The organism is Acinetobacter sp. YH12231 (genome assembly GCF_013417755.1).
Lineage (GTDB): Bacteria > Pseudomonadota > Gammaproteobacteria > Pseudomonadales > Moraxellaceae > Acinetobacter > Acinetobacter amyesii.
Genome location: NZ_VPDJ01000014.1, coordinates 57,672 through 110,286, shown reverse-complemented (window position 1 = coordinate 110,286; position 52,615 = coordinate 57,672). Strand labels below are relative to the sequence as shown.

Sequence of the window (52,615 nt, the reverse complement as noted above, 5' to 3'; positions counted from 1 at the left end):
ATAACAGTTGTGCTGGCGACAATAGCAAGAGTGAACCACCTGATCCCTTCCCGAACTCAGAAGTGAAACCTCTTAGCGCTGATGGTAGTGTGGGGTTACCCATGTGAGAGTAAGTCATCGCCAGCTCATTATTCGAAACACCCCCTGATATCTCAGGGGGTGTTTTTTTATGCGTGGGGAAAAAGAAAAAGGGAAAGGAAAAAGGATAGAGGGGGATACGGAAATTAAGCGTTGGATATCCAACGCTATAAGTTTACATAGAATGATAAAATTATCTTAACTGACGTCGTGCATGCTTTAATGCTGTTCTTAACCCTTCTTCTAAAGTTGGATGATAGAAAGGTTTATCCAAAATTTCATGTATGCTTAGTTCTTCTGAAATCATCCAAGCTAGCAAATGTGCTAAATGTTCAGCTTCTGCACAGAATAGCTCAGCTCCTAATAGTGTATGGTTAATTGTATCCACATATACTTCGGCAGCCCCTTTATTTTTAGCAGCAACAATCGCACGACCTTGTCTTTCGTAAGAAACGAAACCAATGACGAATTCTGTGTTTTTATCTTGTAGTTGCTTATAGCTTTGACCAATAGTTGCCATTTGTGGTGTAGAAAATAAGATGCCTAAAGGTGTTAGCGTCTTGATGGATTTAGTTTGTGGAAAATTTAAACAGTTTTGTACAGCAAACTTGCCTTCATGAGCTGCTTCGTGTTGGATAGGGGTATTGGTATGTGCATCACCGACGATAAAAATAGGATAATCTGCTAATTGCTTTGTATGAGGGTCGATCGGTAATTTTTTTAAATCTTTAAATTCGGCACTTATACGTTCTAAACCTAATGTATTTAATAATGTATGTCTGCCAGTTGCAGCTAAGACATAGTCAACTTGTAGCGTTTTTTGTACGTTTTCTTCAGTGTAGGTTAGATGAACTAGATCGCCTTCAACAGAGTAATGTTCAGGTAAAATTTCAAACTTTAGCTTTAACTCTTTACTTAATTCTTCCTGTGCGAGCTTTTGCAATATAGGGCTACTCAGTGAGCCAATTTTTCGACTACGTGCAAAAACGGTGGTGTTTATATTAAGCCGTGTTAAAGCCTGAGCTAATTCCAAAGCAATCACGCCACTTCCAATAACTGCGACAGATTTTGGGAGTTGTTCTAATTCAAATATCTGATCGGATGTAATTAATTTATCGCCTAATATTTGTTTTTGTTCAGTATCTATAGCAGGAGTTGTACCTACTGCAAGGATAAATGACTTGGCTTGATATGTTTGGTTATTTACTTGAATTGTATTTGAATCAATAAATTCAGCTTTTCCTGAAATTTTATGTTGGCTTGGCCAGCTTTTAACATCTTTTAACGTGGCTCTTGTAAAACGATCACGTAAGGTTTGAACATGTTGCATGACGCTAGAGGTATCAATTTCACTTTTGACATCTAGCCCTAAATTATCAGCATGTCCTATTTCGTACATACGGTTGGCAGTAGAGATAAGTATTTTACTGGGCATACAACCGACACGTGCACAGGTGGTGTCCCAAGGACCATCATTAATGATAAGAATATTTTGTGTTTTTTTAATTGCTTCTTTATAGGCTGAAATGCCTGCTGTTCCTGCACCGATAATGATGATGTCGTACATTTTTCTAAATTTCATTTTAAATAATTATAATTAAATATATAAAAAAACCCTCCATAAGGAAGGTTTTATTTCAAATACTTACATATTAATATTTAATGGATGTTGGTTGGCTCAAAGTTGTTGTAATAACGCCGTTATTATTCACTGATTGTCCTTCAAAAGTAATATTATTGAAAATATGTTTAAATTTGAGTACTGTGCCATTTAAAGAATTTTTAAATGTAAAAATATTAGTACCTTCTAAATAAATACTTCCAGAAAAATTTTGGGAATTTGAATTTGGAGTTTCATTTTCTATTCGACTACCAGAAATTGTTGAAATGCTTGGGATATCTAATACTTGCACGGAATTAGATTTAATTCGATAAGTAGCAAGAGTAGATGGATTCCCTGGCAATGAATTAATAGTGAAAGAAACTGATTCGACTTCAGGTGTATTTGGGTTGTCATTTGTTAGAACATCAAATGACGAGTTATTTTGTAATACAAACAGTTCCCCATCTGTTGATGTTGGGTCTTTATAGATGCTTAACGCACCCTTAGTTTCAGTTGTTTCGTCTTCATATGTTAATGTTACTTGATATTCACTATCTGTTTCATTCATTGAAACGATTCTTAACTGCTCTGTCTGACTTAAACCCCAACTTTGTTTATAAGGGTAGCCAAATACACCAGTAACCCAAATATCATTATATTTTTTATCAGTATTGCGATTATCAAAAATGATAATCATCGTTTTTCCAGTAAATGCATCAATTTGTTCTTGTGATAGTTTCATACCTGAAACTTCATCATCATTAACATCAAAGTCCCAGTTATTATATTTTTGAGGATTTACGCTATTTAGCGCAGTTTTAATTTGTTCGTCACCAAAAAGGATATAACAACCTGTATTTGCATATGTACCTGAATCCATACATTTTTCACGATAAAAAAATGCCGTTTTATCTTTGTCGAATAATTTTTTTGCATCTAGAGCTATTTGTAATGGACCTTGCGCAAATGTATCCATTGAATGATCAATATAGCCTTTTGCTGTTGATGCATCGTTAGGATCATAATTACCGAATAAATATTGCCCTTCACGTTTTAGAATATCTAACTGTGCTTTTGCAATTTCAGTTGGGGTTGTTGTACCACCATTGTTATTATTATTGTTTTGATTAGAAGAATCTGTTCCTTCGTTATTAAAATATCCATCACTACCACCACCACCACAAGCTGTAAGTATAGTGGCTAAAGTAAGTACAAGTGTCCCTTGAACGAATTTCATGAAGTACCCCAAAATAGTTATTTATGTATAGAAAAAGTTATATTGCGTAAAGATACCACACATAAAAAATGGCGCAAATAGCGCCATCTTTATATTCGTCATTTTATAGTGCAGTCCCGACACTTACACCAACGGTTGGACGTACATTCATAGAATTACACCCTGTTAGCAACAACGTTGTAAATAAAACTACAAACACGAATTTAGTCATTGAGCAAACCTTGAGCCTTAGCTTGATTGAAAAGAGATGTCGAACGAGAGCCGCTGCGACAAATCATCAAAATGGGTTTAGGGAGCTCATTATAATATTTGGCAAATTCCTTCACGTCTGTTTGAAAAATTTTACCACTTTGCACAGGTTGATACACAACACTCACATGAGACTTTTCAGCAATCCCTCTTAACTGTAAAACAGTCACTTCATTGCCCGCCTCACTATCTGGTCGATTCACAATCACAGATTTAAATTTAAGTTGCTTGAGTAAACTTGAAAATTTATCTGTGGTCATTTGTCCAGAGACACTTAAATTTGCATTTAAAGGCTGACTGCTATTATCTGCATATGTAGGTGCTGGAAAGATGCATGTTGCGATCAATAAAGCTTTTTGAATGAAAGCCTTAGTCATCCAAAAGATCCATCTGTTTTGCTAGTTGATATAGGTTATTTGAACGGTTACCTGTACGACAGAACATGAGTACTGGCTTTGGCAATTCATTAAAATGATTAGCAAAGTTACGGACATCTAGCTCAGAAATTTGACCCGCAACAACAGGTTGATGAACATAGTCTAAACCAGCGCTACGAGCTGCTTCTTCAATTTGAGCACTGGTTGGTTGCTCAGGACCACCTTCCATGTCAGGGCGGTTATTGATAATCGATTTAAAGCCTTTTTCAACCACTTGCGCTACATGTTCTGGGCCGATTTGACCTGCAAAACCAACATTTTCGCTCATTGAGTCACTCCATAATTTAATTCATAGATTTATGCTTTATGATAGCATTAAGCACAAACTTGAGCAGAATGTTCTTAAATTTTTATAAGCGATTACAACCATAAAATAACGCAATGGAGCGCGTATGCACGCCTATACAGTCGAACCACTGTATGTCAAAAGCGGACAAGATGTTATAGCTGCTGACTTTTATCGTCCAAAATCTGTTGAAAAACCTGCAGTCATTCTCATGGCACATGGTTTGGCGGCATTACGCCAGTTTAAATTAGTGCAATATGCCAAGCGCTTTGTACAAGCGGGCTATGCTGTCGTGTTGTTTGACTATCGCTATTGGGGGGGTAGCACGGGGCGTCCGAGAGAATTAGTGAACCTTAAAGCTCAACTTGAAGATTGGCGGACCATGATCGATCATTTACAGCAGCGTAAATCGATTGATTCAAGGCGCATTGTATTATGGGGAACATCGCTGAGTGGTGGCTATGTACTCAGTTTGGCGGCAGAGCTTAAAAATATTAAAGCGGTGATGGTACAAGTTCCATTTGTCGACGGCGCTGAAAGTGCAAAATTGTATCCCCTACAGCAATTACCCAAAGCATTAAAATTATCAAGTCAGGACTATATGGGCTCAAAAGTTGGGATGAGCCCAACGACTTTGCCTGTAGTTCATCCACATCGATTGTGTTTTTTACAGTCTGAAGACAGTTATGCGGGCTATTTATCGATTGTAAATCCTGATTTTTATTGGAGTGGCGAAATTCCGGCTCGGGCCTTTTTTAAATTAATTCGTTATCGTCCAATATTGGATGTCCGTAAAATTAGCATACCAGTACTTTTTATTGCAGCCAAAGAAGATGGTTTGATTCCCATCGAATCAAGCCGAGAAACTGCGACCAATATTGCACCGTATGTGCAATATTATGAGTGGGAAATGCAACATTTTGATATTTATCATGGGCAATGGTTTGAAAAAGCCATGGCAACCCAATTAGAATTTTTACATCAACATGTTGGAGTCAGCTAAATGATCGTTGTGTGTCCTGAATGTGGTGCAAAAAACCGTGTACCTGAAGAAAAACTCGAAGTTGGACCTGCATGTGGTCAATGTCATCAAGCATTGATTCCATTGGCGCCCATCGAGTTGAATGAAAAGAACTTTGCCAACTTTATTAGCAATAGTGATTTACCTGTGCTGATCGATTTATGGGCTGAATGGTGTGGACCATGTAAGATGATGGCGCCACACTTTGCACAAGTTGCAAAATCTAATCCGAAGGTGGTTTTTGCCAAAATTGATACCGAAGCAAACCCTCGATTGAGCGGTGCATTTAATGTTCGTAGTATTCCTACACTGGTTTTGATGAATAAAACCAACGAAATTGCTAGAATAAGCGGTGCAATGCGTGCTGGTGAGTTACAACAATGGCTCAATCAGCAGTTAAATCTACCTCAATAAATGTCAGCGCCAGGAGCTAAAGTGTCAGAAACTCATGTAAAACCTGAAGGAACGCTTTCCCTACAAACCATCGCGATGCCTGCAGACACCAACTGGAGTGGTGATGTTTTCGGTGGTTGGATCGTGTCACAAATGGACTTGGCCGGTGCAATTCACGCAGAGCGTTTCAGTCAAGGACGCTGTGCAACGATTTCAATTAACCAAATGACCTTCCTCGTTCCTGTGAAAGTCGGGGATGTCATCAGTGTATATACCAAAATTTTAAAAGTGGGTAATACCTCTATCCAAATGCAGATTGAAGTTTGGGATAGTCACGACAGTTCACGTGATCCAATTCGCGTAACCGAAGGTGTATTTACATTTGTCGCTGTCGATGTGAAAGGTGCTAAGCGTCAAATTCCTGCGGATGCAAAAGCTAAATTTGCTGCAGATCAAGCTTAATTAAAGTAAGACAAAAAAAGCCGCTCAATCGAGTGGCTTTTTTTATGAATAGTGGCTGAGAAATTAAAACATCGTGTTTGAGTTGGCACTGGTTTCAGGAATGCTTTGTTGCACATCCCAATGTTCAACAATTTTGCCATTTTCAACACGGAAGATATCAATAATGGCTTCTCCGCGGTCTTGCTTATTTTGCGTAGAATGCACATGTAAATAGACCAAATCACCTTCGGCAGCGGCACGTTTGATCTGGTTTTTTGCTTCAGGATTTTGTTTAAAATACTGGGTAAAATAATCGACAAAAGGCGCTTTGCCATCAGGTACATGCGGATTATGTTGAATATATTGATTGCCAATATATCGGTCAGCATATGTCTTAACCTGATGTTTAAGAAAGACACCTTCATAAAAATCAATCACGATTTTCTTATTTTCCGCTGCTTGGCTGGTTTGAATATTGCTATCAGCCGCTTGATTTGGAGTCGTTGGCGTTGCAGGAATAGTACTTTGACATGCAGTTAAAAAAACCGCCATGCCGATGAATGAAAGGAGAATGATTTTTTTCATAAAGTGCTCAATATATTTGTGTCGTGCAAGCATATTGAGCGGAATTACTGCGTATAAATAGTAAAAAACAGTCTTGATTTTGCTGAAATTTGGTAAAACTTATACTTACCTAAAAGTAAGTTTTATTTACATTTATTTATTTTTCAGAGCGGATTTTGCCACCCACGCCCAAAGCATTTCACATTGAATCGGTGCTTCACCAGATTCATCGGTGACTAAGACCTGTACTAAGGTTTCACCTTTTTCTGTGCTTTGCATTTGTCGTTGCTGTTCGGGTGTAAGCGTTGCGATGGCTTTCATCCCACCTTGGGTTGGACGTTTAAAATCAACTTTGAAACTTTTAATTAGGACAATGGCGCTATCAGGGACGTTCATTGCTGTGACAAAACCTGTGGCTGTTTCTGCGATCAGCGCCATGGCACAGGCATGTACTTGCCCGATATGGTTTTGCATCGCCTTATGATTGGCGATGCTCACCTCAACACGCTCAGGGCTGACATGTTGATATTGGATTTTAGCCGTTCCAACCATGGGCACGACACGACCAAAAGCTCGACTGAGCAAACGACTTTGAATACCTTTGGGTAATTTAGAGCTTGCTTTGACCAGTTTATTTAGACGATTTGGACGTGCCATATTGACCTCAATGGCAGTTGTGCTGCCTTAATCTTTAAAGTTGTTAAATTGAAGCGGCACACCAAACTGTTGCTCTTTTAAGAACGCCATCACTTGTTGCAAAGTGTCACGTTTCTTGTCAGTCACACGAATTTTGTCGCCTTGAATAGAAGATTGCACTTTAATGCCGCTTTCTTTAATGGCTTTATTGATTTTTTTTGCAGTATCAGAGTCAAGACCGTCTTTTAGTTTGATCACTTGAATGACGTTTTTACCAGAAGCCGTCATTTTTTGTGGATCGAGTGCTTGAATGTCGACTTTACGTTTGAAGAAATGATTTTCGAGCATGGTATACACTTGCTCACATTGGAAATCGCTTTCTGTTGAGATTTTGATTTCCTTATTTTTCTCATTTAACTCAATTGAAACGTCTTGACCACGGAAGTCAAAACGCGTCGCAATTTCTTTTTGCGTGTTTTGAACTGCATGATTTACTTCAAAAACTTCTAATTCGGAAACAATATCAAAAGAAGGCATAGATTAGACCTTTACAAAGGGAAAGAATATCTGAGATGCTAGGGATGTTTTCTTCATTTGCCAAGTGTTGTTTACATCAAAAGGAGTGCGCAATGATCCGTAAACAAGAAATTACAACATTTGAGTTCCCAGAAGACTCGATTATCTGGGATGTTCGCGATGCAAGTGCTTATGCTGAAGCACATGTGAAAGGTGCGGTTAACCGACCGATCAACGCATTGTCATCAGATGCACTGACTCAGGTGTCAACGGATCAACCCATTTACATTTTATGTGGTGGCGGAAGTAAAGCTCCACGTGCAGCAGAGTTACTAGAGGGTTTTGACAGCTCACGTGAATATGTAATCTTAATGGGCGGCACGCGTGCTGCTCGTGATGCCGGTCTTCCTTTGGAACAAGGGAAATAAGATCGAATCAAAAAAAGCGCCGAAAGGCGCTTTTTTATTGCAAGTTATTTTTCTTGAGGTGGTGCTGAGGGCACCTGACCTTGAAAATAAGGTTTCTTGGTTTTTTGTTTCGCTTTGGCGCGTCGTATAAAACGTGCTGCATGAATTTTATCGAGTAGCTGTGTTGGAATAGGGCAGGCTTCTTTTAAGACTAGCGCGGCAATGATTTCACTACAGAGCGGTGCATACAGGAAACCTTTAGAACCGAGTCCACTACAGCTATAAATGTGCTGATCTTCATGGACTGCACCAATTACCGGGAAAAAGTCTTTCGTCTGTGCGCGAATCGCAGCACGTCCATGCCATTGCTCAATCGGTGCTAAGGTTTTGGCAAAGTCAGGGAACACACTGTGGATAAGTTCATAGTTATGCACATGGTCTTCGGTGAGAACGTCGGTGTCATCACGGCCGGGATAAAATGACGCGCCCATAATCATCTGTTCGGCATCCAGTTGCATACAATAGCCTCCATAACTATAGGCGGTATGCATATCCATTTGTTGAGCGGGGTTGTTCAACCAACTGACTTGTCCACGAATGGCACGCAGCTCTGGATAATCTGTTTGTAGCTGCATACTTTCACGTGCTGCACAGAGAATGACATGTTCGACAGATGGAAGCTGCTGATCCTGTGTAAATAGCGCAACGCCATTTTGTTGCTGCTCAATGCGTTGAATATCTGCTTGTAACAATTCAATGTGTGAATGCGCCAAGATTTGGTCACGAAGCTGATGTGGACTGACTGCGCCTGCTTGTTTGAGGAGCAGGGTTGGATATGTTGAGGCTAATTGATTTAGCGTGCCTTCTTCAGCAGCTAATACCTCTGAAGGATAACTTTGAGCTAAATCAAGGTGTTCTGCTTTATTTTTTAAAATAGATTGGTGAATCTGTAAGGGACGAAATGCCTTGAAGTTTTGATAATGCTTGAGTGCATATAACCAGCTCAAGGTCATCAAATGTTCAGCACTTTGTTCAATTGGACAGAGTTTAGGGTTGAGTAGGGCAAGAGGATTACCCGATCCACCGCTGAGTGGTGCTGATTTCTCGTAAATACGCACTTGATGCCCACGTTGAGCAAATGCCCAAGCACAGCTTAAACCGGCGATGCCAGCGCCAATAATCGCGATTTGACGGGGCTTATGACCTACAGTGATTTCAGGATTTTTTTTTTCGTCTAAAGTGGGTATGTCAGCAGCATTGGATTGATCATCTAACTTTTCAGGTGCGAGCCAAAAGGCTTTGAGCATTTCACGCTTATGAGCAAAGCCACGTGGTCGTGTAATAGTAATGCCATGTTCACGTAAGCCGCGTTTGAGTACACCGGCCACACTAAATGAGGCGAAGGTCGTCCCAATGTCCGATAGACGCACGATATTTTTGAGTACGTTTTCTTCCCACATGTCAGGATTACAGGCAGGTGCAAAACCGTCCAAGAACCATGCATTGACTGTAGCAGTTTTTGCCATGACCGGAAAAACGTCGTGTGCATCGCCTAACCAAAGATCAATCGAAAAACGTTCTTCTGGAAAATTGAGTCGATGACATCCAGCAATAGGTTCAGGATATTGCGCAATCAGTTGCTGTGCCAATGGCTGTAATTCAGGCCATGCATTTAATGCACGAATGAGATCTGCTTTAGATAAAGGGAATTTTTCTACAGAAATAGCATGTAGATGACTGTGATTATTTGGACGAACCTGTTGCCATAATTGCCACAGGGCCAAAATATTTAATCCTGTACCAAAACCTGTTTCACCGACACTGAAATATTCAAAATCAGTCAGAGCCGCGAGGCGAGTGTCGAGGTCATTCCCTTTTAAAAACACATGACGTGTTTCGAGCAGACCGTTGTCCTTCGAAAAATACACATCACCAAACTGTTTAGACACTGGAATATCAATGCCATCGATCATTTGCCAATCGAGATCGGCAGTCTGAATTGCACCTGACAAAACTCAAGCAACCTTTAAATTGAAGTAGAAAAACGAATTACCATTGACGACGACGTTTGGTATAGACGTAACTGGCCAACAAGAAACCTAAAATCACGCCAACACCCAGTGTGGTCCCGCCGTATAAAAACATCTGCGCGCTACGTTCACTTTGTAGCACTTGTACTTGTACGCCCAAGCTATCATTTTTAAGTTGTAATTCTTGGTTTTGCGCCAAGGCTTCAAGGTTAGCTTTTTCTAACTGTTGTAAGCGTACAGATTGGTCTTTGACCATCGCTTTGACTTTGGCATCTTGCAGCGCTTTATTTTTTGCCAATTGCTCAATGGTCAATGGATTTGCATCTTGAGGTTGACCATTGGGATTGACGGTTGCCGCCACTTTAATGATGCCCGGTTTATTGGCAGGAATAGTATGCGGCACAGGATTGGGAGGAGGTGTTGCAGTCGTTGCTTGAGCAGCAGGGGCTACAGCAGGTGCAGGAGCCGGTTCTTCAGCCCATGCAGTTGAACAAATTAAAGATAAGCCCAGTAAACTAGAAACAACGACGCGCATGAACCTTATCCTTTAGGAAATGCTTTGTTAAATGGTTTGACATCAATTTGGCCATAAACCCCTTCTTTGAGGAAAGGTTCATCTGCCAACCATTGGTCTAGGGCTTCACGACTATCAAAATCGACAATGATCGTACTGCCATAAAAACCAGCTTGCGGGTTTGCCGGATCTTTAGGCATCGCACCTGCAACAATCAGACGACCTTCATCATCAAGTTTTTGTAGACGTTCAAGATGTTGAGGACGAACCGCAAGGCGCTTTTCCACTGTACCTTCATTATCTGTACAGCTTACGACGAATAATGGCATGACTTTTCCTGATTTTTGACCGAATGGATTATTCTGAGGTCTTAAAGTATTTACGTAATACAATAAACTGAATAATGATAAAGGAAAACATCACGATCATGTCACCAAAAGCAGTGAATTCACCCCAATATTTTCCGTCTGCAAACAAATAAGCGAAAAAGGTGTGTAAACATGACATCACCACGAACATTGCAGCCCATGCATAGTTCAATCGTTTCCAACCGACAGCGGTTAAATTTAAGACTGGACCAAATAAACGTTCGATGAGTGGTTTCTTATCTTTACTAAATAGTGGAGAAAGTAAAAACGCGCCAGCAAATACCAAGTTTAGTAAAACGGCTTTTAAACGAATATAAAAATCATCGCTTAGCATCAGGGTAATACCACCAAAAATCACGGTCATGAACAACACAATCCATTGTTGTTTATCTAGACGGAATTTTTGCATGACAAACAATGCACCATAAACCACAAGCATGGAAATGATGAGACCTGATGTTGCCACAAGAATGTTATTGTTATCGACACCCCCAGCAGAACCAATCAATTGTAATAATGGGTGCTGCGTATCTTTTGGATCTACAGTTTTATATAAATAAAAGAAAATAATGAGTGGCACAAAGTCTAAAAGTGCTTTCATGTTAGAGTATCTAAATCTGATCAAATAAATGACATAGTATAGAGATGCAAGGCGTAGATTTACATACACACAGTAATATTTCTGATGGTACTTTGTCACCAGAGGCTTTGGTGCAGGCCGCAAGTGCTATTGGAATTCATACGCTGGCTTTGACTGATCACGATACGATGGACGGATTGTTGGCAGCAGAGCAGGTCGCGCATGAATTAAAGCTGCAATTAATCTCTGGCGTGGAGATTTCCAGCCAGTGGTCGAGACCTGCGACCAAAAAAAGTTATGGTGTGCATATCGTCGCTTTAAATATGCAAAATCCTGCGCCCATACAAGCCTTATTGATGGATCAAAAGCGTATTCGAGCGGAACGTGCTCGGCAGATTTGTGACTTACTGATACCGTTAATTGGTCAAGATATTTATAGCGATGTGGTTGCCAAAGTCGACCATATTCCAGATCGGGTTACACGTACCCATATTGCCAAAACTTTGGTGGAAAAGGGTGTGGTTGCGCGTCCACAACAAGCTTTTGATAAATATATTAAAGAAGGCAAAAAAGCCTTTGTAAAATTTGAAGGTCCGAGTCTTGCTGAAACCATTGAGGTGATTCATGCCAGTGGTGGCTTTGCAGTGTTGGCGCATCCGACGCGTTATGATTTATCTGCGACCAATATTCGTTATTTGATCGAAATCTTTGCAGAAGCGGGCGGCGATGCGGTGGAATTACCACCGGCAATTGAGCCATTATCGACTCGTCAAATGGTGGATCGCATGATTGCTGCCTTTAACTTAAAAGTTTCTGTTGGCAGTGATTTTCATGGTGACAATATGCCATGGATCAAACTCGGCAACATCCCTCGAGTGAAAGAAGGGCAAGTTGGAATCTGGGAGAGTTTTGCTTAAAGTCGTTCTCTAAGATTTTCCTTACTTAGAGATGTTAGGCACATAAAAGTAATTTTGAATTTTTAAAAATCATTTTGAGTCGATTCGACGGAGTCTTGCATCTAGAGATTGAATATAGGGATTAGCCTTCGGCTGGAGGTACGCTTACGACACATTGTTTCTCGTTCGATAAAGTGAGAAGCGTGCTTCGTAAGGAAACCATCTTGCAGAGCAGTGCTCCTCACCGCAAAACTCGATCATTACCGTTAAATTATTCACAGTACTGCAAAAACATTTTTGATTAGAAGTCGTCCTGACTCAAACACTTGCGGATGACCTTGCCGCGTATCGTTCTTTTATTTAAATCAAATTACGCTTCTGATCTTGCTGCGTAACATCAATTGCTTACATATCTTCGATGTACAAAAAAGTGTACGCAAGGCTATGTAAGCGAGGGTTTAGACCCATTGATCAATTACAGTAAATTATGATCTTTGGCTTGAATCGGTGGTGGGGTGGGTTTTCCTAAAGTCCCAAGTAGCTCAATTTCAATAGTACGCACCATCGAGTCCAATGGAAGGTCATTACTTTGTGTACCAAAGGGTTCTTCTATCTCTGAACTCAGCGCATCTAAGCCTAAAAAGGTATAGGCCAAAATCCCGACCAAAAGGGGGGTCGCAAGGCCTAAAGTAGAACCCAAGCTAAACGGCAAGACAAAACAGAAAAAATAAACGGTTCGATTTAGCAAGACCGAATAAGCAAACGGTAATGGCGTGGTGGCAATACGGTCACAGCCGGTTTGTACGGTGCTGAGTTCCATCACATGCTGATTCATCTGGGTATAAATAATATCTGAAATTTCACCATCTTTGAGCGCTTGCATTAGCTCCCATTGAATCAAACTCAACGTGTACTGCGGTGCATTGGCCTGTTGGTATAACTGGGTGATGGCATTCGCACTCATGCCGCTGGTTTCAACCAGTTCAGTGGGATTGGCGGTTTGATGGCGGAGTCGGTCACGTAAAACGTTGGCAAAGACGATTACATGTTGAATCACACGTTCACGACGGCCTTGACTGAGTAAACGGCAGTCACGGTCAAAATGTCGCGCGTTGGCAATCAAAATGCCCCATAAACGCCGAGCTTCCCACCAACGGTCATAGCAGGCTGAGTTTTTAAAGCCCAAGAAAATCGACAGCACAACACCGATCAGGGTAAAGCCGACCAAAGGAAATTCGGTAAAATGGAAGATATCGACATAGGATAAGCCGCCCACAATGGCAGACAGCAACATAACGATCCCGAGCGGAGGTAAAACCTTAGGTAAAATCGTTCCTCGCCAAGAAAATAGCAGCTTAAAAATACTCGGTTGGTCACGGACGATCATGTTCGAATGATAATTTCTAGTTTTAAAAAATTATGATGATCTTCGGGTTTGCTCAAGCACTTGTCAATAACTGTTTCATGCAGATGAGTGTGCTTGGAGCAAGCCATGTTCAGCAAAGGAAAAACTCCCTTCTGTTGAGATAATGCAATGATCGATCAGTCGAATTTCCACCAGCTGACAAGCCTGCTGAATGAGTCGAGTCAATTCAAGATCGGCAGCAGAAGGTTCTGCACGACCGAAAGGATGATTATGTGCAATGACGATACTGCTGGCGTGTTCAGAAATGGCGTATCGCAGCAGTTGATTGATGGAAATTTCACAGGTATTGAGGCTGCCATAAAAAAGTTTTTTAAAGTTTATTTTTCTTAAATGCGCATCTAGGCAGAGCACGCCAAAGACTTCTTGACGTTCCGCTAAAAATTCAAAGCGAAGAAAGTTTTGTAATTGTTCAGAGTGTTGCAAGTGCAAGGCTTCATTTTGAAAATGTTGACTCACATAGCGTTTACCGAGTTCTTTTACCGCCATGAGCTGCGCATATTTACTGTTTCCAATGCCATGAAACTGGCGTAAATCCTCAAGTGACGCATCCATCAGCGCTTGCAACTGACCAAAGTGTTGGATCAAGACTCGTGCGAGTTCGACAGCAGAGTGCTGCTGGGAACCTGAGCGTAGGAAGATAGCCAGTAGCTCAGCATCGGATAAACTTTGTGCGCCTTGTTGAATCAGGCGCTCACGTGGGCGCTCTTGTTCAGGCCAATTTTTAATTGAATTATTCATTATTCTTAGACTTTTTTATTATCAGTCAATCGGCTTTTTCACAGCAGATTGTTGGGTCAGTGCATATTTAATGCTATTGTGAGCGCCACTGCAACAGATAGGTAGCCTGTTCGTGAGCTTTGATTTAAGTGTAATGCCCACAAAAAATATTCTTTTAGGTGTCACTGGTGGTATCGCAGCCTATAAAAGTGCCATTCTTGTCCGTCGGTTAAAAGATGCCGGATTTGATGTGCGCGTGGTGATGACTCAAGGTGCGCAAGCCTTTGTGACCCCGCTAACGTTTCAGGCGCTTTCAGGCAACCCTGTGCATACCGAATTACTCAATCCCGAAGCAGAAGCGGGCATGGGGCATATTGAATTGGCACGTTGGGCTGATTTGGTATTGGTTGCTCCTGCAAGTTGTGACACGCTGGCAAAATTTGCGGCGGGTTTAGCAGATGACCTTCTTTCGACACTTTATCTTGCGACTAAAGCACCCGTCTGGGTTGCCCCTGCGATGAATCAGCAAATGTGGGCAGCCAAAGCGACACAGCGTAATTTAAATACACTGGTTGAAGATGGCGTACATGTGATCATGCCTGATGCCGGTTCTCAAGCATGTGGAGATGTGGGCTTAGGACGTATGCCTGAGCCAGAAGATTTGGCGGATCAAGTGACGGCCTATTTTCATCAAGCACAGCGAGCCATTGCTGAAAAATTTGGCATGCTTGCAGGTAAACATGTGGCGATTACAGCCGGTCCAACACGTGAGTCGATAGATCCTGTACGTTATATTTCCAACCACAGCACAGGTAAAATGGGGTTTGCTCTGGCAGCGGCATGTTATGCAGCTGGTGCTAAAGTAACGCTGATCGCAGGACCCGTCAGTTTAGATACACCAAATGGTGTACGACGGATTAATGTGCAGTCTGCAATTAAAATGTTAGACACCAGTCTGCAAATGTTAGATGAAGGCTGTGATATTTTTATTGCAACAGCGGCTGTTGCTGATTATCGCGTGGCAGAAGTTGCAGAGCATAAAATCAAAAAAGCTGGCGATGAACTCAATGTGGCTTTAATTAAAAATCCAGATATCGTTGCAACAATTGCGCAGCAGTCAAAACGTCCATTTATGGTGGGATTTGCCGCTGAGACACGCAATGTCGAAGAGTATGCTGCAGGCAAACTTGTGGCAAAAAAACTCGATATGATTGCGTGCAATGATGTTTCACGTAAAGACATTGGTTTTGCTTCAGATGAAAATGCCATGACCGTGTTCTTCGCCGATCAATATCAAATGGAAAAGCGTGATTTAGAGAAAGCTTCAAAACAAGAAATTGCACAGCAATTGGTGGAAGCCATACATGATGCGCTACATCATGAGCCTGAAACGGACGATGAATAATTTCAGTTGATTCCTTAAAAATCCCCGCAATGTTCGGGGATTTTTTTATGGCGCTTTTTAGATGTTTTGTTTAAGGCTCGTTATTGAAGAAATCACAGGGGGACCGGTTTCATATTGAAAATTTGACGGCTAGGAAACTACTACCAAAATGGTCATTTTCAACAAAAATATGTCAGCAAGAGACCAAGGCTGTCAGTGTTTTAAAACAGTAAAAATGCAATTTAAGTGATTGATATCAAAATTAAATATAAAATTGAGAAATCTTGATAATTTGGCTTGTACTGTGTGTTTTATTGGCTATTATGAAGCAAACAATGAGGAATGTTTGGATCGGAATCTGTGATCGGTCTGACTTTTTCATCAAGAATAAATGCATCATGGGGGATGCAATATGTTTCGATGGCTCACCATTTTTTTACTGTTGAGTTTGGCTGGTTGTAGCTATTTTGTCTCGACAGATGAATTATCTCGGCAGATTGAGCAGCAGATGCAGCACGAGTTTGATCAGAATCCAGATTATCGGCAGTACCATTTACGGATTCAAAATATAAAAGTATTAGAACGTAAGGGATTAAGTTTTAAGGCTCAGGCGACGCTGCAATACGATGGTCAGCCTTATACTGTTTTGGTCGAGATCTACAAAGACCTGCAAGGCTATGCATGGAAAATAGATGAAGAACAATTTGCCTTCATTGACGAAGCTGAAATTGCAAAGTATCAGGCGCAGTTAGATCAAGAGTTGAATCATTTGGTTGAGGAATTGGAACAACCAACAGAAGAGGTTGAACCTGTTACATCGGCGCCTGAGAGTTATGTGGGTATGCGTGAGGAAGAAGATCCATCTGATTATCAATGGACTGGCTATGATGATGAACCTTTTCCCAAAGGGAATATTACGGTCAATAGTCATTGAGTGATGATGTGACTGTTTAGATGATTTAGCTGAGTTGTCGATCTTACCAAGCAAGCACTTTAAGAAACATGAAAAATAAAAAAAGCCCGCAAAATAGCAGGCTTTCACTTTTTGAAGATTAATCTTCTAAAACGACTTTAGGATGATCACGTAAATAGTCTTCAGTACGTTGCATTGCATCTTTAATATTTTGGATGGCATTTTCCACATCTGCAAAGGTTTTGGCATTGCCACCACTTAAAGCCTGACGCCATTTTCGAGCACCTGGTAGATTTTGGAATAAACCTAAAATATGACGGGTAATGATAGAAAGCGGCGCACCTTCTTCCATGCGTTTAGCAATATACGGTAGCATCTGATCGATAATATCGAAACGGTTGGGTAATTCGAGATCCCAAAGCTGACCGATCTCAGCCAATAAGTACGGGTTGTGATAAGCTTCACGGCCAATCATCACGCCATCAACATGTTGTAAATGTTGCTGCGTTTCAGCAAAGGTTTTCACCCCGCCATTAATTTCGATCAATAAATTTGGACGTTCTTGTTTCAGACGATAAACATCTTCATAACGTAAAGGTGGCACATCACGGTTTTCTTTTGGCGACAAACCTTGCAGCAGGGCAATACGGGCATGCACGATAAAATTGTTACAGCCAGTCTTTGCCACCGTATCAACAAAATGCAGCATTTCTTCATAAGACTGCATGTCATCAATCCCGATGCGGTGTTTCACGGTCACTGGAATATCAACAGCATTTCGCATTTCAGCAATACATTCTGCAACCAAATCAGGCTCTGCCATCAAGCATGCGCCAATTTTATTGTTCTGAACGCGGTCACTCGGACAGCCGACATTGAGGTTTACTTCATCATAGCCCCAGTCCTGTGCCATCTTGGTACAGGTTGCTAAATCTTTAGGATTTGAACCACCTAGCTGTAACACAATCGGGTGTTCTTCGTTGTTATAGTCCAAATGACGATTCGCACCGCCAAATAAAATCGCACCTGTGGTGACCATCTCGGTGTAGAGAATCACAGTAGGGTTAAACAAGCGTGCAAAGAAACGATAGTCACGAGTCGTCCAATCCATCATCGGCGCAACACTAATTCGTGGTTGAAGTTTATTTTCAATGGGTTGGAGATCAGTCATTAAAAAAACACGCCTTAAAAGAACAAGATGGAAGAACGAAATGGAAAATGGTGAAGAAATACCAAAAGCTGTCTGAAATACGATGAAAAAAACCGCATTTCAAGACGCGCGCAATATTAGCATAAATTGTGGTTTGGGGCATGGTCTTGCTAGCGTGACATATTCAAGGTCAGGCTAGAAAAAGTCGGAAGTGTGGCTTAAGTAATTTAAATTTTTATATGATTAATCTATAATTTTATAAACTTTATTGTATGGTTTCTCAGCAGATTTAACTGCCTGCCTTTATGTCTTTATTTTCCCAATATCTATTGCAACGCCAGTTTTGTATCTCGTTTGAATATCTAACGACGCAAAAAACGCATCTGGTCCCAACGACATTTGCAGGCTTTCCTGTGTGCATGACATTGGCTGACCGAGTACAAAGTGACACGGATATTGCTCCTTTAGAAGCAATGCAAGACTACCCTCAAAACATTGAAAAAATTCTGCATTATTCGGGGAAAGGTCGAGATATCTCAGATTTTCAAACTTTTCTGAAAGATGCTCAGCAGCACGGGGTAGAGAATTTACTTTTGCTCAGTGGTGATAAACTCAAGCAGCATCAGGATGGGGCAAATGATCCGAGTTTACGGAGTCGTTATTTAGAGTCGGTCAATCAAGTCATGGCAGCCAAAGACTTTGACGGGTTTTATTTAGGGGTGGCGTTTAATCCTTTTAAATATGCAGAAGCAGAAAAGGATGCGCAGTATTTTAAACTGAATAAAAAAATTCAAGCTGGCGCTGACTATGTGATTACACAGTTGGGCTTTGACATGGATGTGTTGAGCAGTTACCAACGCTATATGCAGCAATATTATCCACGTGTGCCTGTATTGGCTTGTGTCATGCCGCTGACATTTGCCCGTGCCCGCTATATGGCCAAGCAAAAAGTCGCAGGCATCGTGCTTTCAGCAGATGTATTAAATTTTTTGCAACAAGAACAGCAAACAGACGCCATACAAGCAGAACAGAATGTCTATGCTCGCTGCGCTTTACAAATTTTAATGTGTCAGCATCTGGGCTATGCAGGGGTTCATTTATCGGCTTGCCATAAAGCAGTAGAACAAGAGAAGTTGCAAAAAGCAATTTTGCAATTTGCCACATTAACGTTTGAACAATGTTTAGCAAAATGGAAAATGCTTTGGCGCTCTAGTGTTGAGGTGAACTTCCAACCGACGGGCGCAAATAACCATAAGGCTCCAGTTGAACAGGTTTTGAAATATAAAAGTATGCATGTCATGCATGAGTTATTTTTTAGTTCAAAACTGGCCAAAGGGGCGGGATCTTATATTTTTTCGGCCAAATTATGGCAAAAACCGAAAGCCGATGCGGCCTTGCTGAAAACAGAATTTATCAGTAAACATGGCATTGTGGGCTGTGAAAGTTGTGGACAATGTCGTTTAGGCGAAACCTTATATATTTGTCCTGAAACCTGTCCCAAAGGATTAGCCAATGGACCCTGTGGTGGCTCCAACCTTGACCGCTGTGAGTTTGAAGACCGTGAGTGTATACACTCGGTCAAAGCGCGGTTGGCGAAAGCCGTCGGTCAAGAAAAAATGCTGAAGCAAGAGCTCATCCCTACCGTTGCAATTGAAACTCGGCACAGTAGTTCTTGGAAAAACTGGTTCGTTCCACCGACATCGCCACCAACAGAACAATAATTAACTTAAAGCATTATTCAGTCTGAAACTTTATAAATGTGAATCTTTAAGGCGCTAATCATTCTAAAAATCAGACGAATAGTCGTATAAAAAAATGAAAAAGATGAAATAAACAATTAAGATCAACAGCAGATGAAAATCAAAAATTAAAAATAGAAATGTGAAGAATTTGGGGAATACCACATGATGAAAAAGACCTGCTTAGGAATAGCTTTAGTTTTCACATTGTCAGGCACAACAGGCTGTTCTGTTGCTATGGCAAGCAAGCAGCCAAACAAGAAAAATACCGAAATGATTCAACAAGGGCTGTCTCGTAACTTGGTGATTGCTGAATTTGGCGCACCGATCACCTCTGAATATAAAAATGGCAAACGCCATGAAATTTATACCTTTACCCAAGGTTATTCGACTGCCAGTAAAGTCGGACGTGCGTTTTGGCATGGTGCTGCAGATGTGGCGACCGTGGGGTTATGGGAACTTTTAGGAACACCAGCCGAATCCGTTTTTAACGGGAAGAAAATGTCTTATGAATTGATTTTTGATGAAAATGATCAGTTAGAACGTTATACCTATCTCACACAAGATGAGACCAAATAGTTGAATACAGAGATATTTTGATTGCATGCCGGTAAACAATTGCGCTAAGTTCAAATGGTAGAAAAATAAACGAATTATCCATTGGAATTTAGCAGCCATGATGCTACTTGAAGAAATATTTAAAAGTAAAAAGTCGGAACATACCGACCAATTTAATTTACGCATTCATCGAGGGTTAAGTTGGCTGAAAAAGTCGATTGATCTTCAAGATGACCTCGATTTGCAATTTATCAGTTTGTGGGTGTCCTTCAACGCAATATACGCGCAAGACTTACAGATTGCACAGGACAAGCAAAGCTTAAGGCAGTTTTTATATGTGATTTGCCAAAAGGATGCAGAGCATAAAATCTATAATATTTTATGGGAGCGTTTTAGTCAGCCGATACGGTTGTTTTTGGATAATCCCTATGTTTATCAGGGCTTTTGGGATTATCAAAATCAAAAAATTAGCCATGACGCATGCAAAGAGGGCTTGGCGCATGAAAAACAAAAAGTACTGCACGCGCTTAAAGAAAAAGATTCCGTTGATATTTTAATGGTGCTGTTCAATCGCATGTATACGCTACGCAATCAAATGGTTCATGGCGGCGCGACCTATAAAAGTTCGGTCAATCGGAAACAACTTCAAGATGGCTGCACAATACTGTTGGCTCTCTTACCGGTGTTTATGGTGATTCTTTTGGAAAATGCAGAAACCTTGGATTTAGGCAAACCCTTTTATCCTGTGGTGCAGGTCAGTTAATTTCAAAAAAATAAAGCCACAGTAATGTGGCTTTAGAATAATGATCCAGACATTTCATTGTGGATATTTTAGTTGCCGTGCAGTATAGAGTTGATCGATCAATACAAAAAATCCAGCAGCAATGACTAAGGCTATCCCTGTCATGCAGGTGGTGGTCCAGCCGCCATGATGCCAGGCGAATACGCCCAAAGCTGAGCCACATGCACCACCGACAAAATAAAAAGTCATGTAAATTGAATTGATTCGAGAGCGTGCAATCGGGTTGAGTTGGAAAATAATATTTTGATTACAGCTATGCACCATTGCCAAACCTAGATTGATTAAACCATAGCCTAAAATATAAAAAGCAAGAGATGATCCACCCAAATACAGCAGTCCCCAACTGAGGGCTAAGATGCTACAACCGAGCCAAGTTAATTTTCGGTTAAAACCCAAATCCGCCCAACGCCCAATCCATTGTGTTGATAGGGCACCAAACACACCAACTAAAGTCACGACACCGACCCAAACATCGGCCAATTGAAAAGGTGGCTCAGTCAGTAACATGGCAATGGTGGAAAACAGCATACTCATCGCGGCAAAGACACAGCCTCCAATTAGAGAACGGAAAATTAACCGTGGCTCATGTTTGAGTAATGCGCCCATTGACTGGAAAACTTGGCTGTAGGGCATCCGTGTGATGCTGACCACGGGCAGACGTTTTTTGAGTAAGAGTGCTAATACCAACATCAAGAGCGCACTGAGGATGTAAATCGATTTCCAATGAAACAGATAGGACAATAAGCCAGAGAGACTGGTCGATAACAGAATGCCGACCAATAACCCACTCATTAAAAAGCCAACAACTGCCCCAATTTTTTCAGGTCGTATCGCAACAGTGACCAAAGGGATAAGAACCTGAGCAGCCACTGAAAATAGCCCCGTGATAATGGTTCCTGCCCAAAGCATGTATAGATTGGTCGAAAAAGCACAGAGGGCTAAACCGACAGTCGCACCAAGCATGAGTAATGGAATAAATTTGGCTTTATTCACAATATCGCCAATCGGCACAATAAACAGTAGACCCAAAGCATAAGAAATTTGCGCAAAGGTGACGGTTAGCGCAACTTCAGATTGTGGAATTTGAAAGCTCTGTTGGATAGAAGCCACTAAAGGTTGGCAATAATAATTGGCACCCGCACATAAACCACATGCAGCAGCCATAAGCCACAACAGGGTTTTATCATGGCTAATGTCGATCGAGGCTTTCATAAATTGTCCAGATATTGGGCGGAAGCGTATGCAAAGAATTTGCTGCCACGCTGTTGTGGTCACTATAAGGAAAATCAAACAGGTCTTAAAGTGTTTCTCTGTGAATTGTATCCACGCACGCGTTTAGGATTTCTTACTGAGACTGATCATCAAGACACCCAGCATATTCAGACCGCAACCGACCCATTGCCATAGGTTTAAATGTTCATTCAATAACGCGACGGCCAGTAAAATCGTTAAAATGGGCCCGATAGAGGCAATCATGGCCGATTGTGCAGCTCCCAGTCGGATGATACTTTGCATCATCAAAATGGTTGGAAGCACGGTTACCAATAGTCCTAGCGCTAAACCATACAGCCAGACTTGACTCGGGAGTTGTTGGAGCAAGGCGATAGGCTGTGGTGTTGCAAATAGAAAATGAATAATCGTCCCAACGCAGGCTATGCTCAGGGCTAGACCAGTAAAGTGTAAAGAACCAAACTTTTGCATGAGGCCTGGCGTGAGTAATAAGTAAATTGCAAATAACACGGCACTGGCAAAAACCAAACTACATCCGAGCCAAAAATACTGATCATGTGGTGTGGTACTTTGTTCTTGTAGCATCACTAACACTGTCCCGCCATAACTTAAAATCAGGGCAAGGATGGTTTTAAAACTCAGTGGCTTTTTGAATAAAACAGCGGAAGCCAGTACAGTTAATGTGGGATATAGAAAAAGAATAATCCGTTCAAGCGAAGCACTGATATACATCAAGCCACGGAAGTCGAGCCAACTCGAAAAGTAATAGCCGATTAGACCGGAAATGAGCAAGAGCACCCAATCTTTTCGTTGAATCGTTTGATAGGAACGTCGACTCAGCCATGCAATGACCAAGAAAAACGGCAATGCACTCATCATGCGTAAAGCCATGAGGACAGTGGCATCGACAAGAGGAGAAAGTGCATAGGCTTGCTTAATAAAAATCGCTTTGGTACTAAACAAGAAGGCAGCAATCAGCGCAAAAATTGCACCGATGAAGTGCGGACTAAGGTTTCTTGACATAAGTTAAGGTGTGCCTCAAGACGACTGAACGAATTCGACAGCATTGTTCTGATAAGTTTGAACTGTCATTTTGATTATAAAAAATGCATCGTGCGAGTAAAAATGCAAAAAAAGAATAGTACTTATTCCTTTATGCATAAGTGATTGCTAGATCAAACATGAAAACAGCGGAAGAAATGACCAATTTGGTTTTAAATTTTTTCACCGCAACATGACTCTGCAGGTCAAATATATCAGGCTGAAACATTTAAGGTGAAAATTGCACACAAATGGTGCAATTATTGTTTTTGGTGATACAAAGCCAATAGCGATATCATAATGCTAAATATTCAAAAAATTATTTTTTTAGCTAAAAAAGCCAATTCTAAGACTTAAGGCGAAGCATCAGGTGGGGAGGGCAAGACTTCGATAAACCCGAAACGTGCGCAAAAATTCATCGAATATTCAAGCTGACCGATTTGACGAGACTGTGGTAGAAAAAAGTCAGTTTTCAATACCAGTCAGCACGTCAAAACTGTCAAATGAGTCAACGAGCTGATGCAGTTTGAATGAACGACTGGCTTTACCTGACTTAAGTCGATTTGTAACGACAAGTTCGAATCATTAGTTGTCGAATGAAAATGTCACAATGATCAACGCGCTGAAACAATACGCGCTAAAACCGACTAAATTATTTATGTTTTGAGTCTTAAGTAATATTAAAAAGTTATAAGTAGAATAAAAATGAGTAATAAATCGACAAATAAAACTGAATAAATGAAATATCACATCATTCTTTTCATGAATCATGAGTTCAAAATATGGGCATTTATTAAATAAATATTGGGTAGTATTTTAAAAAAGTTCAATTAGAATCCAAAAATTGTACAAAAACACATCCTGAGGGGAGACATCGCGGATTGCGATGTTTACTTAAGAAAAATTAGCTTGAGGAACGCTCATGCAGATCGGAATTCCAGCCGAAACTGTTGTCGGTGAAAATCGCGTCGCTGCGACGCCTGAAACAGTAAAGAAGTTGATCAGCGCTGGTCATAGCGTCGTTATTGAACGTGGAGCAGGGGTAAACGCTGCTTACATCGATAGCGCCTATGAACAAGTTGGTGCCAAAATTACGGATGATGCCTATACCGGTAGTCAAATGATTTTGAAAGTTCGTGCGCCTAAAGGTGACGAAATTCAAAAACTCACAGCGGGCACCACCGTTGTGGGGATGTTTGACCCTTACCGCAACACCGAACTTGACCAATTTGCGTCACAAAACGTGTCTGCATTTGCATTGGAACTTTTGCCACGGACCTTATCTCGTGCGCAAAACATGGACGTACTTTCATCTCAAGCCAACCTTTCAGGTTATAAATCTGTGCTTTTGGCTGCGGCAGAATATCAACGTATGTTCCCAATGCTGATGACAGCAGCAGGTACAGTAAAACCTGCACGTGTTGTGATCATGGGCGTAGGTGTTGCAGGCTTACAAGCTATTGCAACAGCGAAACGTTTAGGTGCCGTAGTTGAAGCAACTGACTTACGTCCTACAGCACGTGACCAAGTTGAATCTTTGGGTGGTAAATGGTTAGACGTACCAATGTCACCAGAAGAGCAACAGAAAGCAGCTGATGCTGCAAAAAATGGTTATGGCTGGATGCCGGGTGAAGACTACATTCGTGATCAAGCGATTATTGTTGATAAAGCCGTATCGAATGCTGACATCGTGATTACGACTGCATTATTGCCGGGCCGTGACGCACCACGTTTAATCAAAGCAGAAACTGTTGCCAAAATGAAACCGGGCTCAATCATTTTAGATATGGCGGTTGAAACTGGCGGTAACGTTGAAGGTTCTGTCTGCGGCGAAAATGTCGTGACTGCAAATGGTGTGAAAATTCTCGGTATTCCAAATATTCCTTCAACAGTTTCGACTGAAGCGTCGGCACTGTACGCACGTAACGTTTTGAATTTCATAGAAACCATGTTTGATAGCGAAAAGAACTTCGCGATTAACCCTGAAGAAGAAATTCAAAAAGCACTACTTGTCACTCATGGCGGCCAAGTGCTGCTGAAACGTGGTTAAGGAGAATCATCATGGTTGAAACGATTACTATTTTTGTCTTGGCAATCTTTGTTGGTTACTACGTGGTTTGGGGGGTAACACCTGCGCTACATACACCATTAATGGCTGTAACCAATGCTTTGTCATCGATCATTATCGTTGGTGCGATGATTCAAACCGTTGGCATCCCAGGCATTGTGGATGCAAGCGTACAGTTCCAAAGCATTAACGTGGTAAGTATTTTAGGTGCGGTTGCCGTTTTCCTTGCAAGTATCAACATTTTTGGTGGGTTTGCGGTGACTGCACGTATGCTTGAAATGTTTAAACCTAAGCAAAAGAAAAAAGAGGGTTAATCCATGGAATTCATTAAAGAATATGCGGATTGGTTCTACCTGATTGGTGCCGTTCTTTTTATCTTAACGTTGCGTGGTTTGTCTGGTCCGAAAACTGCGATTCAAGGTAACCGTTACGGCATGATCGCAATGGCGATTGCTGTAATCACCACATTCTTTGTCGCAGATCATCCAGTGATTTGGATGATTGTGGGTGCAATGGTGTTGGGTGCAGTCGTAGGTATTGCACGTGCAAAAACAGTTCCGATGACTCAAATGCCTGAAACTGTGGCACTGATGCACTCATTAGTCGGTTTGGCTGCGGTACTGATTGCGATCGCTGCAATTCTACATAACAACCAATTGACTGCGGCATTCGCGGAAAATGAAGCAGTATTAACAGCTGCGGGTGTAGAACATGCTCATATGAGCAAAGTTCATTTATTTGAATTGTTTGTAGGCTGTTTCGTTGGTGCGATTACCTTCACAGCATCGGTATTTGCTTACGGTAAATTGGCTGCGAAGAAATGGGCAAAAACCATTTCAGGTGGATGGGTAAAACCTGTTCAAGCCTTAATTTTCCTTGCGATGTTGGCGTGTGGTATCTACTTCTTCACTACAGGCAACATGAATGCTTTCTGGGCAATGACTGTTCTTGCACTTGCATTTGGTTGGGTATGGATTGCGCCAGTAGGCGGTGGTGATATGCCAGTGGTGGTATCGCTACTGAACTCGTTCTCAGGTTGGGCTGCAGCAGGGATTGGTTTCACGCTTGAAAACAACATGCTGATTGTTGCAGGTTCACTGGTTGGTTCATCGGGTGCGATTCTGTCTTACATCATGTGTAAAGCCATGAACCGTTCAATCATCAACGTCTTGTTTGGTGGTGCAATGGGTGGTACAGCAGTAGCGGCGGCGGATAATGCTGAAAAAGCACAGCGTAATCACCGTTCAGGTTCTGCAGACGATGCTGGCTTCTTGATGTCAAATGCGGATAGCGTTGTGATCGTACCGGGTTATGGTATGGCGCAAGGTCGTGCACAAAATGCCGTGAAAGAATTGTGTGAAATCTTAAAAGAGCAAGGTGTAAAAGTTCGTTTTGCGATTCACCCTGTGGCAGGTCGTATGCCGGGCCACATGAACGTACTTTTAGCTGAAGCTGACGTTGCATATGAAGACATTCTTGAAATGGACGAGATCAACTCTGACTTCCCTGCAACAGATGTAGTACTCGTGATTGGTGCGAATGACGTTGTGAACCCAGCGGCAAAAGACGATCCAAGTTCTCCAATTTACGGTATGCCAATCCTTGAAGCGCATAAAGCACGTACCATTATGGTGATCAAACGCTCTATGGCTACAGGCTACGCAGGTCTAGACAATGACTTGTTCTATAACGATAAAACGATGATGATCTTCGGTGATGCGAAGAAAGTTGTGGAAGATATGACAAAAGCCATTAATGGCGGTGGTCATTAATCCATATTGCCAAAGTCCCGCTGTGATAAAGCGGGATTGAGGAAGATTTAAACCACCTTCGGGTGGTTTTTTGTTTTCTTCGCTTTTATTTTCTTGGCTTTTGATTAATGAATGCTTCACACTAAAAGTGCACAAATATTTAGCGCATCAGGTGCTTGAATCAAATTGATGCGTGTTTTGAAAACAAGGTGCAGATCGATGCGCTGTTTTGTTCCATTAAATTCGATCTCAGTGATTCAAAATATTGTCGCGAACTGGTTTTGTGACGCAATGCATTGAAAAATAATTAATTGTCTGAAATTTGGTATTCTTTTTGCACAGCATGGTTATTCTTGGGGGAATAATCATGAAAAAAACATACTTGATGGCACTGTTTCTGAGTGTCCTGACATCGACTGCATGGGCAGTTGACCCGCAAATCGCCAGTAATATTCAAGAAATTCGTATCTCGCTCGACAGTATTTGGGTGGTACTGGGCGGTATCTTGGTGTTCTTTATGCAAGCCGGATTTGCCATGATCGAAAGTGGTTCAGTTCGCAGTAAAAATACCGTGAATGTACTCATGAAAAACTACATGGATGCCTGCTTGGGTGGTCTGGTGTTTTGGTTGGTGGGTTTTGGTCTGATGTTTGGGGTCAATACCACGGGCTGGTTTGGCTTCAGTCATTTTGCACCCGATCAACTGGATGATTGGCACTGGAACCTTCTATTTTTCCAAATGATGTTTGCTGCAACGGCAACCACCATTGCCAGTGGTGCAATGGCAGAGCGGATTCATTTTGTCGCTTATGTGGTGAGTGCGGCCGTTGTCTCAGGTCTGATTTATCCTGTCTTTGGTAGTTGGGCATGGGGCAGTTTATTTGGCGGAGACGGTTGGTTAAAAGCACTCGGATTTATCGACTTTGCAGGTTCGACCGTGGTGCATTCAATGGGCGGCTGGGTTGCCTTGGCTGGCATCATTGTATTGGGACCACGTTTGGGTCGATTTGGACGCAATGGGCAAAGCCATTATTTACCAGGGCATAACTTACCTTTGGTAGCATTAGGCGGTTTTATTTTATGGTTAGCATGGTTTGGTTTTAATGCAGGCTCGACCATTAATGCCAATGTCAGCGTAGGACGTATTGCTTTAAATACGCATCTTGCGGCGTGTGCTGCCGTGGTTGCATATATGTTGCTCTGTCTCATCCGATCTAAAGCCATTTTGATCCGCAGTACGATCAATGCCTCACTGGGTGGCTTGGTTGCCATTACGGCAGGCTGTGCAACGATGTCTCCACTGTATGCGGTCATCACCGGTTTATGTGCAGGTGTGATGGTGACCTTCCTACCAATGCTCATGGAAAAAATGAAACTGGATGATGTGGTTGATGCGGTGACCGTGCATGGATTCTGTGGCGCATGGGGAACATTGGCTGCAGGGATCTTCCTTGAAAATAATATGTTTAATGGCGATGTCATCGCGATACAAGGGCTTGGAGTGATTGCAGCCTTTTTATGGGGCTTTGGCGTTGCGTTCATTGTATTTAAGGTCTTGGATAAATTGTTGGGTGGCTTACGGGTGAGTAAGCAACATGAACAACGTGGTTTGGACTATACCGAGCATGCTGAATTGTCTTATCCCGAGTTTCAAAAAGATGTGACTTTTGAAACGGATGATATGACCAAACGTCATTAACAGGAGTAATGCAATGAGCACCGAACTGTTGAATTTGGCACAACGCCGCGAAGCTTTAGAAAAAGGCTTACAACAATTTATTCATGGGACTTTACTCGACAGTGCACTACGGCACTGGGAGCAGCAGTACAGCATGAAACCGTCATTTGTCTTAAATCGCTTCTTAAATGATATCTGTACCACAGAAGAGCTTCGCTTTTATCGTAAAGATATGCTGAAGCAAGTTTTGTATGAGTTATCTACCTTAGAAAAGCAGGAACTGTTACGTGCTGAAAAACCACAGGAGCAGGTGCAAGAAGACGAGCTCATTGCAGAGACCATTAGCGAAGCTTTTTTAGGCTTTATCGAGTCAGTCATGCTGACGGTGAAATCTACAGATCAGGCTGATTTCACCCAAGATGTGATTCAGCAATTAGAAGAAATCGGGCTGGCAATTGCGGCAAATGCACAAATAAATACGGCGAGTTTTGTCGAGTTTTTGCCCTTGACCAGTTATGCCAAAGTTTTAACGAGCATTTATGAAGTGTATTGTGACTTTTATGGTCCGATGCGTGCAGACCAAGTTTATGCACAAACCAAGCTGAAAATTAAAGCCAATTATCCTGAGGTGGATTTACATCAACTGCTTTAGTGTAGGGGGTAAAACACCATGAAGCTGATAGTCCTTGGTGTATAAAATCAAGGGATAAAAAAAGCGACCTAATTAGGTCGCTTTTTTCTGGAAGCTTAAGCTACAGTTTCTGGAGCTGTACGCCATAAGCTTTCTAAATCATAGAATTTACGTGCTGTAGGTAACATCACATGTACCACTACAAAACCGAGATCAATCAGGATCCATTCTGCATCACGTTCACCTTCAACGCCAATCGGGCGGAATCCAGCTTTACGTGCTTCTTCTGCCACGTTGTCTGCAAGAGACTTAATGTGACGAGTTGAAGTACCGCTCGCAATTACAATCGCATCTGCGACATTGCTGATTGCTTTGATATCAAGTTCAACAATATCTTTGGCTTTTACATCTTCAAGTGCTTCACGTACAACAGCTAAACAAGCTTGTACATCTTTGATTTGCGTTGATTTTGCGAGATCGAGAGAATTAGAAGCGCTGGGCGATGGTTCTAAATTCATAGAGGGTATGATTTCCTGACAATTTTACATGGTCTAATATAGCGGTTTTGTTGCTGAATTTCAAATCAACACGTCATTGACCATTGGCTAAATGAGGGAAGTATTTGTCTTTCCACGCAAAAGAATGTGATGAGTTGCTTCGTGGTCGGTATTCAGCCGCGATGTAACCTGTATATTGGCTTTGATCTAACCATTTAAAAATCTCTGCAAATGGAATCTGCGCTGAGTCAGGTTCATGTCGCCCCGGACAGTCAGCAAACTGTATGTGACCGATATCCTGAATATTTTCTGCCAAAGTACTGAGAATATCTTCACCCATCATCGCCATGTGGTAGCAGTCATATTGCATCTTCAAAGTAGAGTGTTGTACAGCTTCAAGCATTTCCTGAGCTTGGGCAATATTTTGCACCAAAAAGCGCGGCATATCAGTGCCATTAATCATTTCAAATACCGGTTGAATATGATGTTCGGACAACATGTGGCATGCCAGTTTAAGGTTGCTCGACAAGGTATTTAAACATGGGAGTAAGTCTGCATCTTGTGGCTGTTTGCCGGCTAAAATATTGACACTCGGTACATTTAACGCAGTGGCATAGCGAATACATTGCTCTAAGGCCTGATGAAATTGATTTTCACGCCCCGGAACTCCCGCAAGACCATCGCCGCCTTGCATCAAATCACCCGCAGGGACATTAATTAAACACAGGCTTAAATCATTGATAGTGAGCTGGGTTTGGATTTGCTCAATACTCAGCTCATACGGAAACTGAATTTCTACATGCTTAAAACCATGTTCACGAGCCAAAGCAAAACGCTCTAACAACGGCACTTCGGTAAAAATCATGGATAAATTAACCGCGAGCTGAGTCATGTATATCGTCCTTGAAGCAATTTACTTCTAAAGTGAAAGTCGTTAGTTTTGTTCGACATGTTGAATGATGGTGGCTAAATCTTTTTCTGCAAAACCATTGTCCTGATGGGCTTTGAGTTGCGATAAAGCAAGGCTGGCAACAGGGATGCTTAACTCAAACTCGGCGGCCAGTTGGACTGCATTATTCAGGTCTTTAGATAAAGTTTGAACTTTCCATTGCACGGGCTCGAACTGATGTGTTGCCATACGTGGAGTTAAAATCTGAAAAGGCTTTGAATCTGCAAAACCACCGGCAAGCGCTGGTGCTAATAACGTGGTGTCTACACCTGATTTCTCGGCCAGTGCGACAGCTTCTGCGATTAACGTGCTATTGGCAGCGACGATCAGCTGATTACAAATTTTGGTGGCTTGACCTGTACCTGAGTCGCCCATGCGAGTAACACGTTGAGATAAAACATTGTAAATCAGACTCAAATCTTGAATCGTTTGAGCATCACCACCGGCAAAGATGACCAAGGTGCCTTGCTCAGCGCCTGCTGTGCCCCCCGAAACAGGAGAGTCAATCCAAGTGACTTGTTTTAACTTTGCAGCTTGAGCCAATTGATGGGTTTGATTCACAGAAAGACTCGAGAAGTCGACAATAATTTGTCCTGCCGCTAAATGGGTTTCGATGCTTGCATACACCGCGGCAACAGCAGCATCGTCTGCGAGACAAGATAAAACCACAGGATAATGGGCAATCTTCTCCAATTGAAGCGCTGTCGCGCCAATCGCAATCAACTCATCACACGCAGCGGCAGTTCTGTTCCATACCGCAACTTCAAATCCTGCCTGAATGAGACGCGTGGCCATACGGCTACCCATCAGCCCCATACCTAGAAATGCAATTTTTGTATTACGATCAAACGCCATGTGCTGTACTCAATCTATCCTGTGTGACTATTTTACTTATATTGGCGTGGTAAAAACTGAACCTCTGGGTTCTTATCTTTTTTACGTGCCAATTGGCTGTTTTTGCCGAGCAGTAATTTAAATTGCCAGATTTTTTCTAAGCGTAAAGAGCGTTTTGGACTATGTTCCATAGCATCTAGCACTTGTTTTGCCGCTGCCAAGGCATCTGGTGAACGTTGTGATAATTCTTCGGCTAACTGCTGTGCCTGAAGCAAAGGCTGTACATTTAAATGCGTCACTAAGCCAATATCCTTGGCATATTCTGCGTCAAAAATACGTGCTGTTAAGGTTAATTCTTTGGCTAAATCCAGTCCAATCACACCTTTGAGCGAGCGAGTTAAGCCCATATCAGGGACTAAACCCCAACGACTTTCCATAATCGACATTTGCGTTTTCGGGTGGGCAATACGGATATCGGCAGCCAAGGCAAGTTGCATGCCTGCACCAAAACAAAAGCCTTCAAGTGCGGCAATCACCGGCACAGGAAGTTGTTGCCAAATCAGAAAGGCTTTTTGAAATAAACTTTGACCGGGCTTTAACAGCTCCCACGCGGCATAGGCACGATTTTTTGGATCATTGAGGTCAGCCAAATCAATGCCAGCACTAAATACATTGGCTTCACCCGTTAAAATGACACAGCGTAAGCTACGATCTTTTTTTAATTTTTCAGCGGTGCTAACCAATTCTTTGAGCAATGCAAAGCTCATTGCATTACGTTTTTCTGGACGGTTTAAGTAAACCGTTGCAATGCCATTATTTTTTTCTACACGTAATAAAGCCATGGTAATTACTCTTGTTGTTTCTGCGCCCGAGCATAGCATGCACCCTGATAGGATACATGACAGTGCAGTCACAACAGAAGCTGGACGGCACTGACTTTAGTCGGACTGTGCTTAATTATTTTGTTTGGCTAAGATTTGTTGAGCCGCGTGTTCAACTTGCGCCATGACATTTTTTAACTCATCAAAACGGTTCAGGGTTTCTTGAACAAAAGCTTCATCTGCTTTACGGCGTTCCTTACGTAAGGTCGATACAAATTGCTCAAATTGACCTGAAACCTCTTGGAGGGTCGGAGCGCCCACATAGCGGGTTGCACCATAAAGCCGATGTAACACATGCTCTAATTGTGGAAAATCTTCATCTTCGATGAGCTGTGCCATTTCATGGATTTCTTGCTCAAAGCTATCGACGAGCATTTTTAGTAAATCGACTGCAAGGTCTTCTTTATTCGCGGCCAACTGCAAGCTTTGTTGCCAATCTAAAATACTCGGCTCTAGGGCTTCAATCACTGAACTGCGCTCTAAAACCGGTACTTTCTTAAAGTTATCGGTAGTCCATTGGGTCAAGATTTGAATAATTTGATCCATTTGAATGGGCTTGGTGACATAGTCATCCATACCGCTTTGTAGGAGTTTTTGTTTTTCATCCGAGAGCGCATGTGCTGTCAAAGCGATAATTGGAAGGCGCTTATGATTTTCAAAAGTCGACTCAAGTGAACGAATGGCACGCGTGGTATCGACACCTGACATCACTGGCATTTGAATATCCATAAAGATGAGGTCAAAAGCCGTCAAACCTTGCTCTTGGCGAGCTTGAATGATTTCAATGGCTTCTTGTCCACTCAAAGCCTTGGTGGTTTTCACATTCAACTCAGAGAGCAGGGCTTCAAGCACAATCAGGTTTGGTAAATGGTCGTCGACAGCTAAAATGTGCAGACCTTGACCATTAAATTCTTCATGCTGCTCTTGATCAAACCAAGGCTCATTACTCAATAACTGAATCAGCGCTGTACGGCTGAGTGGTTGATGCAATGGGCGAGCACGGTACTCGTTCAACATGCTTGGATCGAGCATCATTTGGTAGCCATAAACCGCTAAGTTACCGCTATAACGATGACGAATTTCTTTCAGTAAGGCTTCGGAGTCGCCGCTATGGTCGACGATCAACCAAGTGTTTTCATTGGTTTGCAACTGATTGAGGCGACTAAATAAATCTAGGATTGACTGCGTTTCAATATGTTCAACATCATAATTTTCTAAATAATGACGTAGGACATTGGCAGTTGCTGGATGTGCTAAGTAGGAAACGACTTGGAGATTGCTAAATTGTGGATGCACAATTTCAATTTCATCATCGACCACAAAGCGCGCAGTAAACCAGAAGGTTGAGCCTTTTTCTGTTGGGGCACGTTCTTGGTTATCTTCAAAACCAATTTGTCCATGCATCAGGCTGACCAATTGTTTGGAAATGGCAAGACCTAAACCTGTACCGCCAAATTGACGGGTCACAGATGCATCACCTTGCGAGAAGGATTCAAACAGTTTCTTACGGTCGGTACCGCTTAGGCCGATACCACTGTCTTGGACACTAAAGTGCAGCAGACATTGACCGATGTCATCATGCTCCATACGGACACGGACAATAATTTCACCATCTGGAGTGAATTTAATTGCATTTGAAATTAAGTTGGTCAAAATTTGCTTGAAGCGTAGGACATCACCAACCACAAATTTCGGCACATTGTCCGCATAGTAGAAGGTCATGTCGATGTGTTTTTGTGCTGCCAATGGCGACAACATATCCATCACATCAAAGACGGCTTCTTCTAAGTCGAATTGCGCAGTTTCGAGTTCTAGTTTGCCTGCATCGATTTTCGAGAAATCAAGCACGTCATTAATTAAAGCCAATAAATGCGCAGAAGATTTACGAATCGTTTGTAGATATAAATTTTGCTCATTACTGAGGTTGCCTTGGCGCAGTAAAAGATGAATAAAACCATCAATACTGTTCAGCGGTGTGCGCAGTTCATGGGAAATATTGGCCAAGAACACCGACTTAGACTGATTGGCATGGATTGCTTGGTCACGTGCTTGACGGTAGGTAATATTTTGCACTTCTAAAGTATCAAGCGTGCGTCTTAAGTCATCTTCCGTTTGTTCGGTATGCTCACGTAGCTCTAAGAAACTGAAATGTAAGCGTTTAACCACATTGGCTATATCACGCTGTAATAACCGGAGTTCTCCAGTACTGTTAATGATCATGTGCTGATCTAGGGTGTCGGCATTTAAACGTTGTAACTGCATACGAATTTCGTACATTGGTGCAATCCAACGACGTGAATAGAAATTCAAACACAGCAAAAGTAATAAGAGCGTCAATAAACCTGTTGCAATCAACACGATTAACACGCGATAGCGGGCAATTTGCAGCGGTTGATTATCCAGTTCAATGCTTAACCATGCCGGCGTCTGGGTTGAATCTGAAATTTTCAGGGCATAAACATGGTTACCCTGATGTGGAATTGGTCCAATAAAAGATGCTTTACTCTCAAAAGCAGGCCAAATAGCTTGATCTTGAAAGCCAATGCTCAGGCGGTTATTGCCTTTGAAATCTATAATCGCAGCACGAATCAAATGTTTTTCGTTCAACATGCTTTGCATGGCATTACGAGCTTGATCAAACTGCCACGGATAATGGTTGAGTAACTCTATGGCAGATTCTGACGTGGGTTGATAGCGCGTCAGGATCGCGACAGCCATTTGTTTTTGTTGTGCTTTGGCTGCATTGGAGGTTTCTGTTATTACCAACATTGCACCGACACAGGCCAAAATGGTGATCGGCACGAAAATAAGTGCAATCAACTGACCATAGGCATGATTTAAGTGTAGGCGTTTAAAAAGCTTTTTGTTGATATTTGACATGGTTTAAGCAGTTTATTCCTTATGCCCCGAATATTAGCATGGATTATTTAAAACTGATTGCGCTTTAATCACTTTCGCGAAAAAGCGAGGCAAATTGGTGCAGGCAAAGGCATTTTTTCATACAATAGGCGCACCTCGATATAGGTGTGAATAATGAGTAATACAACCCCTGATTTTCAAGCAGACGATTTTTTATTAGACCATTACGTCGGCAACACGCCGTTAGTGCGTTTACAGCGTCTGGCAAGTCATACTCAAGCAACAGTATTAGCCAAGTTAGAAGGCAATAACCCAGCGGGTTCGGTCAAAGACCGCCCTGCATATAACATGATTATGCAAGCGGAAAAGCGTGGTCAGATTAAACCGGGTGATACGTTGATTGAAGCGACGAGCGGAAATACAGGGATTGCTTTAGCCATGGTTGCTGCAATGCGTGGCTATAAAATGACTTTGATCATGCCTGCAAGTTCTAGCCAAGAGCGTAAAGATGCCATGCGTGCCTACGGTGCCGAACTGATCGAATCAGAAAACATGGAAGAAGCACGTGATCTTGCTCTTCAAATGGAAAAAGACGGCAAAGGTTTAGTCCTAAACCAGTTTGGTAACCCGGACAATGTAGAAGCACATTACCTCACTACGGGTCCAGAAATTTGGAAACAAACGGGCGGTAAAATTACACATTTCGTCAGCTCTATGGGAACCACCGGGACCATTATGGGGATTTCGAAATATTTAAAAGAACAAAATCCGGATATTCAAATTGTCGGTTTACAGCCGTCTGAAGGCTCAAACATTGCTGGTATTCGCCGTTGGCCACAAGAATATCTTCCTACGATTTTTGACCCTTCACGTGTTGATCGTATTATGGATATTCCGCAAATTGAAGCGGAAAAAACGGCTCGTCGTTTAGCGCGTACAGAAGGTATCAGTGCAGGTACATCATCGGGTGGTGCGGTATGGGCTTCAGTTAAATTGGCTGAAGAAAATCCGGATGCCGTGATTGTTTGCATCGTATGTGACCGTGGTGACCGTTACTTGTCTACTGGTCTATTCTCTGTTGTTGATCCTGAATAATTACAGTGGCCGAACGGCACTGGTGAGTACTTATGCGTTTACCTGTTTTAATTTTTGATATCGAAACACTGACAGATTTGAAGTCAGGTGCGCATTTGTATGGACTGGATCTGCCTGAGGTGGATCTAGATGCTGCGCTGACTAAACTGCGTCGCCAAGAGGCGGGCACGGATTTTCAGCGTTTGGCCTTGCATGAAATTGTCTGTATCTCTGGACTATGGATTGATGAAAAGGGCATGAAGTTGTTTTCATTTAGCCGTGAAGACAATAGCGAAGCTGAAATTTTAAAAAAATTCGTTTCTATTTTTGAAAAGCGTCATCCGACCTTGGTCAGTTGGAACGGTTCACAGTTTGATTTGCCTGTGATTTTGTTCCGTGCCATGTATCACGGACTATCTGCACCAAGTTTGTTCGATCAGGGCGAGATTGATACGCAAAAGCGCTATAATAACTACCAGAATCGTTATCATCATCGTCATGTAGATTTGATGGATGTCATGGCCATGTTCCATGGTCGTCATTTTCAAAAGCTCGACGATGCAGCACATTTACTTGGTTTCCCCGGTAAACGTGGTGATGGTGGCTACCATGTGCCTGAATATGTGCGTGAACAACAGTGGATGGAACTGACCAGCTACTGTGAAGGTGATGTGCTCAATACATGGTTGATTTATTTACGCTGGCTGTTGCTGAAAGGACAGTTATTGTTAAATGATCATCAGCACTTGATTCAAAGTACGATTCAATATTTACAAACTCAGCCGCAACACGCTGACTTTTTATTGGTATGGCAGCAAACCTCGCAACGTACCGAATTCACTCAATCTGATTTCCCATCTTCCACACATTAGGTACGCATGAAACACAAAGCCAAACCCCAAAAAGCCCAACAACCCATTTATACATTTCAGGTTGAATCGCTTTCACATGAGGGGCGAGGCATAGCGCACTTTGGGACGCATCCAGATCATCCTACAGAAAAACACGGTAAGAAAGTATTTATTCGTTATGCCTTGCCGGGTGAAACAGTGCGTGCGCGTATTACCAATGTCGTTAAGCGTCTTGAAGAAGCAGACAGTCTGGAATTGCTGAGCGAAGAGTCTACACTACGAGTAAAACCGGCCTGCCCACATTATGGGGTCTGCGGTGGTTGTAGCATGCAACATATCCATCCCGACGAGCAAATTCGTTTAAAACAAGATGTTTTACAATCACATTTGCAACATTTTGCCGGCATTCAGCCTGATCAATGGTTAGCTCCTTTACGTTCATTGCGTGAAGACTACCGTCGCAAAGCGCGTATCGGTGTGCGTTACCTACCTGCAAAAGATAAGCTTGTGGTTGGCTTTCGTGAAAGCCAGTCAAATAAACTGACTTCGATTGACCGTTGTATGGTGTTGGATCGTGAGTTTGGCTCAATCACCACACTCAAACAACTGTTACAAGGTTTGCAAGGTAAAGCAGATATTGGGCATATAGAACTGGCCATGGGAGATCAAGAAATTGCTCTCCTGATTCGTCATACGGCGGAACTTTGCGCGGAAGATGTCAACCAATTAGTAAAATTTGCGTTACATAAAGAGTGGCAACTGTACTTACAACCTGAAGGGCCAGACAGCTTACATCGTGTGGATCATCCCGATGCACCGATGCGTCTGCACTATGGTCTAAGTGACTTTGCTGTGAAATTTGGCTTTAATCCTCAAGACTTCACGCAAGTGAATTCCACGATTAATCCGCAAATGGTGAAACTGGCATGTGAATTGCTTCAGTTACAACAGGGTGAGCGAGTTCTAGATCTGTTTTGTGGCTTAGGAAACTTTTCTTTACCACTTGCTCAATGTGTGGGTTCAACGGGTCAAGTCGTTGCAGTTGAAGGGAGTGAAGAAATGGTTCTGCGTGGTGCAGAAAATGCACAAAACAATGGCCTTTCGCAACTGAAATTTTATTCACAAGATTTAACAAAAGATTTTTCGCATCATTCTTGGGCAAAACAAGGATTTGATGCATTATTGATAGACCCACCACGATCTGGTGCAGAAGAAATAATGCGTTATGTGCCCAAATTTGGTGCAAAAAGAATCGTTTATGTGTCATGTAATCCTGCAACACTAGCACGCGATGCTGGAATGCTGGTACAACAAGGCTACCGTTTGAAAAAAGCGGGTGTCATGGACATGTTTACCCATACAGGGCATGTCGAATCGATTGCTTTGTTCGAAAAAGAAAATCAGATAAACGATCAAAAGTTATGAAGCGTAGAAAACTAGGAGTAGGGTATGGTCACAGTACGTGAACAATTACCTGGACGTCTCAATGAGTTGTCACAGGAAACGACTGTAGAACATGCCGAGCAAGCACAGCATGATCTAGCTGAATGGCTAGAGCGTGTGAGTGGCATGTTTGACGGGGCTCCTCTAAAGCAACTCGAAGAAGTTGCCCATCTGACCTTACAGAATGAACTTGAAACAACGGTCAACCATCGCTCGAATACCTTCTATACCGGTATTGAAATGGCGGATATTCTTGCTCATCTGTATGCGGATGAAGATACGTTATCAGCAGCCATGCTGTATCGAAGTGTTCGTGAAGGCGTAACCAGTTTAGAAGAAGTCCAAAGCAAATTTGGCGATCAAGTGCATGCTTTGGTGAAAGGCACGCTTGCCATGGGTAAGTTGTCTGACCTGATCGAGCAAAATAAACGTCTAGAAGATCATTTTAATAATAATCAGCGTGAACATTTGACCGGCATTTATAAAATGCTGATCTCTGTGACCGAAGATGTTCGTGTTGTATTAATCAAACTTTCTGAACGTACCTATGCATTACGTGAGTTGGCGCACTCAACCAAAGAGCGACAAGAGCGTGTCGCACGAGAAATTTTAACCATTTATTCGCCGCTCGCGCACCGTTTAGGGATTGCACAGCTTAAGTGGGAGCTTGAAGATCTTGCTTTCCGTTATCTAGCACCTGAACGCTATAAAGAAATTGCCTCTTTACTGAATGAAAAACGTTTAGAGCGTGAGCAATATATTCAGTTCGTGACAGAAAAGTTGCGTAAAGAACTGTTAGATCATGGCATTGAGGCCGAGATTAATGGTCGGGTGAAACACATTTATTCGATTTATCGAAAAATGAAGAGTAAGAACCTGAGCTTTGATCAGCTTTATGACATTCGAGCAGTTCGCGTTTTGGTGGATAATGTACCTGAGTGTTATCACACACTGGGGATCGTTCATCAGATTTGGCGTCATATTCCGCATCAGTTCGATGATTATATTACCAACCCGAAAGCCAATGGTTATCGCTCACTGCATACGGCCGTGATTGCAGAGAACAAATCTTTAGAAGTGCAAATTCGTACGCACAATATGCACGAAGAAGCTGAACTCGGGGTGTGTTCGCACTTTAACTACAAAGAAGGTTCTAAAACCACAGATTATTCATTTAATCATCGCTTACATTCTTTGCGTGCAGTGCTTGAACATTATCAAGAACGAAATGATGCTAGCGCCCATAAAGAAGATGAGGCTTCTGAAAACTTCGAACAAATCCAAGAGTTTGAAGATTTTGAGAAAATCTATGTGTTTAGTCGTGATGGTGATATCAAAGAATTACCACGCGGTTCGACCGTGCTTGACTTTGCCTATCATGTGCATACTGAAGTGGGCAACAAGTGCTATGCAGCACGGGTGAACCAACGTTATGTACCTTTAACCTATACCCTAAAAACTGGGGAGCAGGTCGAGATTTTAACCAAGAAAGATCGTGAACCGAACCGAGATTGGTTGGTGAACTCGCTGGGTTATATCAAGACGGCTCGTGCACGTGACAAGTTGCGTCATTGGTTCCGTCAGCAAGACCGTAGTAAAAACTTGGAAGTGGGACGTGAGATTCTGAATAAAGAATTGTCACGTTTGGCGATTCACCCGAAAAGTATCGATTTGAATGATTACTGCAATCATTTTAATGTGAAATTGGGTGAAGATATATTGATTGGCTTGGTGAGTGGTGACATTAGCTTGCATGCTTTAATCAATCAGGTTAACCGTCATATGCACCTCGATCAGGATGAGCCTGAACTGGTGTTAAAACCAACCTTGAACCCACGTGCAAGTCATACGCTTTCGGCGCATGGTATTTTGATTGATGGTTTGGACAATGTAGAACTACACATTGCTCAGTGTTGTCAGCCTGTGCATGGTGAATCGATTGCTGGTTATATCACCCTGAATCGTGGCGTAAGTATCCATAAGGTCGCATGTCCGGATTATATCCGTATGATTGGGCAAGAGCCTGAACGTGCGGTTGAAGCGGATTGGGAAATGCAGCCAACTCGTGGTCAAAGTGTGCAAATCGTGGTGGAAGCTTATGACCGTCGTGGTTTGCTTAAAGATCTGACTCAAGTGATTTTCTCAGACCAAATCAATATTCGTCAGGTGAATACCATTTCCGAGAGTGATGGTATTGCCAATATGAAGCTGTTGATTGAAGTGAAAGGCTTGGCGCAGTTGTCGAAACTGTTGGCACGTCTAGAGCAACAACCAGGCATTATCAGCGCACGTCGCTTGGTACAAGGTAGCTAAAAATAAAGCTGTATAAAAAACCCGCTGCGTGCGGGTTTTTTATTATATTGGGGGAGAGAAATTATAAAATTGAATGCTTATGCTGCCTTCAGAGCTTTTTGAAAAGCGTCGACAGAATCTAACACAAGCCATTGACCATTGGGTGGCAACAGGCCCCTTTAAAAATGGTAAAGCTGTGTGTGAACATTTTGGCTTAGCGGTTCCTTTAATTTCCCAATTATTAAATAGTCATCGGCAGATTGGAGAGAAATTTGCACGTGAATTAGAGTCACAATTGGGACTCATTAAGGGAAGTTTAGATAATGAGGTTCAGTTTATAGAACAAGACAAGTGCACTGAGGAGCAAGCAAGCTTGGTCCTTTTTGAAATGCAGGTGGTTGAGACACAGGCATTTTCTTTAAAACCGATTTCAAATGATTCATCTCAATATTCAGCATTATTTAAAAACACTCAAGACCTGTATTTGATTCGCATCACAGCATCGTATTATGCCCCTGTATTACAAGAGGGTTGGCTTGTGGTCTGTGATGAACGGCGAGGGGTAGAGAGATCGGATCTAGCCTGTGTATATTTGCGAAATGGCTTAAATTTAATTTTAAACGTGATACAGCAAACAGATGATACATGGCAATTTGCAAGTCTAGACCAAAAACGACAGGTAGAATTCCTGCAATCCGATATTAAAAAGTTACATCCTATTATTGCGATTTTGCCTAGCTCATTTATTTAAGGTAGTCGCATAAAAAAACCCATCCGAAGATGGGTTTTGATCTGAACTATAAGTTGAAAAGCTTAAGGAATCTCTTCTTCTTCAAATTCAGGCTTCACTTGTACAATGAAGTCTTGACGGTTTAGACCACGCCATAGCGCGAAAGCTGTACCAATGTAGATTGATGAATATGTACCCACAAATACACCAACAAACATTGCAACAGAGAACCATTTCAGACCATCACCGCCCAGTACCATCATCGCTACAACAACCAGTAACAGTGTCATCGAGGTGTGAATGGTACGGCGAAGTGTTTCAGTTAATGCACTGTTGACAACTTCGAGAGGCTCAGCACCACGAATCTTACGGAAGTTTTCACGAATACGGTCAGATACAACGATGTTATCGTTGAGCGAGAAACCGATAATCGCGAGTAGCGCAGCCAAAACTGTTAAGTCAAACGGCCACTGCATCATGGCAAAGATACCAATGGTCACCACGATATCGTGGAATAAAGACAGTACAGCACCCATCGCAAGTTTGAATTCAAAGCGAATAGTGACATAAACCAGCATGAGCAGTAGGGCAAGACCTACAGCGCCAGCAGAACGCACGTAGAGTTCATTACCGACTTGACCGCCAACCACATCAACTTTATGTACTTCTGCTTTATTGCCCGGCAATTGAGCAGCAGTCGTAATGGCTTTGGTTAGGTCTTCAGCTTCAATGTCTTTTTGAACTGGCATACGAACCATCAGGTCGCGGTCAGATCCTAAGGTTTGTACCACAGGGTCTTTAAAACCAGCTTTTGTCAGCGCTGAGCTCACATCGGTAGATTTTACTGGTTGACTATAGTTCAACTCTGCTGCCACACCGCCAGTAAAGTCCAAACCGAGGTTTAGACCTTTGGTGCAAATAAAAAAGATACTTGCGAGCGTTAAAATAATCGATATCAAGGCTGCCGGTTTGGCAATCTTCATAAACGGAATAATGCGCTCGTTGTCAGGACGGCCGTATTGTTTCGGTTGAGTATTTTCAGTCATCTTAGATCTCCTAAATGCTCAACTTCTTCAGGTTACGTTTTTTACCATAAATGATTTGTACGATTGCACGTGTCACAGTAATTGCTGTGAACATTGAGCAGACAATACCAATCATTAGGGTAACCGCGAAGCCTTTAATTGGGCCTGTACCAATTGCGAACAGAATGAAAGCAACCAAGAATGTGGTTAAGTTGGAGTCAAAGATGGTGTTATACGCACGATCATAACCCGCAACAATCGCCTGTTTGGGCGAGGCACCCCATTTAATTTCCTCTCGTATCCGCTCACAGATCAGTACGTTGGCATCGACCGCCATACCAATGGTAATTACGATACCTGCAATACCCGGAAGGGTGAGGGACGCGCCAATCCAAGACATGATGGTTAAAATCATGGCAAGGTTAACCACGAGTGCAAAGTTGGCAATCAAGCCGAACACACGGAAGAAGACCACCATCCAAATCGCAACCAATAAGAAACCGATTTGAGTTGATAATACGCCTTTGTCGATGTTTTCTTGACCGAGACTCGGACCAATCACACGTTCTTCAACGAAGTACATTGGCGCTGCTAATGCACCTGCACGTAACATCAATGCAAGTTCAGACGCTTCTTGAGGTGAATCTAGACCAGTAATACGGAACTGGGAACCCAATACGGCTTGAATCGTTGCCGCATTGATGACCACAGATTCGGTATAAGGTGTACGAACTTCAGTTTGTGTACCTGTTGCAGGATCAGCAACATAACTAATTTTTTGTTTGTTCTCGATGAACAGAACAGCCATTCGTTTGCCTACAGCATTACGAGTGGCTTCAGACATCAACTTACCGCCCGCAGTATCCAAAGTAATATTTACTTCAGCACCACCTGTATCTTGGCTAAAGCCTGATGACGCATTTTGTACACGTTCACCTGTTAAGATACGGTTACGGTTAAGCAATAATTGACGACCGCTGTCCAAAGATTCATAAGCAAATGCTTCTGTACCTGGCGGTAATGAGCCTTTTGCTTGACCTGTGTAAGGATCGATATATTGATCGTTTAAATCAGAAACTAAGCGGAACTCAAGGTTTGCAGTACGACCAAGTACACGTTTTGCTTCAGCAGTATCTTGTACACCTGGTAATTCAACCACAATACGGTTGCTACCTTGGGTTTGTACTAATGCTTCCGCTACACCTAACTCGTTAATACGGTTACGTAAAGTTGTTAAGTTTTGGTTGACAGCATAAGACTGAATTTCTTGTTTACGTGTATCTGTGTAGCTTAGACGAAGAGTCGAACCTTCAGTTGTTGCAACCGCTTGTTGAGTATATTCATTGCCGTTACGACGAAGGAAATCCATAGCTGCAGAACGGTCATCATTATTTGCAAATTGCATCGTAATGGTGTTGTTGTTCAAAGATAAGCTATTGAATTTTAATTTATTGTCACGAAGTTGGCGACGTAAGTCAGCCGCAGACGTTTCCATACGTTGTGAAATGGCTTTATCCATATCTACTTCGAGTAGGAAATGTACACCACCACGTAAATCCAGACCCAGCTTCATTGGTTTAGCACCAATTTTTTGTAGCCATTCTGGGGTAGTAGGCGCAAGGTTCAGTGCGACAACATAATTTTCACCGAGCCCACGACGCAGTGCTTCTTTCGCTTTTAATTGTTGTTCGCTCGAATCAACACGTAATAAAGCGGCATTATTGGTGAAGCTATTGTCATGGCTGGCAATATTTTCAGATTTTAAAATCTGCTCTGCTTTTTGTACGATGCTTTGGTCAATCTGGGTACCGGCTTTGGCACCTGAAATTTGAACAGCAGGTTCATCAGGATACAAACTTGGCAGGGCATATAATGTACTGATGACTAGTACCACTAGAATCAGTAGATATTTCCATGCTGGGTAACGCATTCGTTTTCTTCTTAAAATGAAAAAAGCCGTGCGGGTGCACGACTTATTTTTTGATTAAAGGTTATTTAGAGTGCCTTCAGGCAGAACTGAAATCACACTTGCGCGTTGTACTTTTACTTCTACGCCACGGTTCAGTTCAACAACTGCAAAATCACCTTCGATTTTTGTGATTTTACCCATTAAACCGCCCGCAAAAACAACTTCACTACCAACCCCTAGGCTTTCAATTAGTGCACGATGTTCTTTTGCACGTTTTGATTGAGGGCGCCAGATCAAGAAGTAGAAGATTGCGACAAATACCGCAATCATCAACAGGTTTGCCATCATGCTTGGTTGCTGTGCAGCTTCACCTGCCGCGTGAGCAGTAGAAATAAAAAGGCTCATTTCATTTTCCTAAACTAAAAAAACTGGTTATCAATACTTTGATAAATAAATTGGACTTGTTCAGCAATTTACCTTGTCTTTTTCTTCAGCGCAAATGCTGAAAGAATTAATCTTGAGGACAAGGTGGCACTTCCATGCCGCGACGACGATAAAAGTCTTCAACAAACTCATCAAAAGTGCCATGATCGAGAGCATCACGCATCGCTTCAGTTAGACGTAGGTAATAACGTAAGTTATGAATAGTACCGAGCATCGAACCGAGCATTTCGCCGCATTTCTCAAGATGGAAGAGATAAGATTTGGTGAAGTTTGTACATGTATAACAGTCGCAATGTGGGTCAAGCGGACTTTGATCATGACGATATTTGGCATTGCGAATACGCACTAAACCGTCAGTCACAAAATAATGACCATTACGTGCATTTCGTGTTGGCATCACACAGTCAAACATATCGACACCGCGACGAACTGCTTCTACGATATCTTCTGGTTTACCGACACCCATCAAGTAACGTGGTTTATCCGCAGGCATTTTCTCTGGAAGATAATCCAATACTTTGATCATTTCTTCTTTAGGTTCGCCAACAGACAAGCCACCAATGGCATAACCATCAAAATCAATTTCTTTCAGACCATTTAAAGATTCATCACGTAAATCTTCATACATGCCGCCTTGGATAATACCAAACAGGGCATTACGGTTTTTCAGCACGTCATGATGTTGAGTCTTACAACGTTTCGCCCAACGTAATGAAAGCTGCAATGATTTTTGCGCTTCTTCATGTGTCGCAGGATAAGGCGTACATTCATCAAAAATCATCACGATGTCTGAATTCAGCGTGTGCTGAATATCCATCGAAATTTCAGGAGATAAAAAGACTTTAGAGCCATCAATCGGAGAGCGGAAAGTCACGCCCTCTTCTTTAATTTTGCGCATAGCGCCAAGGCTGAAGACTTGGAAACCGCCTGAATCTGTCAAAATCGGGTTATTCCATTTCATGAATTGGTGTAAACCACCATGTTCACGAATGACATCTAGGCCTGGGCGAAGATATAAATGGAAGGTATTGCCCAAAATAACTTGGGATTTAATTTCTTTAATGTCACGTGGGAGCATGCCTTTTACAGTACCGTAAGTACCGACAGGCATGAACATAGGTGTTTCAACAACACCATGTTCAAGGGTTAAACGGCCGCGACGAGCACGGCCCGATTGCGCCAATTTTTCAAACTTCATACAAGGTCCAGATCAAGGCGAAAAAACAGTTCGCTGATGGTAAGAGTGCTAAAAGTGCTCTATTTTCCTTGATTCTGCGGTTAAACGCTAGCTTTGTCGGGTGTTAAGTCTGTAAATTTATAGATTGCGTCTTGTGACAGGGCTTCATCTGAACTCTTGGCATTAAAATAGAACTGGTTAATTCGCTGCAAAATTTCTTCTTTTTCCATCGCAAATGTGCCTTTCGGGTCCGATGTCATGGCTACGATACTGTCAATGAGCTTTTGAATATAGGGATTCGTGGTTGCATAACTTTTTTCTAAGCTTAAGAGATAGATTTCATTGGCAACATGTAAATAGTTATAAGGTTGTATTTCAACGATTTGTGCTAAGTCAATCAGTAGGTCTTTATCATACTGAGACAGCTTCATACGCTTGGGTAAGCTGTCGAGCTTGAGGGGTTGTTTGGATTTGAGAAAATCGTCAAGTTGTGTACTTGGAGGATTTAAAACCTGAGCTGAATAAATTTCTATTTCGGGCTGTGTCGGGACCGTGATAAAAAACAGAATATTGTCCAGTTCTATGCCGTAGGACTGAACCAAGTCGAATTTTGTTTGTTGTATGGCATTGAGCAAGATTGAAAGATGGTTAGCCGATTCAGACTTTATCGTAATTTTTATAGAAGATGGATCAAGGTTTAAATGACCCACTTCATTTACAGATGTTAGTTTAAACTGCGCCAAGTCTTGGTTGAGGGAAAGGGCACTACGAGAGCGCCATTTCGACACATTCCATCGATCATGCGCTGCAAGATATTGAGCAGAATCTTCATCTTCGGCAAAAACACTACGCTGCGTAGAGACAGCGATATAGTCCATGGATAAATAGGAATTGAACACCAACGTACATGCGTAAATATGGTCGTCTTGGTGCTGCTCATAGAGTTTGAAAAACGCCTGAATCAGCACATTTTTCAGTGCATTAATTTGATTTTGCATATTTTATTTTTCTTTCTAGTTTTGGAGGTGCTTGATCACCTCATCATTATTTTTTTACTTTAGTACGTTAAAGCCCGAACTTAAAAGTTCGGACGATAATCAAAATTTTGGCTGGCAGCTTGATCGCGGAAAGGGCGAACCGCTTTTTTACTCAGCAATAGCGTATTAATAATATTGTTAGGAAACACTTGAATGTGGTTGTTGAACAACTCAACGTTGCGGTTAAAAATAGTAATCGCCGCACCGACATTTTCGTTTTGTTCTTCAATTTCATTCATCATTTTCAGATAAATATCATTGGCTTTGAGCTCTGGGTAGTTTTCAACCACAACATTCAGGCTGCGCATTAGATCTTGATTTAAGGCTTCAATACGCTGTAATTGGCTGACATCGGTACTATTGACGTTCAAATTCATAATATTTTGACGGAGTTCAGTGACTTTTGCCAAAGTCCCTTGTTCAAAATTCGAATATTGCTCAACCAGTGGCTGTAATCCATCTAAAATTTTGATTTTTTGACGTTCATAGCTAGCTACATCTGACCATGCACGAATGGTTGCATTGTGATGTCGGACAATGTTGTTGCGAATCATGATTGCACCAATCACCAATGCAATGATGATTAAAACAAAGATCAAAAGCCCCATAAAATTTTATCCTCAAGATAAAAGGTCGTAATTTAAAACATTATTGAATGAAATCTATTTTAAAAACTGCGTTAAGTCGTTTTTCAAATTTTCTAAAGCATTTAATTTAAAGGTTCTGAGATGTCCACGCAATGCCGAAACATCCTGAATTCGTTTTGCTTTACTACTGACTTTAAATAAATCTGTAGAGCCAAGATAGCACATTATTCGGTGGCTCGGATGAAATAGCAGATCACCTTCACGGTTTTGAAAAAAATCCGCTAGTCGGAGGACAAAGCCCGGGCTGAGCAATTTAGCGATTTCCATTTGGTTATCGCCATAAAATTTTAATTTTTGATTGGTTTGAATGTCGCTGCTGTGCCAAGGAAAACTATAGGGATAGCCAAAGTTTTTGCCTGTTGCAGATACGGCAAGACCATGGATGCCAATATCAAAAACGAAGACGCCCCACAGGTCTTTATGAATTTCTTTAACCGTGACTTCATCACCGTCTTTGTCACGTACTTTCAGTTCATTCACATAGTGATAATGAAAGACCATGACTTGATGCTGTTGCTGATTTTCATCTTCCCAAACGGTGCTCGCGAAGGTCTGAATATCATTCGAAAGGCTGCCTTGCTTAAATACGGGGAACATACGTTTAAGATTGCCAATAAATTGTAGATTATTCAGCGGCATTGAAATGTATTGAGGCTGTCGGTTAAAAGCCAGTTGGTATTTTTTTGCGATGCATTCGGTTTCCAAAAACGCAATAACATCTTCGAGCGGGTCATCTTTTTCATAGCTGATATAGGCCCAGAACACCATGGCCAACCCCACAGCAAAGCAGAGCTGTGCCCAGCCATGATCGGGCTGAATTACAATAAACAGCATGAATCCGATACCCAGTGCGGCTAAAGCTAGGGGGAGTAAATTTTCAAATTTGAGTGTAATGGGAGCATTCCATGGATGCAGTCCATCGAGGAGCTCTTGGTGTGTTTTTGCATTTCGGCCTATATCCCAGAGCCGAGCGATATTCTGAAAAACCACAGCATTCTTTTTTCGACGAATATGGATGGAGTGCTTTACAGAATCTATCGGCATAGGGATGATTTCGGCGTAATTTTATTTGTGGTTAATATTATCAATTAACATCGCATCACCATAACTAAAGAAGCGATATTGGCTCTCGACGGCATGGTGATAGGCATTCAAAATATTATCTCGACTGGACAACGCTGACACTAACATCAGCAAGGTAGATTCAGGTAAATGGAAGTTGGTAATTAAACGATCGACTACTTTGAACTCATAACCTGGGTAGATAAAGATCTGTGTATCACCAGTCCAACCCTTGAGTTCGCCGCCATTGGCTTGAGCTGCACTTTCAGTCGCGCGAGTCGCTGTAGTACCGACAGCAATGACTTTATTGCCACGTGCTTTTGTTTCACGGATTAAAGCCATAGATTCTTCTGATACGTCACACCATTCGCTGTGCATGATGTGGTTTTCAATGTCATTGGTGCGCACGGGTAAGAATGTACCAGCACCCACATGCAAGGTAACAAAGGTTTTATTTACGCCTTTGTCTGCCAATTTTTTGAGTAGCGCTTCATCAAAATGTAAGCTTGCTGTTGGTGCTGCAACTGAAGCCAATTTGGTCGGATCGTTAAAAACAGTTTGGTAACGTTCGGTATCAATCGCTTCTGCTTCACGGTTAAAGTAAGGCGGAATCGGTAAAGCACCGTATAAATCTAAAACTTGTAAAATAGGCTGTGAAAATTCCACAACAAATAAGTTTTCATGACGGCCTTGAACGGTCACTTTAACTTCGTCTGGACCAATAAATAATTCCGCACCTTGTTTAGGCGTATTGCTGGCTTTAATGTGGCAATGTGCGGTTTTCGGGTCAAGAATACGTTCAACTAAGACTTCAACTGCACCACCAGTTGCTCGTTTGCCTTTTAAGCGGGCTTTCATCACTTTGGTATCGTTCAGTACCAATAAGTCACCTTCATTGAGCAAGTCTAAAATGTCAGTGAAATGATGGTCGTGATATTCGCCATTTAGATCGAGATGGAGCAGACGTGATGCACTACGTGTTTCGAGTGGATAGCGGGCAATGAGTTCGTCGGGGAGATTGAAGTTAAAGTCAGAAAGTTGCATGTTAAGAAATCTGAAAAGGGGATAATGAAATTTGGCTTAGTATAAGCTTTTTTGGGTTTTAACGCTGAAATTGATGGATTATCCATCTAAAAATTCTTATACGGTTTATTTTTAATCAAATGAGAACATCATGCGTTGACAAGTTTTTGAAACAGTTTATTATACGTTTCAACACCTTCCCGAGGTGGTGAAATTGGTAGACGCGGTGGATTCAAAATCCACTATCAGAGATGATGTGTCGGTTCGAGTCCGACCCTCGGGACCAAAATTCTAAAAGACCCCAAGCTTATTAAGACTTGGGGTTTTTTATTGTCTGAAGGAAATCAATGGTTTACGTGCACTTTGCGTGATATTTCATGCTTTTACATAGTGCCTTTTTAGTACCTTTTTGTGCTCTTGCCTTCAATAATAAACATCCATATAAACATCCAGAATACAAAGCTGGATGTCTAAAAGTATGGCGCGGTTAGTTAAGCCTTTAACTGTGACTCAAATTGAGTCTTCTCAACCCAATTCCAAAGACTATACATTATGCGATGGTGATGGTTTGTACCTTCGGATAAGGAAGTCTGGGACAAAGACGTGGATTTTCCAATACAAGAATAAGCAGGGATCTCGTGTAGTTGTTACGATTGGAAATTATCCTCAATGTAAATTAGCTTTTGCTCGTGAAAAAAGACGAGAGTATTTGACTCTTCAAGCTGAAGGCATTGATCCGAAGGAGTACTTGGAAAAGCTAGAGAGCACTCAAAGCAGAAACTACTCGCTAGAAAGCATCACTAGAACTTGGCTTGATTTGTATGCTGTTAAGAAGCCTTTAGATGAAGAAACCAAGAAAAAGAGATTGAGAAAATTTGAGAACCATCTATTTCCTCATATTGGTAATTTTCAGATCGAAGATGTTAAGCCAAAAGATCTTCGTATTACCTTAAACAAAATCTATGAGACCAGTGCTGATAATGCTCAGAGAATAAGGGCTGATCTAGTACTTATCTTTAGTTATGCCGTTCAGTATGGATACATTGAAGTAAACCATGCAAGAGAAATGGAGAGCCTGGATCTTACTGCACCTAAAAATCACAGACCAGCTTTACCTCTTCTTCGTCTCCCTGAGCTACTAGCACGAATCAAAGCTGACACAGGTGATGAAATGACAAAGCTTTGTTTGGAGTTAAGTTTACATATCTTCATACGTTCATCCGAACTAAGATTTGCAAGATGGGATGAAATCGATTTTAAGAAGAAGCAATGGATAATTCCTGCGAAGCGAAACCATGTCAATGGAGTTAAGCATTCTGATAGGGGAGCTAAAATGAGAGAACCTCATATTGTGCCACTTTCCGAACAGGCTTTAAGTTTATTGGTTAAAGTGAAGCAATTGAGTAGTAGTTCGGAGTTGGTTTTTCCAAGCTCATTTAAGAAAACGACATTCATCTGTGAAAACACCTTTAATACTGCTTTACGACGTATGGGCTACGATACACAAAAAGAGGTTTGCTTTCATGGCTTCAGAGCTATGGCTCGTTCGGCATTAGGTGAATGTGGGTTGTTCCAAAGAGATGCGATTGAAAAGCAGATGAGCCATCAAGAACGCAATGATGTGGTTGGTGCATATACACATGTTGCTGAGTATATGTTGGAACGAAAAAAAATGATGGATTGGTGGAGCCAATATCTAGAGGATATTGCAGTTAAAGGATTCGTTTCACCTTATAGCTATACTAATCCTGAAGTTATCCCTTTTGTGCGAAATATTGCATGAGCCGCGTTTATAGATAACTCAGTAGAGAGTATTGAAGTTTATCCTTTATTAAATTACATTTACTTAGGAGAGCCTGAGCGGTTGCCGCCGCCCAGACCATTAACTTAGTAAGCTGATTGCGAAATCAATACTAGGATAATGATAACGATGACTACTAGAACTCGCATCGTAAACCTCCAAGGTCAATTGGTAACATTGCAGTGTTACATTCATGATTGAACCAAGCATTAAAAAAGCCCCTTTAAGAAGGGGCTTTTTTAATGCACTAAGAAAATGAAACTATACAGTTGCTAATGCTTTGATCTTCTCAATTGGAATATCATTTAAGTATGACTTTTCCTTTAATGCATTCTGAAGGGCAGTAGCAAAATATTCTTGCTTGGTTTTACCTGTAAGTCTGCAAATGATCTCTAACATTCGATGATCTTCAGGTGAAACAATAAATGTAGATTTCGCTGGCTTTGCTCTTAATGGTGTATTGCTTGCAATGATTTCCATAGAGGCAGCAATAGTTGCTCGTATTATTTCATCTTCGTTACTTTGTATCATTTAATCAACGTCCTTGTTGATGGTTACTTGAGTCCTTATTCTAGTGGCATTGGAAATGTGATACCAAATTGGATATTGTCCTGTAAATCAACATGCTAAAACATTAAGTCATTGCAAAGATCCTGGGTATTTACAAGCTTGTTTTTCTCATCAAAAACTAAATGTAATTTGGGGTTCTTGAGTTTGGAATAGTTTTTCACACACA

At 41.8% G+C, this 52,615-nt stretch carries 52 protein-coding genes, 1 tRNA gene and 1 rRNA gene (1 of these 54 running past the window's edge); 23 read left to right on the top strand and 31 right to left on the bottom strand.

Annotated elements, in window-relative coordinates; translation table 11 throughout:
- The first annotated feature begins 11 nt into the window (after nucleotides 1-11).
- Nucleotides 12-126, top strand: a 5S ribosomal RNA gene (gene rrf, locus FTV11_RS10340).
- Between the two features lie 145 nt (nucleotides 127-271).
- Here rrf and FTV11_RS10335 read toward each other — a convergent pair.
- From FTV11_RS10335 to FTV11_RS10320, 4 genes are all read right to left on the bottom strand, one after another.
- A complete protein-coding gene (locus tag FTV11_RS10335) occupies nucleotides 272-1,645 on the bottom strand; it encodes a dihydrolipoyl dehydrogenase (RefSeq protein ID WP_180051237.1) in 1,374 nt (457 codons plus the stop codon).
- Between the two features lie 85 nt (nucleotides 1,646-1,730).
- Nucleotides 1,731-2,918, bottom strand: coding sequence for a hypothetical protein (locus FTV11_RS10330; RefSeq protein ID WP_180056100.1), 1,188 nt, complete (start codon nucleotides 2,916-2,918; stop codon nucleotides 1,731-1,733).
- A gap of 203 nt (nucleotides 2,919-3,121) precedes the next feature.
- Complete coding sequence (locus FTV11_RS10325; RefSeq protein ID WP_180051231.1) at nucleotides 3,122-3,544, bottom strand: beta-lactamase hydrolase domain-containing protein; 423 nt, start codon at nucleotides 3,542-3,544, stop codon at nucleotides 3,122-3,124.
- Nucleotides 3,537-3,872: a TIGR01244 family sulfur transferase gene (locus FTV11_RS10320; protein ID WP_078191321.1), complete on the bottom strand. Its 336-nt coding sequence runs from the start codon at nucleotides 3,870-3,872 to the stop codon at nucleotides 3,537-3,539. The genes FTV11_RS10325 and FTV11_RS10320 overlap by 8 nt, the downstream gene beginning before the upstream one ends.
- Before the next feature lie 124 nt (nucleotides 3,873-3,996).
- On the opposite strand from FTV11_RS10320, the gene FTV11_RS10315 reads away from it, so the two are divergent.
- From FTV11_RS10315 to FTV11_RS10305, 3 genes are read left to right on the top strand one after another with little or no spacing between them, the layout of a single operon-like run.
- The gene (locus FTV11_RS10315) at nucleotides 3,997-4,893 is read left to right on the top strand and encodes an alpha/beta hydrolase (protein WP_180051228.1); all 897 of its coding nucleotides are present in this window, start codon (nucleotides 3,997-3,999) and stop codon (nucleotides 4,891-4,893) included.
- Nucleotides 4,894-5,325 carry a thioredoxin TrxC gene (gene trxC / locus FTV11_RS10310; protein ID WP_078191319.1) on the top strand — a complete coding sequence of 144 codons (432 nt, stop codon included), beginning with the start codon at nucleotides 4,894-4,896 and terminating at the stop codon, nucleotides 5,323-5,325. It begins immediately after the preceding gene.
- A gap of 21 nt (nucleotides 5,326-5,346) precedes the next feature.
- Nucleotides 5,347-5,766: an acyl-CoA thioesterase gene (locus tag FTV11_RS10305; RefSeq protein WP_078191328.1), complete on the top strand. Its 420-nt coding sequence runs from the start codon at nucleotides 5,347-5,349 to the stop codon at nucleotides 5,764-5,766.
- A 63-nt stretch (nucleotides 5,767-5,829) separates the two neighbouring features.
- On the opposite strand, the gene FTV11_RS10300 is transcribed toward FTV11_RS10305, so the two are convergent.
- From FTV11_RS10300 to FTV11_RS10290, 3 genes are all read right to left on the bottom strand, one after another.
- Nucleotides 5,830-6,330: an ester cyclase gene (locus FTV11_RS10300; RefSeq protein ID WP_180026772.1), complete on the bottom strand. Its 501-nt coding sequence runs from the start codon at nucleotides 6,328-6,330 to the stop codon at nucleotides 5,830-5,832.
- A gap of 132 nt (nucleotides 6,331-6,462) precedes the next feature.
- Entirely contained in the window at nucleotides 6,463-6,966 is a 504-nt protein-coding gene (locus tag FTV11_RS10295; RefSeq protein ID WP_180012065.1) for a DUF4442 domain-containing protein, read from the bottom strand.
- A gap of 27 nt (nucleotides 6,967-6,993) precedes the next feature.
- A complete protein-coding gene (locus FTV11_RS10290) occupies nucleotides 6,994-7,482 on the bottom strand; it encodes a YajQ family cyclic di-GMP-binding protein (protein ID WP_078194203.1) in 489 nt (162 codons plus the stop codon).
- Nucleotides 7,483-7,574: 92 nt separating this feature from the next.
- Here FTV11_RS10290 and FTV11_RS10285 point away from each other — a divergent pair, with 92 nt between their 5' ends.
- Nucleotides 7,575-7,889 carry a rhodanese-like domain-containing protein gene (locus tag FTV11_RS10285; RefSeq protein WP_078194202.1) on the top strand — a complete coding sequence of 105 codons (315 nt, stop codon included), beginning with the start codon at nucleotides 7,575-7,577 and terminating at the stop codon, nucleotides 7,887-7,889.
- A 44-nt stretch (nucleotides 7,890-7,933) separates the two neighbouring features.
- Here the strand turns inward: FTV11_RS10285 and mnmC are convergent, their stop codons facing one another.
- Genes mnmC through FTV11_RS10265 form a run of 4 tightly spaced genes read right to left on the bottom strand, consistent with a single transcriptional unit; the run spans nucleotide 7,934 to nucleotide 11,381 of the window.
- Nucleotides 7,934-9,880, bottom strand: coding sequence for an FAD-dependent 5-carboxymethylaminomethyl-2-thiouridine(34) oxidoreductase MnmC (gene mnmC, locus FTV11_RS10280; protein WP_180073963.1), 1,947 nt, complete (start codon nucleotides 9,878-9,880; stop codon nucleotides 7,934-7,936).
- A gap of 37 nt (nucleotides 9,881-9,917) precedes the next feature.
- Nucleotides 9,918-10,433: a hypothetical protein gene (locus FTV11_RS10275; protein WP_078191313.1), complete on the bottom strand. Its 516-nt coding sequence runs from the start codon at nucleotides 10,431-10,433 to the stop codon at nucleotides 9,918-9,920.
- 5 nt (nucleotides 10,434-10,438) lie between these two features.
- The gene (locus tag FTV11_RS10270) at nucleotides 10,439-10,741 is read right to left on the bottom strand and encodes a YciI family protein (RefSeq protein ID WP_078191312.1); all 303 of its coding nucleotides are present in this window, start codon (nucleotides 10,739-10,741) and stop codon (nucleotides 10,439-10,441) included.
- A gap of 28 nt (nucleotides 10,742-10,769) precedes the next feature.
- Nucleotides 10,770-11,381, bottom strand: a complete 612-nt coding sequence (locus FTV11_RS10265; RefSeq protein WP_078191311.1) for an inner membrane-spanning protein YciB — start codon at nucleotides 11,379-11,381, stop codon at nucleotides 10,770-10,772.
- 44 nt (nucleotides 11,382-11,425) lie between these two features.
- Between FTV11_RS10265 and FTV11_RS10260 the strand changes: the two genes are divergently transcribed.
- Nucleotides 11,426-12,277 carry a PHP domain-containing protein gene (locus FTV11_RS10260; protein ID WP_180024578.1) on the top strand — a complete coding sequence of 284 codons (852 nt, stop codon included), beginning with the start codon at nucleotides 11,426-11,428 and terminating at the stop codon, nucleotides 12,275-12,277.
- Between the two features lie 454 nt (nucleotides 12,278-12,731).
- On the opposite strand, the gene FTV11_RS10255 is transcribed toward FTV11_RS10260, so the two are convergent.
- Together FTV11_RS10255 and radC are read right to left on the bottom strand one after the other, a co-directional pair.
- Nucleotides 12,732-13,643 (bottom strand): bestrophin family protein, encoded by a 912-nt coding sequence (locus FTV11_RS10255; RefSeq protein WP_078191309.1) that lies wholly within the window; start codon nucleotides 13,641-13,643, stop codon nucleotides 12,732-12,734.
- Between the two features lie 75 nt (nucleotides 13,644-13,718).
- Complete coding sequence (gene radC, locus FTV11_RS10250; protein ID WP_180022585.1) at nucleotides 13,719-14,420, bottom strand: DNA repair protein RadC; 702 nt, start codon at nucleotides 14,418-14,420, stop codon at nucleotides 13,719-13,721.
- Between the two features lie 112 nt (nucleotides 14,421-14,532).
- On the opposite strand from radC, the gene coaBC reads away from it, so the two are divergent.
- Both coaBC and FTV11_RS10240 read left to right on the top strand, forming a co-directional pair.
- Nucleotides 14,533-15,804 carry a bifunctional phosphopantothenoylcysteine decarboxylase/phosphopantothenate--cysteine ligase CoaBC gene (coaBC, locus tag FTV11_RS10245; protein WP_180063973.1) on the top strand — a complete coding sequence of 424 codons (1,272 nt, stop codon included), beginning with the start codon at nucleotides 14,533-14,535 and terminating at the stop codon, nucleotides 15,802-15,804.
- A 391-nt stretch (nucleotides 15,805-16,195) separates the two neighbouring features.
- Nucleotides 16,196-16,717 (top strand): Asp-tRNA(Asn)/Glu-tRNA(Gln) amidotransferase subunit GatC, encoded by a 522-nt coding sequence (locus FTV11_RS10240; RefSeq protein WP_180056107.1) that lies wholly within the window; start codon nucleotides 16,196-16,198, stop codon nucleotides 16,715-16,717.
- Between the two features lie 118 nt (nucleotides 16,718-16,835).
- Here the strand turns inward: FTV11_RS10240 and dusA are convergent, their stop codons facing one another.
- Nucleotides 16,836-17,867, bottom strand: coding sequence for a tRNA dihydrouridine(20/20a) synthase DusA (gene dusA / locus FTV11_RS10235; protein ID WP_180073962.1), 1,032 nt, complete (start codon nucleotides 17,865-17,867; stop codon nucleotides 16,836-16,838).
- Nucleotides 17,868-18,151: 284 nt separating this feature from the next.
- Here dusA and FTV11_RS10230 point away from each other — a divergent pair, with 284 nt between their 5' ends.
- The 3 genes from FTV11_RS10230 to FTV11_RS10220 all read left to right on the top strand — a co-directional run bounded on the left by FTV11_RS10230 (nucleotide 18,152) and on the right by FTV11_RS10220 (nucleotide 20,906).
- Entirely contained in the window at nucleotides 18,152-19,567 is a 1,416-nt protein-coding gene (locus FTV11_RS10230; protein WP_180073961.1) for a methylenetetrahydrofolate reductase C-terminal domain-containing protein, read from the top strand.
- Nucleotides 19,568-19,753: 186 nt separating this feature from the next.
- Nucleotides 19,754-20,164, top strand: a complete 411-nt coding sequence (locus FTV11_RS10225) for a hypothetical protein (RefSeq protein ID WP_180073964.1) — start codon at nucleotides 19,754-19,756, stop codon at nucleotides 20,162-20,164.
- 97 nt (nucleotides 20,165-20,261) lie between these two features.
- Entirely contained in the window at nucleotides 20,262-20,906 is a 645-nt protein-coding gene (locus tag FTV11_RS10220; protein WP_180022580.1) for a HEPN domain-containing protein, read from the top strand.
- A 54-nt stretch (nucleotides 20,907-20,960) separates the two neighbouring features.
- On the opposite strand, the gene FTV11_RS10215 is transcribed toward FTV11_RS10220, so the two are convergent.
- Both FTV11_RS10215 and FTV11_RS10210 read right to left on the bottom strand, forming a co-directional pair.
- Nucleotides 20,961-22,157, bottom strand: coding sequence for an MFS transporter (locus tag FTV11_RS10215; protein WP_180004611.1), 1,197 nt, complete (start codon nucleotides 22,155-22,157; stop codon nucleotides 20,961-20,963).
- A 123-nt stretch (nucleotides 22,158-22,280) separates the two neighbouring features.
- The gene (locus tag FTV11_RS10210) at nucleotides 22,281-23,198 is read right to left on the bottom strand and encodes a DMT family transporter (protein WP_180073960.1); all 918 of its coding nucleotides are present in this window, start codon (nucleotides 23,196-23,198) and stop codon (nucleotides 22,281-22,283) included.
- 940 nt (nucleotides 23,199-24,138) lie between these two features.
- Here FTV11_RS10210 and FTV11_RS10205 point away from each other — a divergent pair.
- From FTV11_RS10205 to FTV11_RS10185, 5 genes are all read left to right on the top strand, one after another.
- Nucleotides 24,139-25,266, top strand: coding sequence for a Re/Si-specific NAD(P)(+) transhydrogenase subunit alpha (locus FTV11_RS10205; RefSeq protein ID WP_078191288.1), 1,128 nt, complete (start codon nucleotides 24,139-24,141; stop codon nucleotides 25,264-25,266).
- Nucleotides 25,267-25,277: 11 nt separating this feature from the next.
- Nucleotides 25,278-25,598, top strand: coding sequence for a proton-translocating transhydrogenase family protein (locus FTV11_RS10200; RefSeq protein WP_180008997.1), 321 nt, complete (start codon nucleotides 25,278-25,280; stop codon nucleotides 25,596-25,598).
- 3 nt (nucleotides 25,599-25,601) lie between these two features.
- Nucleotides 25,602-27,056, top strand: a complete 1,455-nt coding sequence (locus tag FTV11_RS10195; RefSeq protein ID WP_180073959.1) for an NAD(P)(+) transhydrogenase (Re/Si-specific) subunit beta — start codon at nucleotides 25,602-25,604, stop codon at nucleotides 27,054-27,056.
- 346 nt (nucleotides 27,057-27,402) lie between these two features.
- Complete coding sequence (locus FTV11_RS10190) at nucleotides 27,403-28,734, top strand: ammonium transporter (protein WP_180022576.1); 1,332 nt, start codon at nucleotides 27,403-27,405, stop codon at nucleotides 28,732-28,734.
- Between the two features lie 13 nt (nucleotides 28,735-28,747).
- Nucleotides 28,748-29,365, top strand: coding sequence for a hypothetical protein (locus tag FTV11_RS10185; RefSeq protein ID WP_180073958.1), 618 nt, complete (start codon nucleotides 28,748-28,750; stop codon nucleotides 29,363-29,365).
- A gap of 95 nt (nucleotides 29,366-29,460) precedes the next feature.
- Here the strand turns inward: FTV11_RS10185 and rsfS are convergent, their stop codons facing one another.
- The 5 genes from rsfS to FTV11_RS10160 form a co-directional block, all read right to left on the bottom strand.
- Entirely contained in the window at nucleotides 29,461-29,862 is a 402-nt protein-coding gene (gene rsfS / locus FTV11_RS10180) for a ribosome silencing factor (RefSeq protein WP_078194190.1), read from the bottom strand.
- Between the two features lie 73 nt (nucleotides 29,863-29,935).
- Nucleotides 29,936-30,733, bottom strand: coding sequence for a hydroxypyruvate isomerase family protein (locus FTV11_RS10175; protein WP_078191282.1), 798 nt, complete (start codon nucleotides 30,731-30,733; stop codon nucleotides 29,936-29,938).
- Nucleotides 30,734-30,775: 42 nt separating this feature from the next.
- Entirely contained in the window at nucleotides 30,776-31,645 is an 870-nt protein-coding gene (locus FTV11_RS10170; protein WP_180022575.1) for an NAD(P)-dependent oxidoreductase, read from the bottom strand.
- A gap of 32 nt (nucleotides 31,646-31,677) precedes the next feature.
- The gene (locus FTV11_RS10165) at nucleotides 31,678-32,466 is read right to left on the bottom strand and encodes a crotonase/enoyl-CoA hydratase family protein (RefSeq protein ID WP_180004603.1); all 789 of its coding nucleotides are present in this window, start codon (nucleotides 32,464-32,466) and stop codon (nucleotides 31,678-31,680) included.
- 111 nt (nucleotides 32,467-32,577) lie between these two features.
- The gene (locus FTV11_RS10160) at nucleotides 32,578-35,385 is read right to left on the bottom strand and encodes an ATP-binding protein (RefSeq protein ID WP_180073957.1); all 2,808 of its coding nucleotides are present in this window, start codon (nucleotides 35,383-35,385) and stop codon (nucleotides 32,578-32,580) included.
- A 153-nt stretch (nucleotides 35,386-35,538) separates the two neighbouring features.
- Between FTV11_RS10160 and cysM the strand changes: the two genes are divergently transcribed.
- The 5 genes from cysM to FTV11_RS10135 all read left to right on the top strand — a co-directional run bounded on the left by cysM (nucleotide 35,539) and on the right by FTV11_RS10135 (nucleotide 41,775).
- Nucleotides 35,539-36,459, top strand: a complete 921-nt coding sequence (gene cysM / locus FTV11_RS10155) for a cysteine synthase CysM (RefSeq protein WP_078191278.1) — start codon at nucleotides 35,539-35,541, stop codon at nucleotides 36,457-36,459.
- A gap of 32 nt (nucleotides 36,460-36,491) precedes the next feature.
- The gene (locus FTV11_RS10150) at nucleotides 36,492-37,310 is read left to right on the top strand and encodes a 3'-5' exonuclease (protein WP_180009011.1); all 819 of its coding nucleotides are present in this window, start codon (nucleotides 36,492-36,494) and stop codon (nucleotides 37,308-37,310) included.
- Between the two features lie 6 nt (nucleotides 37,311-37,316).
- The gene (rlmD, locus tag FTV11_RS10145; protein ID WP_180073956.1) at nucleotides 37,317-38,714 is read left to right on the top strand and encodes a 23S rRNA (uracil(1939)-C(5))-methyltransferase RlmD; all 1,398 of its coding nucleotides are present in this window, start codon (nucleotides 37,317-37,319) and stop codon (nucleotides 38,712-38,714) included.
- A 24-nt stretch (nucleotides 38,715-38,738) separates the two neighbouring features.
- Entirely contained in the window at nucleotides 38,739-41,045 is a 2,307-nt protein-coding gene (locus FTV11_RS10140) for a bifunctional (p)ppGpp synthetase/guanosine-3',5'-bis(diphosphate) 3'-pyrophosphohydrolase (protein ID WP_078194183.1), read from the top strand.
- A gap of 79 nt (nucleotides 41,046-41,124) precedes the next feature.
- On the top strand, nucleotides 41,125-41,775 hold the full coding sequence (locus FTV11_RS10135) for a hypothetical protein (protein WP_180026757.1): 651 nt from the start codon (nucleotides 41,125-41,127) through the stop codon (nucleotides 41,773-41,775).
- A 62-nt stretch (nucleotides 41,776-41,837) separates the two neighbouring features.
- On the opposite strand, the gene secF is transcribed toward FTV11_RS10135, so the two are convergent.
- The 8 genes from secF to queA form a co-directional block, all read right to left on the bottom strand.
- Nucleotides 41,838-42,800 (bottom strand): protein translocase subunit SecF, encoded by a 963-nt coding sequence (secF, locus tag FTV11_RS10130; protein WP_111885820.1) that lies wholly within the window; start codon nucleotides 42,798-42,800, stop codon nucleotides 41,838-41,840.
- A 10-nt stretch (nucleotides 42,801-42,810) separates the two neighbouring features.
- Complete coding sequence (gene secD, locus FTV11_RS10125; protein ID WP_111885819.1) at nucleotides 42,811-44,709, bottom strand: protein translocase subunit SecD; 1,899 nt, start codon at nucleotides 44,707-44,709, stop codon at nucleotides 42,811-42,813.
- 54 nt (nucleotides 44,710-44,763) lie between these two features.
- Entirely contained in the window at nucleotides 44,764-45,093 is a 330-nt protein-coding gene (gene yajC, locus FTV11_RS10120; protein ID WP_078191271.1) for a preprotein translocase subunit YajC, read from the bottom strand.
- Nucleotides 45,094-45,199: 106 nt separating this feature from the next.
- Nucleotides 45,200-46,330, bottom strand: a complete 1,131-nt coding sequence (gene tgt, locus FTV11_RS10115; RefSeq protein ID WP_078194179.1) for a tRNA guanosine(34) transglycosylase Tgt — start codon at nucleotides 46,328-46,330, stop codon at nucleotides 45,200-45,202.
- A gap of 80 nt (nucleotides 46,331-46,410) precedes the next feature.
- Nucleotides 46,411-47,307, bottom strand: a complete 897-nt coding sequence (locus FTV11_RS10110) for a DUF4303 domain-containing protein (RefSeq protein WP_180073955.1) — start codon at nucleotides 47,305-47,307, stop codon at nucleotides 46,411-46,413.
- An 80-nt stretch (nucleotides 47,308-47,387) separates the two neighbouring features.
- The gene (locus FTV11_RS10105) at nucleotides 47,388-47,954 is read right to left on the bottom strand and encodes a LemA family protein (RefSeq protein ID WP_078191268.1); all 567 of its coding nucleotides are present in this window, start codon (nucleotides 47,952-47,954) and stop codon (nucleotides 47,388-47,390) included.
- A 54-nt stretch (nucleotides 47,955-48,008) separates the two neighbouring features.
- Nucleotides 48,009-49,037 (bottom strand): hypothetical protein, encoded by a 1,029-nt coding sequence (locus tag FTV11_RS10100; protein WP_180073954.1) that lies wholly within the window; start codon nucleotides 49,035-49,037, stop codon nucleotides 48,009-48,011.
- 21 nt (nucleotides 49,038-49,058) lie between these two features.
- A complete protein-coding gene (queA, locus tag FTV11_RS10095; RefSeq protein WP_180026753.1) occupies nucleotides 49,059-50,099 on the bottom strand; it encodes a tRNA preQ1(34) S-adenosylmethionine ribosyltransferase-isomerase QueA in 1,041 nt (346 codons plus the stop codon).
- Between the two features lie 178 nt (nucleotides 50,100-50,277).
- On the opposite strand from queA, the gene FTV11_RS10090 reads away from it, so the two are divergent.
- Both FTV11_RS10090 and FTV11_RS10085 read left to right on the top strand, forming a co-directional pair.
- A tRNA-Leu gene (locus FTV11_RS10090) sits at nucleotides 50,278-50,364 on the top strand.
- A 192-nt stretch (nucleotides 50,365-50,556) separates the two neighbouring features.
- Entirely contained in the window at nucleotides 50,557-51,861 is a 1,305-nt protein-coding gene (locus FTV11_RS10085) for an integrase arm-type DNA-binding domain-containing protein (RefSeq protein WP_180073953.1), read from the top strand.
- A 279-nt stretch (nucleotides 51,862-52,140) separates the two neighbouring features.
- Here the strand turns inward: FTV11_RS10085 and FTV11_RS10080 are convergent, their stop codons facing one another.
- Nucleotides 52,141-52,410 carry a hypothetical protein gene (locus FTV11_RS10080; protein WP_180073952.1) on the bottom strand — a complete coding sequence of 90 codons (270 nt, stop codon included), beginning with the start codon at nucleotides 52,408-52,410 and terminating at the stop codon, nucleotides 52,141-52,143.
- 95 nt (nucleotides 52,411-52,505) lie between these two features.
- Nucleotides 52,506-52,615 carry the 3' portion of a hypothetical protein gene (locus tag FTV11_RS10075; RefSeq protein WP_180073951.1) on the bottom strand. Its footprint extends 544 nt past the window's final position, so 110 of the gene's 654 nt are visible here — the last part of the coding sequence; its start codon lies off the right edge, out of view; it ends in the stop codon at nucleotides 52,506-52,508.

Coding starts and splice junctions, on each gene's coding strand:
- FTV11_RS10100 (WP_180073954.1), bottom strand. CDS start 49,037: ATGCCGATAGATTCTGTAAAGCACTCCATCCATATTCGTCGAAAAAAG.
- FTV11_RS10175 (WP_078191282.1), bottom strand. CDS start 30,733: ATGACTCAGCTCGCGGTTAATTTATCCATGATTTTTACCGAAGTGCCG.
- cysM (WP_078191278.1), top strand. CDS start 35,539: ATGAGTAATACAACCCCTGATTTTCAAGCAGACGATTTTTTATTAGAC.
- FTV11_RS10165 (WP_180004603.1), bottom strand. CDS start 32,466: ATGGCTTTATTACGTGTAGAAAAAAATAATGGCATTGCAACGGTTTAC.
- FTV11_RS10275 (WP_078191313.1), bottom strand. CDS start 10,433: ATGCGCGTCGTTGTTTCTAGTTTACTGGGCTTATCTTTAATTTGTTCA.
- FTV11_RS10140 (WP_078194183.1), top strand. CDS start 38,739: ATGGTCACAGTACGTGAACAATTACCTGGACGTCTCAATGAGTTGTCA.
- FTV11_RS10330 (WP_180056100.1), bottom strand. CDS start 2,918: ATGAAATTCGTTCAAGGGACACTTGTACTTACTTTAGCCACTATACTT.
- FTV11_RS10080 (WP_180073952.1), bottom strand. CDS start 52,410: ATGATACAAAGTAACGAAGATGAAATAATACGAGCAACTATTGCTGCC.
- trxC (WP_078191319.1), top strand. CDS start 4,894: ATGATCGTTGTGTGTCCTGAATGTGGTGCAAAAAACCGTGTACCTGAA.
- FTV11_RS10105 (WP_078191268.1), bottom strand. CDS start 47,954: ATGGGGCTTTTGATCTTTGTTTTAATCATCATTGCATTGGTGATTGGT.
- FTV11_RS10160 (WP_180073957.1), bottom strand. CDS start 35,385: ATGTCAAATATCAACAAAAAGCTTTTTAAACGCCTACACTTAAATCAT.
- FTV11_RS10260 (WP_180024578.1), top strand. CDS start 11,426: ATGCAAGGCGTAGATTTACATACACACAGTAATATTTCTGATGGTACT.
- FTV11_RS10225 (WP_180073964.1), top strand. CDS start 19,754: ATGAAAAAGACCTGCTTAGGAATAGCTTTAGTTTTCACATTGTCAGGC.
- FTV11_RS10295 (WP_180012065.1), bottom strand. CDS start 6,966: ATGGCACGTCCAAATCGTCTAAATAAACTGGTCAAAGCAAGCTCTAAA.
- FTV11_RS10335 (WP_180051237.1), bottom strand. CDS start 1,645: ATGTACGACATCATCATTATCGGTGCAGGAACAGCAGGCATTTCAGCC.
- FTV11_RS10195 (WP_180073959.1), top strand. CDS start 25,602: ATGGAATTCATTAAAGAATATGCGGATTGGTTCTACCTGATTGGTGCC.
- FTV11_RS10085 (WP_180073953.1), top strand. CDS start 50,557: ATGGCGCGGTTAGTTAAGCCTTTAACTGTGACTCAAATTGAGTCTTCT.
- FTV11_RS10270 (WP_078191312.1), bottom strand. CDS start 10,741: ATGCCATTATTCGTCGTAAGCTGTACAGATAATGAAGGTACAGTGGAA.
- secD (WP_111885819.1), bottom strand. CDS start 44,709: ATGCGTTACCCAGCATGGAAATATCTACTGATTCTAGTGGTACTAGTC.
- radC (WP_180022585.1), bottom strand. CDS start 14,420: ATGAATAATTCAATTAAAAATTGGCCTGAACAAGAGCGCCCACGTGAG.
- FTV11_RS10190 (WP_180022576.1), top strand. CDS start 27,403: ATGAAAAAAACATACTTGATGGCACTGTTTCTGAGTGTCCTGACATCG.
- FTV11_RS10255 (WP_078191309.1), bottom strand. CDS start 13,643: ATGATCGTCCGTGACCAACCGAGTATTTTTAAGCTGCTATTTTCTTGG.
- FTV11_RS10215 (WP_180004611.1), bottom strand. CDS start 22,157: ATGAAAGCCTCGATCGACATTAGCCATGATAAAACCCTGTTGTGGCTT.
- FTV11_RS10230 (WP_180073961.1), top strand. CDS start 18,152: ATGTCTTTATTTTCCCAATATCTATTGCAACGCCAGTTTTGTATCTCG.
- FTV11_RS10285 (WP_078194202.1), top strand. CDS start 7,575: ATGATCCGTAAACAAGAAATTACAACATTTGAGTTCCCAGAAGACTCG.
- rsfS (WP_078194190.1), bottom strand. CDS start 29,862: ATGAATTTAGAACCATCGCCCAGCGCTTCTAATTCTCTCGATCTCGCA.
- queA (WP_180026753.1), bottom strand. CDS start 50,099: ATGCAACTTTCTGACTTTAACTTCAATCTCCCCGACGAACTCATTGCC.
- rlmD (WP_180073956.1), top strand. CDS start 37,317: ATGAAACACAAAGCCAAACCCCAAAAAGCCCAACAACCCATTTATACA.
- FTV11_RS10170 (WP_180022575.1), bottom strand. CDS start 31,645: ATGGCGTTTGATCGTAATACAAAAATTGCATTTCTAGGTATGGGGCTG.
- yajC (WP_078191271.1), bottom strand. CDS start 45,093: ATGAGCCTTTTTATTTCTACTGCTCACGCGGCAGGTGAAGCTGCACAG.
- dusA (WP_180073962.1), bottom strand. CDS start 17,867: ATGACTGATCTCCAACCCATTGAAAATAAACTTCAACCACGAATTAGT.
- FTV11_RS10220 (WP_180022580.1), top strand. CDS start 20,262: ATGATGCTACTTGAAGAAATATTTAAAAGTAAAAAGTCGGAACATACC.
- FTV11_RS10210 (WP_180073960.1), bottom strand. CDS start 23,198: ATGTCAAGAAACCTTAGTCCGCACTTCATCGGTGCAATTTTTGCGCTG.
- FTV11_RS10300 (WP_180026772.1), bottom strand. CDS start 6,330: ATGAAAAAAATCATTCTCCTTTCATTCATCGGCATGGCGGTTTTTTTA.
- FTV11_RS10185 (WP_180073958.1), top strand. CDS start 28,748: ATGAGCACCGAACTGTTGAATTTGGCACAACGCCGCGAAGCTTTAGAA.
- FTV11_RS10265 (WP_078191311.1), bottom strand. CDS start 11,381: ATGAAAGCACTTTTAGACTTTGTGCCACTCATTATTTTCTTTTATTTA.
- secF (WP_111885820.1), bottom strand. CDS start 42,800: ATGACTGAAAATACTCAACCGAAACAATACGGCCGTCCTGACAACGAG.
- FTV11_RS10320 (WP_078191321.1), bottom strand. CDS start 3,872: ATGAGCGAAAATGTTGGTTTTGCAGGTCAAATCGGCCCAGAACATGTA.
- tgt (WP_078194179.1), bottom strand. CDS start 46,330: ATGAAGTTTGAAAAATTGGCGCAATCGGGCCGTGCTCGTCGCGGCCGT.
- FTV11_RS10315 (WP_180051228.1), top strand. CDS start 3,997: ATGCACGCCTATACAGTCGAACCACTGTATGTCAAAAGCGGACAAGAT.
- FTV11_RS10240 (WP_180056107.1), top strand. CDS start 16,196: ATGTTTCGATGGCTCACCATTTTTTTACTGTTGAGTTTGGCTGGTTGT.
- FTV11_RS10200 (WP_180008997.1), top strand. CDS start 25,278: ATGGTTGAAACGATTACTATTTTTGTCTTGGCAATCTTTGTTGGTTAC.
- FTV11_RS10150 (WP_180009011.1), top strand. CDS start 36,492: ATGCGTTTACCTGTTTTAATTTTTGATATCGAAACACTGACAGATTTG.
- FTV11_RS10325 (WP_180051231.1), bottom strand. CDS start 3,544: ATGACTAAGGCTTTCATTCAAAAAGCTTTATTGATCGCAACATGCATC.
- FTV11_RS10205 (WP_078191288.1), top strand. CDS start 24,139: ATGCAGATCGGAATTCCAGCCGAAACTGTTGTCGGTGAAAATCGCGTC.
- FTV11_RS10135 (WP_180026757.1), top strand. CDS start 41,125: ATGCTGCCTTCAGAGCTTTTTGAAAAGCGTCGACAGAATCTAACACAA.
- FTV11_RS10110 (WP_180073955.1), bottom strand. CDS start 47,307: ATGCAAAATCAAATTAATGCACTGAAAAATGTGCTGATTCAGGCGTTT.
- FTV11_RS10290 (WP_078194203.1), bottom strand. CDS start 7,482: ATGCCTTCTTTTGATATTGTTTCCGAATTAGAAGTTTTTGAAGTAAAT.